61 protein-coding genes, 1 tRNA gene, 4 pseudogenes and 1 riboswitch (1 of these 67 only partly in view) are annotated in these 55,213 nt (G+C 58.8%); of the genes and pseudogenes, 40 read left to right on the top strand and 26 right to left on the bottom strand.

Annotation, left to right across the window (positions count from 1 at the left end):
• The 5 genes from CZ203_RS08990 to CZ203_RS08970 all read right to left on the bottom strand — a co-directional run.
• Positions 1-431, bottom strand: partial view of a M23 family metallopeptidase gene (locus CZ203_RS08990; RefSeq protein WP_235847493.1) — the start only. Its footprint begins 562 nt before the window's first position; 431 of the gene's 993 nt are visible here — the first part of the coding sequence; it begins with the start codon at positions 429-431; its stop codon lies beyond the left edge, outside the window.
• A 71-nt stretch (positions 432-502) separates the two neighbouring features.
• The gene (locus CZ203_RS08985; RefSeq protein ID WP_087065771.1) at positions 503-1,936 is read right to left on the bottom strand and encodes a 4Fe-4S dicluster domain-containing protein; all 1,434 of its coding nucleotides are present in this window, start codon (positions 1,934-1,936) and stop codon (positions 503-505) included.
• A gap of 157 nt (positions 1,937-2,093) precedes the next feature.
• Complete coding sequence (locus CZ203_RS08980) at positions 2,094-2,798, bottom strand: YjjG family noncanonical pyrimidine nucleotidase (protein WP_087065770.1); 705 nt, start codon at positions 2,796-2,798, stop codon at positions 2,094-2,096.
• Positions 2,783-3,334, bottom strand: a complete 552-nt coding sequence (locus CZ203_RS08975) for a FumA C-terminus/TtdB family hydratase beta subunit (protein WP_087065769.1) — start codon at positions 3,332-3,334, stop codon at positions 2,783-2,785. Before CZ203_RS08975 ends, CZ203_RS08980 begins: the two co-directional genes overlap by 16 nt.
• Before the next feature lie 2 nt (positions 3,335-3,336).
• Positions 3,337-4,083, bottom strand: a complete 747-nt coding sequence (locus CZ203_RS08970; RefSeq protein ID WP_087065768.1) for a hypothetical protein — start codon at positions 4,081-4,083, stop codon at positions 3,337-3,339.
• Positions 4,084-4,314: 231 nt separating this feature from the next.
• Here CZ203_RS08970 and ilvA point away from each other — a divergent pair, with 231 nt between their 5' ends.
• The 3 genes from ilvA (at position 4,315) to CZ203_RS08955 (ending at position 6,265) form a co-directional block, all read left to right on the top strand.
• Positions 4,315-5,526, top strand: a complete 1,212-nt coding sequence (gene ilvA / locus CZ203_RS08965) for a threonine ammonia-lyase (RefSeq protein WP_235847492.1) — start codon at positions 4,315-4,317, stop codon at positions 5,524-5,526.
• A gap of 34 nt (positions 5,527-5,560) precedes the next feature.
• A complete protein-coding gene (locus tag CZ203_RS08960) occupies positions 5,561-5,998 on the top strand; it encodes an RrF2 family transcriptional regulator (RefSeq protein WP_087065767.1) in 438 nt (145 codons plus the stop codon).
• 176 nt (positions 5,999-6,174) lie between these two features.
• Positions 6,175-6,265 (top strand) — tRNA-Ser (locus tag CZ203_RS08955).
• A gap of 222 nt (positions 6,266-6,487) precedes the next feature.
• On the opposite strand, the gene CZ203_RS08950 is transcribed toward CZ203_RS08955, so the two are convergent.
• Positions 6,488-7,336 (bottom strand): effector binding domain-containing protein, encoded by an 849-nt coding sequence (locus CZ203_RS08950; RefSeq protein ID WP_407927727.1) that lies wholly within the window; start codon positions 7,334-7,336, stop codon positions 6,488-6,490.
• A 503-nt stretch (positions 7,337-7,839) separates the two neighbouring features.
• Here CZ203_RS08950 and CZ203_RS08945 point away from each other — a divergent pair.
• The 9 genes from CZ203_RS08945 (at position 7,840) to CZ203_RS08905 (ending at position 14,494) form a co-directional block, all read left to right on the top strand.
• Positions 7,840-8,205 (top strand): hypothetical protein, encoded by a 366-nt coding sequence (locus CZ203_RS08945; RefSeq protein WP_087065765.1) that lies wholly within the window; start codon positions 7,840-7,842, stop codon positions 8,203-8,205.
• Entirely contained in the window at positions 8,202-9,161 is a 960-nt protein-coding gene (dapA, locus tag CZ203_RS08940; protein ID WP_087065764.1) for a 4-hydroxy-tetrahydrodipicolinate synthase, read from the top strand. Before CZ203_RS08945 ends, dapA begins: the two co-directional genes overlap by 4 nt.
• Before the next feature lie 385 nt (positions 9,162-9,546).
• Complete coding sequence (locus CZ203_RS08935) at positions 9,547-11,202, top strand: solute:sodium symporter family transporter (RefSeq protein ID WP_087065763.1); 1,656 nt, start codon at positions 9,547-9,549, stop codon at positions 11,200-11,202.
• 262 nt (positions 11,203-11,464) lie between these two features.
• Complete coding sequence (locus CZ203_RS08930; protein WP_087065762.1) at positions 11,465-11,833, top strand: helix-turn-helix domain-containing protein; 369 nt, start codon at positions 11,465-11,467, stop codon at positions 11,831-11,833.
• The gene (locus CZ203_RS08925; protein WP_143436183.1) at positions 11,808-12,146 is read left to right on the top strand and encodes a hypothetical protein; all 339 of its coding nucleotides are present in this window, start codon (positions 11,808-11,810) and stop codon (positions 12,144-12,146) included. Before CZ203_RS08930 ends, CZ203_RS08925 begins: the two co-directional genes overlap by 26 nt.
• A gap of 159 nt (positions 12,147-12,305) precedes the next feature.
• Positions 12,306-13,214 (top strand): hypothetical protein, encoded by a 909-nt coding sequence (locus CZ203_RS08920; RefSeq protein WP_143436182.1) that lies wholly within the window; start codon positions 12,306-12,308, stop codon positions 13,212-13,214.
• 17 nt (positions 13,215-13,231) lie between these two features.
• Positions 13,232-13,468 carry a hypothetical protein gene (locus CZ203_RS08915; protein WP_087065759.1) on the top strand — a complete coding sequence of 79 codons (237 nt, stop codon included), beginning with the start codon at positions 13,232-13,234 and terminating at the stop codon, positions 13,466-13,468.
• 3 nt (positions 13,469-13,471) lie between these two features.
• Positions 13,472-13,909 carry a DUF2589 domain-containing protein gene (locus CZ203_RS08910; RefSeq protein ID WP_087065758.1) on the top strand — a complete coding sequence of 146 codons (438 nt, stop codon included), beginning with the start codon at positions 13,472-13,474 and terminating at the stop codon, positions 13,907-13,909.
• 18 nt (positions 13,910-13,927) lie between these two features.
• The gene (locus CZ203_RS08905; protein WP_087065757.1) at positions 13,928-14,494 is read left to right on the top strand and encodes a DUF2589 domain-containing protein; all 567 of its coding nucleotides are present in this window, start codon (positions 13,928-13,930) and stop codon (positions 14,492-14,494) included.
• 71 nt (positions 14,495-14,565) lie between these two features.
• Here the strand turns inward: CZ203_RS08905 and CZ203_RS08900 are convergent, their stop codons facing one another.
• A complete protein-coding gene (locus CZ203_RS08900) occupies positions 14,566-14,946 on the bottom strand; it encodes a desulfoferrodoxin family protein (protein WP_087065756.1) in 381 nt (126 codons plus the stop codon).
• A gap of 199 nt (positions 14,947-15,145) precedes the next feature.
• Positions 15,146-16,177: a substrate-binding domain-containing protein gene (locus CZ203_RS08895; RefSeq protein WP_159456446.1), complete on the bottom strand. Its 1,032-nt coding sequence runs from the start codon at positions 16,175-16,177 to the stop codon at positions 15,146-15,148.
• Positions 16,178-16,630: 453 nt separating this feature from the next.
• On the opposite strand from CZ203_RS08895, the gene CZ203_RS08890 reads away from it, so the two are divergent.
• From CZ203_RS08890 to CZ203_RS08875, 4 genes are all read left to right on the top strand, one after another.
• On the top strand, positions 16,631-17,524 hold the full coding sequence (locus tag CZ203_RS08890) for a sugar phosphate isomerase/epimerase family protein (protein WP_087065754.1): 894 nt from the start codon (positions 16,631-16,633) through the stop codon (positions 17,522-17,524).
• A gap of 26 nt (positions 17,525-17,550) precedes the next feature.
• Positions 17,551-18,687, top strand: coding sequence for a Gfo/Idh/MocA family protein (locus tag CZ203_RS08885; RefSeq protein WP_087065753.1), 1,137 nt, complete (start codon positions 17,551-17,553; stop codon positions 18,685-18,687).
• Between the two features lie 115 nt (positions 18,688-18,802).
• Positions 18,803-20,440 (top strand): response regulator, encoded by a 1,638-nt coding sequence (locus CZ203_RS08880; protein ID WP_087065752.1) that lies wholly within the window; start codon positions 18,803-18,805, stop codon positions 20,438-20,440.
• A gap of 197 nt (positions 20,441-20,637) precedes the next feature.
• Positions 20,638-21,165 carry an HD domain-containing protein gene (locus CZ203_RS08875; RefSeq protein WP_087065751.1) on the top strand — a complete coding sequence of 176 codons (528 nt, stop codon included), beginning with the start codon at positions 20,638-20,640 and terminating at the stop codon, positions 21,163-21,165.
• 43 nt (positions 21,166-21,208) lie between these two features.
• On the opposite strand, the gene CZ203_RS08870 is transcribed toward CZ203_RS08875, so the two are convergent.
• The 7 genes from CZ203_RS08870 to CZ203_RS08840 all read right to left on the bottom strand — a co-directional run bounded on the left by CZ203_RS08870 (position 21,209) and on the right by CZ203_RS08840 (position 28,419).
• Positions 21,209-21,418 carry a DUF6514 family protein gene (locus CZ203_RS08870; protein ID WP_087065750.1) on the bottom strand — a complete coding sequence of 70 codons (210 nt, stop codon included), beginning with the start codon at positions 21,416-21,418 and terminating at the stop codon, positions 21,209-21,211.
• Positions 21,419-21,667: 249 nt separating this feature from the next.
• A complete protein-coding gene (locus tag CZ203_RS08865) occupies positions 21,668-22,105 on the bottom strand; it encodes a threonine/serine exporter family protein (protein ID WP_087065749.1) in 438 nt (145 codons plus the stop codon).
• Positions 22,106-22,108: 3 nt separating this feature from the next.
• Positions 22,109-22,888, bottom strand: a complete 780-nt coding sequence (locus CZ203_RS08860) for a threonine/serine exporter family protein (RefSeq protein WP_087065748.1) — start codon at positions 22,886-22,888, stop codon at positions 22,109-22,111.
• 110 nt (positions 22,889-22,998) lie between these two features.
• On the bottom strand, positions 22,999-24,252 hold the full coding sequence (locus CZ203_RS08855; protein WP_235847491.1) for a 2-hydroxyacyl-CoA dehydratase: 1,254 nt from the start codon (positions 24,250-24,252) through the stop codon (positions 22,999-23,001).
• Positions 24,236-27,190, bottom strand: coding sequence for an acyl-CoA dehydratase activase (locus CZ203_RS08850; RefSeq protein ID WP_087065746.1), 2,955 nt, complete (start codon positions 27,188-27,190; stop codon positions 24,236-24,238). Before CZ203_RS08850 ends, CZ203_RS08855 begins: the two co-directional genes overlap by 17 nt.
• 153 nt (positions 27,191-27,343) lie before the next feature.
• A complete protein-coding gene (locus CZ203_RS08845; protein WP_087065745.1) occupies positions 27,344-27,682 on the bottom strand; it encodes a branched-chain amino acid transporter permease in 339 nt (112 codons plus the stop codon).
• Positions 27,679-28,419 carry an AzlC family ABC transporter permease gene (locus tag CZ203_RS08840; RefSeq protein ID WP_235847490.1) on the bottom strand — a complete coding sequence of 247 codons (741 nt, stop codon included), beginning with the start codon at positions 28,417-28,419 and terminating at the stop codon, positions 27,679-27,681. The genes CZ203_RS08845 and CZ203_RS08840 overlap by 4 nt, the downstream gene beginning before the upstream one ends.
• Before the next feature lie 182 nt (positions 28,420-28,601).
• Positions 28,602-28,723, top strand: a riboswitch (SAM riboswitch).
• 87 nt (positions 28,724-28,810) lie between these two features.
• Here CZ203_RS08840 and metK point away from each other — a divergent pair.
• Positions 28,811-30,001 (top strand): methionine adenosyltransferase, encoded by a 1,191-nt coding sequence (gene metK, locus CZ203_RS08835; protein ID WP_087065744.1) that lies wholly within the window; start codon positions 28,811-28,813, stop codon positions 29,999-30,001.
• A gap of 44 nt (positions 30,002-30,045) precedes the next feature.
• On the opposite strand, the gene CZ203_RS08830 is transcribed toward metK, so the two are convergent.
• Complete coding sequence (locus tag CZ203_RS08830; RefSeq protein ID WP_087065743.1) at positions 30,046-30,459, bottom strand: metal-dependent transcriptional regulator; 414 nt, start codon at positions 30,457-30,459, stop codon at positions 30,046-30,048.
• 112 nt (positions 30,460-30,571) lie between these two features.
• Between CZ203_RS08830 and CZ203_RS08825 the strand changes: the two genes are divergently transcribed.
• The 9 genes and pseudogenes from CZ203_RS08825 (at position 30,572) to CZ203_RS08795 (ending at position 36,730) form a co-directional block, all read left to right on the top strand.
• Complete coding sequence (locus tag CZ203_RS08825; RefSeq protein ID WP_087065742.1) at positions 30,572-30,802, top strand: FeoA family protein; 231 nt, start codon at positions 30,572-30,574, stop codon at positions 30,800-30,802.
• Positions 30,803-30,822: 20 nt separating this feature from the next.
• Positions 30,823-30,993, top strand: a pseudogene (locus CZ203_RS08820) (FeoB small GTPase domain-containing protein); the annotation flags it as partial.
• A gap of 171 nt (positions 30,994-31,164) precedes the next feature.
• Positions 31,165-31,491, top strand: coding sequence for an ArsR/SmtB family transcription factor (locus CZ203_RS08815; RefSeq protein ID WP_087066218.1), 327 nt, complete (start codon positions 31,165-31,167; stop codon positions 31,489-31,491).
• A 57-nt stretch (positions 31,492-31,548) separates the two neighbouring features.
• Positions 31,549-31,767 carry a cation transporter gene (locus tag CZ203_RS08810; RefSeq protein ID WP_087065740.1) on the top strand — a complete coding sequence of 73 codons (219 nt, stop codon included), beginning with the start codon at positions 31,549-31,551 and terminating at the stop codon, positions 31,765-31,767.
• Between the two features lie 24 nt (positions 31,768-31,791).
• Entirely contained in the window at positions 31,792-33,690 is a 1,899-nt protein-coding gene (locus CZ203_RS08805) for a heavy metal translocating P-type ATPase (RefSeq protein WP_087065739.1), read from the top strand.
• A gap of 119 nt (positions 33,691-33,809) precedes the next feature.
• The gene (locus CZ203_RS14935; RefSeq protein WP_200809463.1) at positions 33,810-33,950 is read left to right on the top strand and encodes a hypothetical protein; all 141 of its coding nucleotides are present in this window, start codon (positions 33,810-33,812) and stop codon (positions 33,948-33,950) included.
• Positions 33,951-34,309: 359 nt separating this feature from the next.
• Positions 34,310-35,641 (top strand): recombinase family protein, encoded by a 1,332-nt coding sequence (locus CZ203_RS08800; protein ID WP_159456445.1) that lies wholly within the window; start codon positions 34,310-34,312, stop codon positions 35,639-35,641.
• 15 nt (positions 35,642-35,656) lie between these two features.
• Positions 35,657-36,028: pseudogene (locus CZ203_RS15280) on the top strand (FeoB small GTPase domain-containing protein); the annotation flags it as partial.
• A gap of 3 nt (positions 36,029-36,031) precedes the next feature.
• Positions 36,032-36,730: a hypothetical protein gene (locus CZ203_RS08795; RefSeq protein ID WP_268875371.1), complete on the top strand. Its 699-nt coding sequence runs from the start codon at positions 36,032-36,034 to the stop codon at positions 36,728-36,730.
• A 73-nt stretch (positions 36,731-36,803) separates the two neighbouring features.
• On the opposite strand, the gene CZ203_RS08790 is transcribed toward CZ203_RS08795, so the two are convergent.
• On the bottom strand, positions 36,804-37,544 hold the full coding sequence (locus CZ203_RS08790) for an ATP-binding cassette domain-containing protein (protein WP_087065736.1): 741 nt from the start codon (positions 37,542-37,544) through the stop codon (positions 36,804-36,806).
• A gap of 11 nt (positions 37,545-37,555) precedes the next feature.
• Positions 37,556-39,094 (bottom strand): ABC transporter permease/substrate-binding protein, encoded by a 1,539-nt coding sequence (locus CZ203_RS08785; RefSeq protein WP_087065735.1) that lies wholly within the window; start codon positions 39,092-39,094, stop codon positions 37,556-37,558.
• Positions 39,095-39,386: 292 nt separating this feature from the next.
• Between CZ203_RS08785 and CZ203_RS08780 the strand changes: the two genes are divergently transcribed.
• Positions 39,387-39,764 (top strand): winged helix-turn-helix transcriptional regulator, encoded by a 378-nt coding sequence (locus CZ203_RS08780; protein ID WP_235847489.1) that lies wholly within the window; start codon positions 39,387-39,389, stop codon positions 39,762-39,764.
• Between the two features lie 328 nt (positions 39,765-40,092).
• Here CZ203_RS08780 and CZ203_RS08775 read toward each other — a convergent pair whose 3' ends face one another.
• The 3 genes from CZ203_RS08775 to CZ203_RS14740 all read right to left on the bottom strand — a co-directional run bounded on the left by CZ203_RS08775 (position 40,093) and on the right by CZ203_RS14740 (position 41,323).
• Complete coding sequence (locus CZ203_RS08775; RefSeq protein ID WP_087065734.1) at positions 40,093-40,503, bottom strand: hypothetical protein; 411 nt, start codon at positions 40,501-40,503, stop codon at positions 40,093-40,095.
• Between the two features lie 5 nt (positions 40,504-40,508).
• Positions 40,509-40,979 (bottom strand): helix-turn-helix domain-containing protein, encoded by a 471-nt coding sequence (locus CZ203_RS08770; protein ID WP_087065733.1) that lies wholly within the window; start codon positions 40,977-40,979, stop codon positions 40,509-40,511.
• A 176-nt stretch (positions 40,980-41,155) separates the two neighbouring features.
• Positions 41,156-41,323: a BOW99_gp33 family protein gene (locus CZ203_RS14740; protein ID WP_159456442.1), complete on the bottom strand. Its 168-nt coding sequence runs from the start codon at positions 41,321-41,323 to the stop codon at positions 41,156-41,158.
• A 367-nt stretch (positions 41,324-41,690) separates the two neighbouring features.
• Between CZ203_RS14740 and CZ203_RS08765 the strand changes: the two genes are divergently transcribed.
• Together CZ203_RS08765 and CZ203_RS15375 are read left to right on the top strand one after the other, a co-directional pair.
• The gene (locus CZ203_RS08765; RefSeq protein ID WP_159456441.1) at positions 41,691-43,151 is read left to right on the top strand and encodes a recombinase family protein; all 1,461 of its coding nucleotides are present in this window, start codon (positions 41,691-41,693) and stop codon (positions 43,149-43,151) included.
• Positions 43,152-43,177: 26 nt separating this feature from the next.
• A pseudogene (locus CZ203_RS15375) lies at positions 43,178-43,351 on the top strand (nucleoside recognition domain-containing protein); the annotation flags it as partial.
• A 122-nt stretch (positions 43,352-43,473) separates the two neighbouring features.
• Here the strand turns inward: CZ203_RS15375 and CZ203_RS08755 are convergent.
• Both CZ203_RS08755 and CZ203_RS14735 read right to left on the bottom strand, forming a co-directional pair.
• Positions 43,474-45,099 carry a recombinase family protein gene (locus CZ203_RS08755; protein ID WP_087065730.1) on the bottom strand — a complete coding sequence of 542 codons (1,626 nt, stop codon included), beginning with the start codon at positions 45,097-45,099 and terminating at the stop codon, positions 43,474-43,476.
• 17 nt (positions 45,100-45,116) lie between these two features.
• Positions 45,117-45,281, bottom strand: a complete 165-nt coding sequence (locus CZ203_RS14735; RefSeq protein ID WP_159456440.1) for a hypothetical protein — start codon at positions 45,279-45,281, stop codon at positions 45,117-45,119.
• A 160-nt stretch (positions 45,282-45,441) separates the two neighbouring features.
• On the opposite strand from CZ203_RS14735, the gene CZ203_RS08750 reads away from it, so the two are divergent.
• The 7 genes from CZ203_RS08750 to CZ203_RS08720 all read left to right on the top strand — a co-directional run bounded on the left by CZ203_RS08750 (position 45,442) and on the right by CZ203_RS08720 (position 49,337).
• Positions 45,442-45,774, top strand: coding sequence for a cytochrome C biogenesis protein (locus CZ203_RS08750; protein WP_087065729.1), 333 nt, complete (start codon positions 45,442-45,444; stop codon positions 45,772-45,774).
• Between the two features lie 19 nt (positions 45,775-45,793).
• Positions 45,794-46,249 (top strand): YaiI/YqxD family protein, encoded by a 456-nt coding sequence (locus CZ203_RS08745; RefSeq protein ID WP_087065728.1) that lies wholly within the window; start codon positions 45,794-45,796, stop codon positions 46,247-46,249.
• Between the two features lie 12 nt (positions 46,250-46,261).
• Complete coding sequence (locus CZ203_RS08740) at positions 46,262-46,771, top strand: DUF6933 domain-containing protein (RefSeq protein ID WP_087065727.1); 510 nt, start codon at positions 46,262-46,264, stop codon at positions 46,769-46,771.
• A 62-nt stretch (positions 46,772-46,833) separates the two neighbouring features.
• Positions 46,834-47,244 (top strand): peptide deformylase, encoded by a 411-nt coding sequence (locus CZ203_RS08735; protein WP_087065726.1) that lies wholly within the window; start codon positions 46,834-46,836, stop codon positions 47,242-47,244.
• A complete protein-coding gene (locus CZ203_RS08730) occupies positions 47,245-47,910 on the top strand; it encodes an alpha/beta hydrolase (protein WP_087065725.1) in 666 nt (221 codons plus the stop codon).
• Between the two features lie 338 nt (positions 47,911-48,248).
• Positions 48,249-48,803, top strand: a complete 555-nt coding sequence (locus CZ203_RS08725) for a hypothetical protein (RefSeq protein WP_087065724.1) — start codon at positions 48,249-48,251, stop codon at positions 48,801-48,803.
• 321 nt (positions 48,804-49,124) lie between these two features.
• Complete coding sequence (locus CZ203_RS08720; RefSeq protein ID WP_087065723.1) at positions 49,125-49,337, top strand: cold-shock protein; 213 nt, start codon at positions 49,125-49,127, stop codon at positions 49,335-49,337.
• Positions 49,338-49,365: 28 nt separating this feature from the next.
• On the opposite strand, the gene CZ203_RS14730 is transcribed toward CZ203_RS08720, so the two are convergent.
• Positions 49,366-49,536, bottom strand: a complete 171-nt coding sequence (locus tag CZ203_RS14730) for a hypothetical protein (protein WP_159456439.1) — start codon at positions 49,534-49,536, stop codon at positions 49,366-49,368.
• Positions 49,537-49,658: 122 nt separating this feature from the next.
• Between CZ203_RS14730 and CZ203_RS08715 the strand changes: the two genes are divergently transcribed.
• The 4 genes and pseudogenes from CZ203_RS08715 to CZ203_RS08700 all read left to right on the top strand — a co-directional run bounded on the left by CZ203_RS08715 (position 49,659) and on the right by CZ203_RS08700 (position 53,179).
• Entirely contained in the window at positions 49,659-51,080 is a 1,422-nt protein-coding gene (locus CZ203_RS08715) for a recombinase family protein (RefSeq protein ID WP_087065722.1), read from the top strand.
• Positions 51,081-51,095: 15 nt separating this feature from the next.
• A pseudogene (locus tag CZ203_RS08710) lies at positions 51,096-51,950 on the top strand (nucleoside recognition domain-containing protein); the annotation flags it as partial.
• 123 nt (positions 51,951-52,073) lie between these two features.
• Positions 52,074-52,616: a chromate transporter gene (locus tag CZ203_RS08705; RefSeq protein ID WP_087065720.1), complete on the top strand. Its 543-nt coding sequence runs from the start codon at positions 52,074-52,076 to the stop codon at positions 52,614-52,616.
• Positions 52,613-53,179, top strand: a complete 567-nt coding sequence (locus CZ203_RS08700; protein ID WP_087065719.1) for a chromate transporter — start codon at positions 52,613-52,615, stop codon at positions 53,177-53,179. The genes CZ203_RS08705 and CZ203_RS08700 overlap by 4 nt, the downstream gene beginning before the upstream one ends.
• Positions 53,180-53,215: 36 nt before the next feature.
• Here the strand turns inward: CZ203_RS08700 and CZ203_RS14725 are convergent, their stop codons facing one another.
• Both CZ203_RS14725 and CZ203_RS08690 read right to left on the bottom strand, forming a co-directional pair.
• The gene (locus tag CZ203_RS14725) at positions 53,216-54,850 is read right to left on the bottom strand and encodes a WG repeat-containing protein (RefSeq protein WP_159456438.1); all 1,635 of its coding nucleotides are present in this window, start codon (positions 54,848-54,850) and stop codon (positions 53,216-53,218) included.
• A 47-nt stretch (positions 54,851-54,897) separates the two neighbouring features.
• On the bottom strand, positions 54,898-55,213 hold a 316-nt coding region (locus CZ203_RS08690), incomplete at its 5' end, for an SbcC/MukB-like Walker B domain-containing protein (protein ID WP_268875366.1).

Genomic DNA, 55,213 nt, shown 5'->3' with positions numbered 1-55,213 from the left:
CAGGCCGGCTCCTCGCCCTCCTCGCCGGGCAGTTCCTGCACATAGTCTCCCAGGAGCCCGCCCAATACCGCGCCGTACGCCTCCCGGAAATAGGGGAAATACTTCATGCCGCGCGTCAGCCCCGCAATGTCCTCACCGCCGTGCAGCTTTTCCAGGACCGCATCCATATCCGCGGCCTTGTACCTTCCCCACTCGCCCCCGTACTTTGCCGCAAGGTAGGCCAGCGTATCGATCCAGCTCACCTTGCCCCCGCAGGAAATATCGTCCTCCATCGCCTTGTGCAGAGCGGCATACGGTACGTTAAACTCCACATACTTGATATAGCTATCCGCCGCCCGCGAATGCACCGCGCAGACCGAAACCGCCGCCAGCCCGGCAAGCAGGCATAGCCCGGCCGCCAGAAGGCGCCGTGCGCGAACCGTCCAGAACAACAAAAAAACCACCCCCACGGACATCTCCATTCATAGATATGTCCGCAGGGGCGGCGATATTCGCGCTGGCGTCAGACGCCTACCTTATAGGTCTCGACTGCGTTGCCGACGCTTTCCTTTTCACTCTTTTTGCCGTATTGGTCTACCTTGGCGCGGCCCTTGACCTCGTGGTTGAGGCTGCAAGCGCCGCCGACACAGCCGCCGACGCAGGCCATGCCCTCGATAAAGTTTTTGTCCAGCTTGCCCGCCTTGGCGCGCAAAAGGGCGGTCTTGCAGGCTTCGATCCCGTCGCAGGCCTCGGCCTTGACCTCAAAATCAAGCCCTTTTTCCTTGACGACTTCGAGCACCGCCTCGGTCAGGCCACCCGAACGGCCAAAGACGCGGCCGAAGTAGGAGGCGTCCTCCAGCGGGGTCTCGTCCATGACGCTCATGACGATGTTCTGGCTGTCGATCATCGCCTGCAGCTCCTCAAAGGTCAGCACGCAGTCGATCCACAGGTCGACCGTCATCTTCTGCTGTTCGGCCTTTTTCGCCGTGCACGGCCCGATAAAGATCGTGCGCACCGGCATTTCGGCGTTGATCTTGACATAGCGGCCGATTTCCGCCATCGGGGAAAGGTTGTGCGAGATATGTTGCGCCATATCCGGCATCGCGGTTTCAATGTACTTGACAAAGGCCGGGCAGCAGCTCGAGGTCAGGAAGCCCTTTTCCGCAAGCTCCTCCGCCTCCTTTTCCGCCACCATGTCCGCGCCCATCGCCGCTTCGACCACATAGTCGATGCCAAGGCGGCGGATCGCGGTGACCACCTGCCCCAGGCTGACGTCGGTAAATTGCGAGGCGATGGCCGGCGCGACGATGGCGACGACCTTGTAGTTCTTGCCGCCGTCGGCGTTCTTGATGATGTTGATCGCGTCGACCATAAAGGATTTGTCCATGGCCGCGCCGAACGGGCACTGGTAAACGCACGCGCCGCAGGCGATGCACTTCTCTGGGTCGATCTCGGCCTTCTTTTCTTCGTTCATATGGATCGCGCCGACCTTGCAGCTCCGCTCGCAGGGGCGCACGTTTTCCGTAATCGCGCCGTAAGGGCAGACCTTGGCGCAGCGGCCGCACTCGATGCAAATATCCGGGTCGATGAAAGCCTTGCCGTTTTTATCCTTCGTAATCGCGTTTTTCGGGCAGTTCTTGATGCAGCGCTGTGAAATGCAGCCGCGGCAGGACTGGCTGACCGTGTAACGCTCGACCGGGCACTCGTCGCACGCGAGCGGGATGATTTCAATCACGTTGGGGTTGCGGCTGTCGCCGCCCATCGCCAGGCGCACGCGCTCCTGCGCAATGGCGCGTTCCTTATAAATACAGCAACGCATCGTCGGCTTGGGCCCCGGTGAGATAATTTTGGGAATTTCGTAATAGGACTCCATCAGGTTGCCGGCAAATGCACGCTCCGCCACTTCCTTCAGGATACGGTACTTGAGCAACTGCACATCGGTTTCAAAGGATCTCAATCTGTCTCCGCCTCTCTCAGTATCCCGCCGCTGCGGCGGGGCAATCCCCGAATTGATATTTTTTTAACAAGGCCATTGTACAACGGTTTGCGCCGCCTGTCAACGTCCTTTTCACACATTCCGGAAATTTACGTTCCTGGCGATTCCTGCGCCCGTTTCAGAGCTCCCAGCTGCGGCTGTCCAGCAGGATCTGCGCCGCGCCCTGGTAGTCCCCCACCGTCCAATCCGGGCGCACGCCGCAGGACGGCGCCTTCCCGGAGGGGTTAAACCAGACCGCGCGCACCCCGGCGGCCTGCGCACCCACGATATCCGCCGTGAGGGAATCGCCGAACATGATATAATGCGCGGGGTTATCGTCCCCAAAGCGCGCCATGGCCTCGAAAAACATATCGGGCGCGGGCTTTGGCGCGCCAACTTCCTCGCTTGTCAGCATGAGGTCGGTATACGGGGCAAGGCCGGCGTGTTCCAGGCGGCTCTGCTGCGAGCGGCGCAGGCCGTTCGTCACCACGCAAACCTTATGCTCCCGGTGCAACGCCCCGACGAACGGCACCGCCCCCGGGTACGGGATGCCCGCCTCGGCGAGCGCCGCGATATAGTGCGCGTTGACGCGATCCCAGTCCCAGTGGCCGCGCGCTTCCAGCAGGCGCTGGAAGCGCAGCGGGCGGATTTCCTCGCCCGTGGCCTCCCCACGCTCGATCGCCGCCCACATCGACTGGTTGATCTCGTGGTAACGGGCAAAATCCCCTTCGTCGGCCGGGATACCCAGCCGCGCCATGGCAGTAAAGAAGGCATGGCGCTCGCTTTGCGCGAAATCGAGCACCGTGCCGTCCAAATCCAAAAATACCGTCATTTTTCTTTCCATGCCGCCGCACCGTCGCGGTACAGGCTGCCGCCCGCACAGTCCATCGCGACAATCGCCGGGAAGTTTTCCACCGTCAGTCGCTTGACCGATTCGCAGCCCAGGTCGTCATACGCCACGACCTCAAGCGCCTTGACCGCGCCCGCGATCAGCGCGCCCGCGCCGCCGACGGCGACCATATAGACCGCGCCGTTGCGCGCCATGGCCTCCGCCACGGCGTCGCCCCGCACGCCCTTGCCGATCATGCAGCACAGCCCGGCGTCCAGCAGGCGCGGCGCGAAGGGGTCCATCCGCCCCGAGGTCGTAGGCCCGCAGGAGCCAATCACCTGCCCGGGCTTGGCTGGCGTCGGGCCGGCGTAATAGATTGCCGCGCCTCGCAGGTCGAACGGCAGCGGCCCGCCCGCCTCCATCGCCGCCACAATACGCTTGTGCGCCGCGTCCCGCGCGGTATAGACCGTACCCGTCAGGGACACCGTGTCCCCGGCGCGCAGCTTGGGCGCGGCTTCCTGTAAATCCGCAGTATTTAAATCATAATGCATGGTTATCCTTCCCCCTTCAGCAGTTCTGCCGCGTCCGACATTTTAGGGCGCTCCGGCGCGTCGGGCTGGCCGCTCGACAGTTCGCCGACCATTACCTCGTCCAGCGCCAGCACCACCTGGTCGACACGGCCAAGCAGCTCTTCCGCGCGCCGCGCCGCGGCTTCCGTCTCCGCCGCGACCCGCTTGTGCGCGCCGCGGTATTTTTCAGCTACCGCCGCCAGCTCCCGCTTGACCTGGCTGATCAGCTCGGCCGACTGTACCCGGATGCGCTGCGCGTCCTGCTGCGCCCGCTCGTCCACTTCCTTGGCGCGGCGGTAAGCGCACAGCTCGATTTCCGCCAGGCGCTCCTTGGATTCCTGGTAATCCTGGTTCTGCTGCCGCAGCAGCGCCGCTTCGCTGCGCAGCTGCGCATTTTCTTCCTCCAGGCTGCGCACCTGGTCGCGCAGCGCCTGCACGTCCGCAGCGCCCTGCGCCGCTTCCGCGCGCGCCTGCTCGGCCTCCTGCCGGAGTTGGTCGCCCTCGACCGTCATTTCGCCCAAGCGCTCCAGCAGCTCGGCGTTTTTCTCGCTGAGCGCGACGTGCTCCTCCCGCAGTTCGGCGGCCTCCGCCTGTACGCGCTCCGCCTCCGTGCGCATCTGCTCGAGCTTCTCGCCGCTTTCCTTGGCGGCCTGCTCGATATATTTCAGTACGTCCTCGCGGTTGAAACCGCCGACGACCGCTGTCTTAAACCCTTTGGTCTCCTCGTACATGCCTTTATCCTCCGCCGGACGCGCCGGGCACGCCCGTTCCCGACATAATTCCTGTTATACGCAGTTAATTATACCAAAAGCGCAGCAAAAACACAATAGGCATCGCTTTCCGGTTGCTTTTTTTCGTTATATACGCGCGAAATGCCCTCTTGCGCACGCGAAGAACTTGCATTCGCCCCCGTTCGGTGCTAAACTGAAGGAGAATTTAACCGATTGATAAGGAGCGACACCATGCTGACGATAAAAGATTTTGAAGCGGCCGCCGGCCGTTTGAAAAATGTCATCCACATCATCCCATTAAGCACTTCCCAAACCTTCTCCAACATGACGGGCGCGGAAGTCTATCTTAAATTTGAAAACCAGCAGAAAACCGGCTCCTTTAAGGTGCGCGGCGCCTACAATAAAATTATGAAGCGCTTTGAGGAGGGCGACCTCCACGCCGTCGTCGCCTCCTCCGCGGGCAACCACGCGCAGGGCGTTGCCTTTGCCGCAAGCTCGGTCGGCGTCAAGTCGACGATCGTCATGCCGCGTTCCACCCCGATCGCCAAGGTTTCTGCGACCGAGGGCTACGGCGCGGAGGTCGTCCTCGCCGGCTCGATTTATGACGAGGCCTATGCCAAGGCCTGCGAAATCATGGAAGAGACCGGCGCGGAGTTCATCCATCCGTTCGATGACGAGGACGTGATGGCCGGCCAGGGCACGATTGCGCTGGAAATCCTGCGCGACCTCCCCGGCGTGGACATGATTTTTGTCCCGGCCGGCGGCGGCGGCCTGATCTCCGGTATCGCGGCCTGCGCCAAGCAGATCAACCCGCGCGTGGAGATCATCGGCGTACAGGCGGCGGGCGCCCCCGCAATCGCTAACGCCTTCCACAACGCGGACGCCGCCCCCTGCGACCATGTGCACACCATTGCGGACGGCATTGCCGTCAAAACCCCCGGCGCCAAGACCATGGAATACATCAACCAGTACGTCGACCAGATGATCACCGTATCCGACGCGGACATTGCTTCGACCATCCTGCTGCTGCTCGAACGCACCAAGCAGGTCGTCGAGCCCGCTGGCGCCGCCTCCCTGGCCGCCCTGCTCGCAGGCAAGGTGGACGTCAAGGGCAAAAAGGTCGTGTGCGTCCTATCCGGCGGCAATATCGACGTATCCTTTATCCACAAGGTTGTGGAAAAGGGTCTTGTCACCCGCGGCCGCCATATGAAATTCTCCACCATTATGCCGGATGTGCCCGGCTCCCTGGCGGGCTTCTCCGAAATCGTGGCGGAGTGCAACGCAAACGTGATCATGTTCCAGCACGACCGCGTGCAGGCCGACCTGGATATCGACGAGGCGATCGTCCAGGTTGTCTGTGAGGTCGGCGGCAAGGAGCACGGGCAGCGCCTCCTGCGCGCGTTGACGGCGGGCGGCTATACAATCATGTCCCACCCCTTTTAACAGCGATTATTAAAATACGGGAAGGTGTTTTTACATGAAAATATCTACCAAAGGCCGTTATGCGTTACGCCTGATGCTTGACCTAGCCCTGCATGACACCGGGGCTGCCGTCCCGATCAAGGCAATCGCCTCCCGGCAGGATATCTCTGAAAAATACCTGGAACAGATCATCGCGCTGCTGACCCGTGCGGGCTTTGTAAGCTCCACGCGCGGCGCGCGCGGCGGGTACCGGCTGACACGCCAGCCCAAGGATTATACCGTGGGTATGATCCTCCGGCTGACGGAAGGCAGCCTTGCCCCCGTCGCCTGCCTGGACGACGGCGCCACGCCCTGCGACCGCCAGGCGACATGCGCCACGCTACACGTCTGGAACAAACTGAACGACGCAATTAACGGCGTGGTGGACGGCATCACCCTGGAGGACCTTGTGGAAATCCAGCGTGCGCAAATCGGCAACGACTATAGCATTTAAACTTTTCCAAGGGTTTTTAGCGCCATATGGCTTTATTTGGGGGTAATATGGCGTTAAAAATTTCTTATAAAATTTTTCCTGATTTTTTACGGAAATATCTTGACGAATGTTGGATGCTGTTATATAATAAATATCGCTGCTTGACCTGATCGGTCAGCAAAAAACTAAATCAAGATGGAGAGTTGGCTGAGTGGTCGAAGGCGCACGATTGGAAATCGTGTGTGCGTGATGAGCGCACCCAGGGTTCAAATCCCTGACTCTCCGCCAGTAAAAGCACCGAATCAAATGATTCGGTGCTTTTTTATTCTTACTTGCATCCTGTCGCCCGTCCCCCCGGAACAGCAAGGCTAACCATCCCTTTAATCATAGGCGGGCAGTTAGTATGATTTTATGCTGGGGTGCACCCGCGACGGGCGCAGGCCTGGGGGACGGTTTTGCGCCTGGCCGCACCAAAAAGAGGGGGCGCACATGTGCGCCCCCTCTTCCGCATTATTTCTTTTCCACTGCAATCCAGATTTCGCAGGTGTAGTTTGGGTTATCGACGTCGGCCGAGGGATACACTTCAAAATCCGTCCCGCCGCAGGGCTGGTATTCGCTAGTGGGGAAGAACTCACTGTATATCTGCTGATACAGCCTTTCAAACGCTTCCGGCATACTGCCGACACAGGGGAACGCCACATAGGTATGGGCTGGGATTTCCACTACAGCCAGCCCGTCCTCGGCCACCGGCATGCCGTTATAATGCGCCCCGACCGCATAGGGGAATTCGTTATCCGCCGCGTCCTTCCCGAAGCAGGCGCCGACAATGCAGTTCCCGAACACATTATCAGCCGGAATATACTTGCAGAGTGCGGGGATCGTCCCGTCCGTATTGCACGCTTGCCAAAAGCGGGTGATTTCCTCCGTCGTCATTTCCTCCTTGCCCGAAACCTGCTTCTTTTTGCAGATTAATTGGAACGCGCCCATTGTCTCAATCCTGTAATCCATAGTATTGCCTCCATCTAAAATTAGTTTTACGGAAAGCGGGGAAAAGGATTTGAGCGCCGCGCCCCCATGCTTTGCCTGGGATGGCGTGACCCCATGGAACCGGGTAAACGCGCGGCTGAAGCTTTCGGACGAGTCGTACCCGTACTTCACAGCAGCGTCGATCACCCGTACCGCAGATGCGGCCAATTCGCTCCCAGCCAGGGAAAGCCGCCGCATGCGGATATACTCGCCCAGGGTGAAACCGCACAGGATACTGAACACCCGCTGAAAATGAAAGCTGGACGAATAGGCCTGCTTCGCCACTTCTTCATAATCAATCGGTTCCGTCATATGCGCCTCTACGTAATCCACTGCCCTCTGAACCCCTGTAATCCAATCCATCGCTAACCCCTCTCTCCGTCTATACCTATCATAGCGGAAACCATCCCACGCTTCCTGACATTGCGTGCGGTCCGGTGTTACGCCGCCCTGCAACAAAAACCGTTTTACCTGCATCATACTATATTTCACGCGAAACCACAAACACCGCAGCCCCATAGGGGGATTTCGCGCACAGCGACGGCCTAAAAAAAAGAGCCGTCCATGAAGGGCGGCAAAATAGGATGTTTTTGAGTGTCTATGTAATTGTAACAGATTGGTAAATATTGTCAAGTTATATTTTTACCAAAACGCAGCGGAACCCGCCCCTTTTGCGGCGTACGCTTTTTATGAAGTATTAACGCCGCACAGGAACTATTGACGCGTTTTTGATTGCTTTTCCCCCATATCCCCCTATAATGTTCATAAAAGGGGACAAAAACACACATCCCCCTATGGCGCAAAACGCCATGTTATTTTGCAGGAGGAAAACAACTATGGACATGTTAGAGGCCGGAACCGCGGGCGCCCCGCAGGTTCTATTGCTGGAAACAGAAGAAAACCCTGTCGCCCTTCCCGCCCCACTGCTGGAAAGCTATCATTTTTTAATCCCACAGCTGAGCAAAGCTTCGTCCGCCGCGCGGGCGCACAGGCTCCCCCCTTTCCTGCAGCAAACGCATACACCGTTCTACGCGATGTGCGCGACCGCCGATTGCTGCGCCCTGGGGATACAATCCGCGGCCTATGTCAAGGACGGGCTGGTCGTGCTGGAATGCGGGGAGGCGGCGCCGGGCAGCGTACTTGTCCCGGAATTGGAATTGCATATCCAGAGCGGCCATACCCAAGGGGGGCAGCCCCATTGAAACCGCTGATTTTTACAGGCGCGGCGACGGCCATGGTTACGCCGATGCACGACGACTTTTCGATCAACTACGGTCTGTTTGGGCAGCTCTTGGACGAACAGGTTGCAAACAAGGCGGACGCCGTCGTCGTGGCCGGCACCACCGGGGAAAGCGCCACGTTAACGGACGAAGAGCATATTAACTTAATTTCCTATGCCGTGCGCCGTATCAAAGGCCGTATTCCCGTGATTGCAGGCGCGGGCAGTAATAACACGGCGCATGCGGTATGGTTATCCCGGCAGGCGGAGCGGGCGGGTGCGGACGCCCTGCTCCATGTCACCCCTTATTATAACAAAGCGCCGCAGGAAGGCCTGTTCCTCCATTTTAAAGCCTGCGCGGAGGCGACTGCGCTTCCGGTTATCCTATATAACGTCCCATCGCGCACAGGGGTGAACATCAGCCCCGCTACTTACGGGCGCCTGAGCCACATCGAAAACATCGTGGCCGCCAAGGAAGCGAGTGGCAACTTTTCGCAACTGGCCAAAATTGCAGGTTTGTGCGGCTCCAGGCTTGCCATTTACACTGGCAATGACGACCAAATCACCTCTGCGCTCGCGCTAGGCGCCCAAGGCGTGGTTTCCGTGCTGTCCCACCTTGTACCGGAAGGCACGCACAATCTCTGCACGGCGTTTTTTGACGGGGACGCCGCAAAAAGCGACGCGCTGCAACTGCATTACTTGGAACTTATCGAGGCGCTGTTCAGCGATATCAACCCGATCCCCATCAAACAAGCCCTGCGTTTTATGGGCTGGGACGTAGGCCCCTGCCGCCTCCCGCTATGCGGGATGGAGCCTGCAGCTGCGGAACATCTCCAGTTGGTACTGGCGAAATACGGCCTTTGCCCGCTGCCTTCCCATATGGGGACAAGGACAAGCAAACGGCCGGAGGCCATGCTTTTACCGCGCAATTCCCATTAACCGCAAAGCCCTCCGAGCATATACGGTTCGGGGGGCTTTTCCCTGTGTACCTTAACCCATGGCTCGCACAGTGCGTTTCCCGGCCATCCCCCAGCGCCTAATTTTCAAGCACACGATCTACGCACGCCCCGGCCTTTCCCTTTTGCGCTTGCCGATATACAGCAAAACCGATGAATTTTCTGACAAGACTGCATATTTACACGAGAGACCCATGGTTGCTATAATTAGCATGCAGCTTTGGCCAAAGCCTGTTTTTCGCAACAATCCTCATATTTCGATGGGATTTTTGCACCTATCAGCCTCATATACCCGCTACTTTATACGCAAATTTAAAAAGCAAGCGAAATGAGCCTGATGATTTACTTATTGGAAACGGGGGAAAAGAATGCTTTGGACATTCGCGACATTTGTAGGATTTACAATCCTTGTCGCTGTGATTTCTTATGTTAAAACCAAAGGGGACGACCAGACGACGGCCGACGGCTATTTCCTGGCGGGGCGGGGGCTGCCAGGCTTCGTAATCGCCGGTTCGCTGCTGCTGACAAACCTGTCGGCAGAGCAGCTTGTCGGCACCAACGGGCAAACCTGGAGCGTCGGCATGAGCCCGATGGCGTTCGAGATCGTCGCCGCGCCGTGCTGTATCATCCTCGCGCTGTTCGCCGCGCCGCGCTACCTCAAAAGCGGCATCACTACCATACCGGAGCTGATCGGCCTGCGCTATGACCGCAACACCAAGCTCTGGTTTTCCATTGCCTATATCCTTTTGTACATTGTCGTCCAGATCCCGGTCATCCTGTATTCCGGCTCCCTGGTGTTTGAAAACATTTTCGGCGTATCCAGCATCCTGGGGATTACAAAATTCCAGGCCGTGATCGTCCTTTGTATCGTCATCAGTGTAATCGGCTCGATTTATGCCATCTTCGGCGGCCTGAAGGCCGTCGCGGTGTCCGACACGGTCAACGGCGTCGGCCTGCTGATCGGCGGCTTTATGATCCCCTTCTTCGCGCTCAGCGTGCTGGGGCGCGCAACCGGCGGCGACGGGCTCGGCATCGTCGACGGCATGCGTTTCCTGGTCGCGAACCATTCGAATATGCTCAACTCCATCGCGCCGGCGGATTCCCTGCCGCCTGCAGTGCCGTGGCCGACCGTATTCACCGGCCTGCTCTTCCTGGGACTACAATCCTGGTGCACCCACCAGTCCTTTATCCAGCGCGTGCTTGCGGCGGAAAACCTCAAGGAAGCGCAAAAGGGCGCGCTGTACTGCGCGTTCCTGAAGATTATCGGCTTTATGTACCTTGCGCTGCCCGGCGTCATCGCCTTCGCGCTGTTCCAGGCCCAGGGCAACCAGGTTTCCATGATGGACGAAGCGTATCCCCAGCTTGTCACACAGGTCATCCCCGCGCCGCTGATGGGCTTCTTTGCAGCCGTAATGCTCGGCGCGATCCTGTCGTCGTTTAATTCTGTGCTCAATTCCGTCGATACGATGTTCACCATGGATATTTACAAAGAATTTGTGGATCAGAAGGCCTCCGAAGCCAAGCTGGTCAAGGTGGGCAAAAAGGCCGGCATCGTCTTTGCCGTGCTCACAACAATTGTCGGCCCACTGATCTATTTCTTCCCCGCGGGGTTAAAGACCTTCCTGGATTCGCTCGTGATGCTGATCGCCCTCCCGGTGCTGTCGGCCGTGTTCGGCGGCTTCTTCTTTAAGCATCTGCCGAAGTATTCCGCAAAGGTTATCCTGCTTGTCCATGTCATCCTGTATGGCTCGTTCCTGCTCTTCCTCGGCGACCGCTTCCACTACCTGTATGCCGTACTGGTGCTGCTGCCGCTGGAACTGCTACTCATGTTCTTCATGAACCGCTACAACAAGAAAAAGAACCACGCCCTCGCCTGGAAACAGGAGGACGCGGGCGCGGTCGACCTGACCCCATGGAAATACCGTTGGGTGGCGACCGCCCTGATCATCATCTGTATCATCGCCGTCTATGCGGCCTTCTCGCCTATCGGCATCGGCACCTGGGGGTACGCGCAGGCATGGTGACCCCATCCTGCGATCCCCTTGATACGCCCCCCTCTGTCCCCAATGGGATGGAGGGGGGCAAATTTTTTATTTTTTCCGCCAATCCGGTAAGAAACCACAATACATAAAATGTATCATAATATTTATGGGGAATTGATTTTATATCCATTGCCCCCCCCCTACGCCGCGGCCTATATCCGACAGGGCTTATATGCCAAGCTTATAGTCACTACCTCCCATCGATGATTTTGTTATATACTGTCAAAAAAAGGACGACAACATTATGACGAAGCTGGGAACGACCACTTGCCCAAACGCCCAAAAGGTTTTTGGCGCGAATGTAGAGCGATACCGCAAGCTTGCGGGGCTGAGCAAATTTCAGCTAGCGATCGACGCGGATGTGGACGTCAAGCACCTACGCGCCATCGAGCGCGGCGAACATAACCCCACGCTCGTCACGATAGAACGGATCGCAAATGCGCTGGGTGTGACGATTGGTAAATTATTCGATATAACCGGGCAAACGGATACATTCCCCCTTTCTGTAATGCAGCCCGCGTTTAACCGCCTACCGCCCGGCGAGCAAACGCGGGTGTTGTCTATCCTACGATTACTGGTGCGGGTGAATGATGATAGTGATTACTTACGTTGACCGCGGCGGCTTCGACCGTTACATCGCCGCGGAGGATCGCAGCGCCCTGCTGCAGCAAGTACAGCAGTGTGCGGTGGATATGGCGCCTGGGTACGCGGACTTTGTCCGCGAAGCCGCCGCTGCACGGTACGCCGTGCTGGACACACGGGCCGCAGGCCGCCCATATTACGGGATCGTAGGCGACAACGTCATTGCGCGGGAGCTCTCGGCAAACCGCGGGGAGGTCGAGGCTTTGGCCAACCTGCTCAACCGCGGCCAGGCATCGGAGCTCCATTTTTACGAAATCATTGAGGATTGGTTCGGTCGTCCGTAAACCTAGAGAAGTATATCCAGGTTATGCGCCATCCATTTTAAAATACACCGCCCCTTTCCGCGCGCCCTGCTGCAAGGGGCGCGTTTTTTTTGCCGCCGGCCGTCCCGCGGCATATCCGGCAAACCCTCCACATAAAATGGGACAAAGGTGGTGAGGCGGATGCCGTTAATTGATCATACCGACGCAATCCAAACATGGAGAGGATCCAAAGATGAGGGAACGTTTAAAGGCCTGGTGAGAGAAGGCAAGCTGGTACCGAACTGCTCGCTGCCGCAAAGCATTTCAGGGTTCGTCGAGGGCGAGCATCTGAACACCCTACACAAGGCGCTGGATCAGCAGCAACTGCGCCCCATTGCGACAATGGGGGCTGGGATTGTACGCGACGTTGGAAAGACCGGCGCATATTACGTGTATTTCCGGGTGATGTACGGGGGCGAGACCCCGGCGACCATGGCGTTTAACAGCGTGGGGTCTTCCCTACAGGAGTACAAGGTGCGCATGCAGTTCTTCCCCCGCATCTGGACAAATTCCAGCGGCGGCTATGTCAATACCATGGACGGTATGGGGCAGGTCAACACAACGCCGTTTTCGCAGACGGCGCAGTGGAAGGCGCTGCATGACATCCATGCGCTTGGCCGGACAACACGCGGCAGCGCCGAAGTCGGGATTTATGGCTCCGTCAGCATGTCAGACCTGGAAAGCGTGTGGTGCCTGTTCCCCTATTCCAAGCAAAAGCTGGACGAAACCATCGCAGGCCGGTCGGCGCTCCCCACGCTTCAGCAGGCGCACGCGGTTCACCCGCCCGCGCCCCCGCTATTCCCGCCGCAGGGAAACCGCGCACCGCGCCGCCGCGCAGTGCAGGTTCCGGCAGCCAGGGCAAGGGCGCGCGCCCCTTCCGTACCGCCGCGGCGGTGGACGGCCAGCCCCCTCGACACCGCCGTGCGGAACTACCAAGCTTTGCGGCCCTGTTTCCATACGGTTCAAGATATGGGATCTGCCGGGGCAAACGGCTTACGCTGGATCTGTTTTTCAAACTATATCCCGGGCAGTAGACCAAACCCGCTGTAAAAAGGAGGAACCTTAAAATGGCAGAGTGGAAACAACTGATGGGCGGGAAGCTGTTCATCACCGACCTCGGGGCGGAGCAGCACGCAGACGCGCCGGGCGGCGGCTTTACCGTCGGGCGCTACGCGGTGTGGGCGCCCATCCGGAAAAGCGACCGGCACCAGATCGTAGAAGTGGGCGGCGACCTAACGGCGCTTATGGCAAAATACAGGATACCGGAAGAGCGGGTGTGCCTGCTCGGCGTGAAGGGGGTCTGACCAATGCAACTGGGACTCGGTGAACTGATCGCAGCCATCGGCCAGGACGTATCCGAAGCGCAAAAGGCCGTAGAAGCGCGCGGCATCCAAAACTACTTGAGCTACTTCCGTACGGCGGACGCACCGGATGCGGCATCCGCCGAACATCACCCGCAAACGGCCACGGTGCTCATCCCCTCGCCGGACGGCACCCGGCAAAACCTGGTCGAGGTGCCGCTGGTCACGATGGCGCACCACAACACGGTGGAGCTGGAAAACGTGCGCATCAAGCTGCACGCATCGCTCGCGTCCGCGGAAGACGGGCGCATGTTGGTCGACGTCAACGCGCCGGAACCCGACGGCCTGCCCGGCGTGCTGACCGAAATGGAGCTGTGTTTTCGCTGCGGCGACCCGACGGAGGGCGTCGCACGTGTCAATACGGAGTTAAACAAATTCTTGTAACAGAAGGAGGTCACAGGCATGGCGGATATCGGAAAAAGCTTTGAAAGCCTGCCCCTAGGGCAACTGATTTGCGGCCCAATCGTGGAAGTTGCAAAAGGGCAAAGCGAACTGTGCAGGGTATACCTGGATTACCTGTTCCAGCTGGCGTTCAAGGACGGTGACCCGTCCAAGGGCATCAACAGCGTCAAATTCCAGCTCCAGCGTCAAATCGTGACGCCGGAAGGGGACGTCAAACCGGTTACATACGACGTCGAAGCGCCGCTGCTTTCGCTCGTTCCCGTGCCGGCATTTACGATGGATGAAACAACGGTGCAGTTTACCATGGAAATCAAGGAGGTCGTAACCGACAAGACCGGCAGCAAATCCTCGCTGGATACGACCGCGAAGTTTTCCGCCTGGGGATTCAGTTCCAGCGTGCAAGGCAAGGTTTCCGCCTCGCACGACAACACGCGCACCTCCGACCAATCGGCCAAGTACGATATTTTCGCGCGCGCAGCCCAGCAGCCCCCGGCTGAGGGCATGGCAAAACTCACCGCCCTGTTCGCTTCCGTCATGGAACCGATTGAAACCGGCGGCTCCACATAAGCATATAAAGGGAGGGGCGCGCCTTACGGCGCGCCCCTCCCTTTTTTCCCGAACCTACTATCAGGCTGGTTTTATACCTCAGCCTTCCAAAGCCCGTGCAGGTTGCAGTATGCATACGCCGCAACCGGCTTTTCGTCCGCCAGGGCAAAGACGGCCTTGGGCGCTGCGCCGGGTTCCAGGCACTTGCGCTGCCCGCCGCGGTCGGTCTGCAGGTAGATCCACTCGATATAATGCGCCTCTACCATCGGATGCTCGGCCGAACCGACCGCGACCGTCACGCGGTCCCCTTCCACGGAAATTACCGGTACGTGCTTCTCCGCGCTCGCGTCCACGCTGCCCGGCACCAGCTCCGTCATTTTTTCGCCACAGCAAACCATCGGCACGCCGGCGTCATGGATCATGCCTACCAGGTTCCCACAATGTTTGCAAATAAAAAAGCGTACTTCACTCATGCGTATAACCTCCTATGGATGTCAATGAATCAATAATAATTACTATATTTAAAATACACGCAAAATCCCGTTTTGTCAAACCTATTTGGAAAAATTTTTTCACAAATGCATTCGCGTATTTTTATATAATCCAACAATCCTTCCGTATGGCGGATAAAAAGGGCGCTGTGGCAATCACAGCGCCCTTTTTATCCGTTTTTTACTGAATGAATTCATCTACATTGTCGGGGGAAACCGCTACGACCGGCACCCAGACAATATTGTCGTCCGACATGCCTTCCGGCTTTTCCCCGCTGAACAGGGCGGCCGCCGCGTCTACTGCCATCGCCCCTTGGCCTGCGGCGTCCTGGAATACGGAGCATGCCAGCGTGCCGGCCTTAATGGCCTGGCAGCCGTTTTCCGTCGCATCGATCCCGCAGACCGGGACGGGCGGCTCGCTGATGCCGCTCGATACATAGGCCTCGATGACGCCCAGCGCCATCTCGTCGTTATTGCAGACGACGCAGTTGTATTCCTTGCCCGTGCCGATGAACTGTACCATCTTGTCCAACGCCTTGGCGCGGTCCCATTCCGCCGTATCGTCGAATACATAGGTAACCGCCAGCCCCGCGTCCTTCAGCGCCTCGTCTGCGCCTTCCGAACGCAGGCGGACGGAATCCTGCCCTAACGGGCCGCGGAACAGGCATACCTTAGCCTCGCTCACGCCGTCGGCCTTGAGCATTTCCGCCAGATACTGCCCCTGGTAATAGCCAAAATCATGCTCGTTGGAACCGACATAGACCGAACTCTGGCCGTCCAGCACGGAAAGGTCGGTCGGCATGCGGTTTACCAGTGCGACCGGCACGTCTCCCGCCGCGTCCAGCAGCTCGCCCACGCTGTCGTTCAGTACCGCCTGTATTACGATCGCGTCGCACCCGCTTGAAGCGAATGTGCGGATTTGTGAAATCTGGGTCGACATATCTTCGTTCGCAATCTGCACGTCTATGGTATAGCCGTTTTGCTTTGCGCGGTTCTCGCAGCCGTTTTGTAGTACGGTGTTGAATTCGTTCTGCGTAGCCAGGGTAATCCCGATCTTCACTTTTTTGTCCGCTGCCGGCGCCGTGCCCTTAGCCGATGTGCCGGCGTCCTGTTTGGTATCCTGCGCTGTCGCGCCGTCCTGCGCGCCATTGCACCCGAATAGCGCCGTTGACAGCATAAGCGCCGCTAACACACTCGATAAAGCCTTTTTCACAGAAATTCCGCCTCCTATTCCATTCCAAGATGTCCTGTCCTTCACTTTCTCATCTGTGCTTGTCCTAGTTGCACAATTCATACGCTCTTGATTCTTGCCCTTATTATATAAGATGACAAAAACCGACGGGGTTCGCATATCTTATATTTTAGGGTCAAAAACGCATATTGGGCGGCCGCCTCGGTGGCTGCGCCGCAAGGCCGGGAAAAGCAGGCGGAATAGGTTCGTATTTTTTAGGTTAAGGGGCGTAAATCATTGCGGCCTTTTTTAGAAAGCTATGATCCGAAATCATCCTACGGTATAATCTCGTACAAACGTCAAAACATCTACATTTTTTGCAACTTTTATGCCAGTTTCCCGTTTTATTGACAAACCCCTGAAATTTCAGTACGATAAGGTCAATTCATAAACCAGCTCTTGATTTTCCCAATTACTTTTTGGAGGTGTACCACAATGATCAAAATCGGTAACTGCCCAGATTCGTGGGGCGTATGGTTTGAACACGACGACCGCCAGATGGACTGGCGCCAATACCTGGACGAGGTTGCGGAAGCGGGCTACAAATACACCGAGATCGGGCCGTACAGTTACATGTCGACCGACCCAAAGGTGCTGAAAGCGGAGCTGGATCAGCGCGGCCTGGTGCCGGTCGGCGGCACGCTGTGCTTCGACATTGAGGACGACAGCCAGATGCCCGAGGTCGAAGGCAAGGCGCACCGCGCGTGCGAGCTGCTGCAGGCGCTCGGCGCAAAGTATTATGTGCTGTACGACGGCATGTACACCGACCTGATCACGGACGAGCAGACCCTGCCCAAGACGCTGACCGACGCGCAGTTTGATAGCTTTGTGCGCAATTACATCAAGATCGGCGAGATCGCCAAAAGCTACGGCGTACGCCTCGTGTTCCATCCGCACGGCGGCACGCACGTCGAATACGAAGGCCAGATCGAACGCGTCCTGTCCCAGACCACAAAGGACGAGATGACGCTGTGCCTTGATACCGGGCACCACATCTTCTGCGAGTGCAACGACGTATATACCTTTACGGAGCAGCACGGCGACCGGATCGAGTACCTGCACCTCAAGGACCTGGTGCCCGAGACCAAGGAAAAGATGTGGGCGCAGGGCATCCCCTACGCGACCGCGACCAAGATGAACGTCTTTGCCGAGATCGGCAAGGGGCAGATCGACTGGCCGCGTTACAGCGGGATTTTGAAAAAGATCGGCTTTGATGGTTTCGCCGTCATCGAGCACGACTGCTACCCCGCCGACTTCGCCGTGCCCAAGGTCATCCAGTCCCGCACGGGCAAGTACCTCGAGGGCATCGGCCTCGGCAGCCTTAAATAACGGAAGCGCGCGAAAGGGTGAAAACCATGAAAAAACTGAAGATCGGCATCATCGGCGCGGGCTGGATGGGCACCACCCACGCCCGGGCATATAATAACATCCAGCAGCATTACGGCACGGCTGTCGTGCCCGAGCTTGAAATTATCGTGGACGCTTTTGAGGCACAGGCGCAGAAGGTATGCGAGCAGTATGGCTTTAACCGCTGGAGCACCCAGCCGGACGACGCGATCAGCGACCCCGATATCGACGTCATCGTCATCACGACGCCCAACAAGTTCCACGTTGAGCTTGTCGAGAAAGCGGCGGCCGCGGGCAAAGCGGTATTTTGTGAAAAACCGCTTGGCATGGATGGCGCGGATGCGAAAAAGGCGCTGGACGCCGTACGGAAAAACCATACGACGTCCATGGTCGGCTTTATTTACACGCATAACCCCATGGTCGTGCAGGCGCGCGAGCTGATCCAGTCCGGCAAGCTCGGCAAGGTGGTTTCGTTCCACGGCCAGTACGATATGGAATACAGCGCCGACCCCAGCATCCCCCACCGCTGGCGCGATTACGACGCGATTTCGGGCGCGCTCGGCGATATCGGCGCGCACATGCTGGCGCTGTCCGATTTTGTCGTCGGCTCCAAAATCACGGAGGTCTGCGGCAAAAGCAGTACGGTCTTTACCGAGCGCCCGTCGGCGGACGACCCATCCAAGATGCTTCCCGTCGGCAACGACGATATTTTCAACGTCATATACACCTATGAGAACGGCGCGCTCGGCAATCTCGTCACGAGCCGCGTCGCCCCGGGCAACAAGGTCGGCGAACGCTTTGAAGTGCAGTGCACCAAGGGCGCCGTCCGCTTCGACCAGGAGCGCATGAACGAGCTTGAGGTCTATTATCACACCGACGCGCCGGACGACCAGGGCTTCAAGCTGATCCGCGGCATGCCGGAACACGGCGAATACGGCGTGTTCTGCACCCAGGCCGGGCTGGGCATCAGCTACATCGACCTTATGACGATCCAGGCGCATAAGTTCCTGACTGCGGTTGCGGAAGGCAAAACGGTCAAGCCCGATATCGAAAGCGGCTTTGAGGTCAACGTCCTGATCGACGCGATGCTGAAATCCGACCAGGAGCACCGCTGGGTCAAAGTCTCGGAATGTGAACCCATGTAACCCTCTTCAACTCTCTCCTTATACCGCAAAAATCTCTTGCTTCTTTAAGCAAGAGATTTTTGCACATCCTAAACAAGGTCCCGAAACCCATATCCCGATATAGGAGGACAGGCCAATGCTCAAAATCGCCGTTGTAACGTCTGACCCCCGCTTTTCGCACGCAATTGGGGAATCCCTGCAGCGTTACCAGCAGCTTTCCTGCAGCTTCCTCCCCGACGGCACGCAGGCGCTCGACGCTTGCGACCGCGACACGCCCGATATTATGCTGCTGGACATGGAGCTTACGCCGTTTTCCGGCCTTGAGCTTGTCCGCCAAATCCGTCTTCGGCAAAATAGCTCCTACCCGATCTTCATCCTTTTTTCCACCCGCCAGGACTTCAAAACGCTTCAAACCGCGCTGAACCTGCACGTATTCGCCTACTTGCTCAAACCGCTGCACGACGCGCAGTTTTACGAGGCGTTTGACGGCGCGCTGAAGCATTTGAAGGAGAGCCGGTCGAGCAGCTTCTTCCTGCCCGCGCACCGGAGCCGCAAGGACTGCGAGATGCCCTTCTATACCCTGCTCCACAGCCACGAAGCCGGCCAGCGCAAAAAAGCGGAAAATATCCTGCGCGCCAGCGGGTATTTTTTCGACACGCCGTACTACCAGTGCGTCATCATCCCAGTGTCTGACGCCAAACTGAGTACCGGGCAGAATTACACTTTGGCCGACCAGCGCTACCAGCAGATCCTGGACAGGCTAACCGAGGCGCTGGAGCTGCCGCATATCGCGTCGTTCGACTCCATTTCAGACGATGAGTTTATCATCCTGCTCGGCGGCCCCTCCATCGAGCGGCTGGAGCAGGAGGTGCAGTCCCTTTTCCGTGCGCTCGCCGGGCTGCTGCGCGAAAACCCCGGCCTGAAGCTCTTCCTCGGCGCGGGCAGGGTCGTCAACAGCAACGAAATCCTCTACGTGTCCTACCGCACGGCCAAGTACGCGTCCTGCCGCAAAATCGCGGGGCTCAGCAAGCCGTTTTACGTGTGGAGCAAATCTTCCGACAGCAACAACAACCTGATCCTGAATACGCATCTGGAAATGAACCTGTATATCCGCCTCATGATGAACGACAACCGCGGCGCCAACCAGATGGTGGCGGCGGAAATCGAAAAGGCGAAGCACTCGTTCCCCAAGCTGTACCAGCTCTGTGACAGTATCCGCTTTATCGTGGACTGGGTGTGTACCAATACGCAAAAGGGGAGCTGCGGGCAGGCGATCCCGACCATCGACCTGTTCTGGAACACGGACGAGATGCTCGCGCTGATGCAGGCGCGGATCGACAAGCTCTGCCTGGAATGCCGCAAATGCATCCAGAAATCGCCACAGCAATCCATCGTCCTGCAAATGCTGCAATACCTTTCGGAAAACTATGCCCGGAACATCAACCTGAACGTAGTCGCCCTGACCCTCAAGAAAAACCCCTCGTACCTCAGCACCCTGTTCAAGCAGGAGATGAACGAGAGCGTGACACAATACCTGGCAAAGCTGCGCATCAGCAAGGCGCAAGAGCTGCTCAGCGATACCAGCAAGAGCATCCGCGAAATCTGCGACGCGGTGGGCATCGCGTCCACCAAAAATTTTGCGCAGCTGTTTAANGGCGCGGCCAGCGCGGCGGCGGGCGGCGCTGGCGCGGGTGCGACTGTAAGGCCCCGTTCCCAGGCATACGGCCGGTCGCTGGGCGTGCAGACCTTTTCGCCGTACGCACGGTTGATATAGGCGCTGTACATCTTTCATACACCTCGTTTCACGGGGAGGTTCCCCCTCCCCTTCCCAGTGTATGCCCTGCGGCCGGCGCGGGTACGGTGCAGGCCTATCCTAAAAAGTTTACAAATTGTTTGCCCTTTGCCGCGGCAAAAAGCCTATACTATTAACAAGGGGATGTTCCCCCAATCTGAACACAGGAGATGGTGCGGATGCAGTATGCCAATTATGCGGCATTCCATAGCTGTATTGCTGATTTGATCGATACCCCCGAGGTGCAGGCCATGTGCGATATCCCGCAGCATGCGGATATCAGTTGCTTCGGCCACTCGGTTTTTGTAGCATATTTGAGTTTCCGCATTTGCCGCCGGCTCGGCTGGGATTACCGTGCAGCGGCGCGCGGCGGCCTGCTGCACGACCTGTTCCTCTATGATTGGCGCGTCAAAGGCTCGCATACCGGCCCGCACGGCTTTACGCATCCGCGCGCTGCGCTTGAAAACGCCTCCCAGCTTTGCGAGCTGACCGATGTGGAAAAGGATATAATCCTGAAGCATATGTGGCCGCTGACCCCATTTTCCTTTTATCGGTATAAGGAGTCCCTGGCCGTCAGCTGCGCGGATAAGATTTGTGCGTTTGCTGAAGCTTTCCACATCTTCCACCGTATGTATTTTGATCACCGGCTCGGCCTGTGCCAGCGCGCATATCTGCGCGCCCGCCGCAAGGCAATGCCCGCTTTATGAATGCCGCAGGAACGGCTCCGCCTTTTTCAGGCGGAGCCGTTTTTCATATCCCGAGTTCTTCATACGCCCGTGTGCCAAACCAGTTCTCAATCACATCGTACACGTTGATTTCAGACACCTGTTCCCGGTTCAGCAGCCCGGCTAATGCCTGTATCTCCTCTTCTGAAGCGGTGATATCCTCGATTTTCACGGTTTCCCCCTGCACGCCAAATTGCGGCTTCCCTTTTATTTCCCTGTAGATAATTTTAAACAAAATTACCCCTCCTCTGATTTCATTTGAAACCTTTCCTAGATTACAAGTTACACGGCCTTCTGTCGTACGAATGCTGTCGAACGTCGCCGCGCCCCTTAATTTTCCATGAATTGTTGAAATTCTCAGAGGACACCTGTTCTGTTTGTAGAAATATTACTTACCCCGCTACAACTGGATGTATAAAAAAAGATTGTATAATCATGCGCCTTTTTGCGGTTACAAAACAGCTTCCACCTTCATTTTGAATTGTTAACGTCTTCCAACCCGTTTATGGAACAGCTGCACGGTCGAGGATACCAATACAATGCCGACGGCAAGCGCGCCCGCGATGCCAACCGTGTGCAGCCCTGTCGCAACCGCCTCCTGCGGTGACCCTAGCATGCAGGTTTCCATCGTATCGTAAATGCCGCCGCCGGGCACCAGCGGGATGAGCGCGATGACCAGGTACAGGCTGGCTGGGGTACGGAAGTGCCGCGCCATGCATTCGGAATAGATGGAAACCACGACCGTGGCCGCAAAATAGCGCGCAATATCGCTGTGCAGCCCGTATGCCGCCAAGCGGAACGCCAGCCATCCCAGCGCGCCCCCGGCTGCAGCGCCCGCCAGCTTGCCCCGGCGCAGATGGAACACGACGCCGAAGGCCAGGCAGGCGGCGAACGCGCAGGCCGTTTCAAATAATAAATGCATCGTTCATATCCTCCACAAATACCGCAGCAGGCTGAGCGGGATCGACGCACCGGCCGCAATGCTCGCGCCGATCAGCAGTGCTTCCGAAAATTTTGTAATGCCCGCCAGGAAATCGCCCGCGATCAGGTCGCGCATGGAATTTGTAATCGCAAGGCCGGGCACCAGCGTCATGATACTGCCGATGATCACGCGGTCATACCGCTCGACGAGGCCAAGGCGCGCGGCCGTAAGGGCTGCCGCCGCGATCAGCGCGCCCCCGACGAGGTTCGCGAACATGCTGTTGACCTCCATCCGTTCAAACGCATCCACCACCAGCTTCAGGCACAGGCCGACCGCGAACGCCACGACGGCGCAGGCGGCTCCCCCGCCGAACAGCAACGTGAAAAACGCGGCAATCGCGCCAAAGGCCAGCCGCAGCGTCCACTTCCCATAGCCCGGCGCATCGTCGATTTCCCGCAGCAGCTCCTGCGCTGCATCATACGCCTGCATCTGCGCGCACAGGCGGCGCGACAGGGCGTTCAGGCGGTCGAGCCGGTCGAGGTTCACCCCGCGCTTCCGGATACGGCAGGTACGCGTCAGCGGCGCTTCCTCGGGGCGCTCCACCGTTGCGATAATGCTGGTCGGCACCGCGTACACGTGCGCGTCCCGTGCGCCGTAGGCCATGCAGATGCGGTGCATGGATTCCTCCACGCGGTAGGTCTCCGCGCCGCATTCCAGCAGCCTGCGGCCGACCTGTACCGCAACCTCCAAAAGCTGCGGCGTCGTCATTGGTAATTGCCCCATGGATATCCCCCCTTACGTTTTATGTGCGCGGGGCGCCAAGGAGGGCACCCTNCAAGCGCCGGCCGAGAAAAAACCCCCCCGCCGTACCCATGGTACGGCGGGGGCTTTTGTTATTCCGCGGAAGACAGCATCAGCTTAATACGGTTTTCCTGATTGATCTTGGATGCGCCAGGGTCGTAATCGACCGCGACGATGTTGGCATCCGGGTAGTGCTCCCGGATTTTACGCATCATGCCTTTGCCCGCGATATGGTTGGGCAGGCAGCCGAACGGCTGGGTGCACACAATGTTCTTGACGCCCTCCGAAATCAGTTCGATCATCTCGGCCGGCAGCAGCCAGCCTTCGCCCATCTTGACGCCGGGGCCAATGATGTCGTTCGACATGCGGCGCACCTTGTCAAAGCCCATCGGCGGGCGGAACTTGCCGTGCTGACGGATGATTTTAATCATATCGTCCTGCTTTTTCAGCACGAACTGATAGGCCATTTTGTATCCCATCGCCTTTTTGGTGCTGCGCCCATACAGCTCCGCGTCGATGACGCTGTTATAGATGCAGTACAGGCAGAAGTCCAGCAGGCCGGGAAGCACCGGTTCCGCGCCCTCGGACAGCAGGAACTTTTCCAGGTTGTTGTTGCCCAGCGGGGAGAACTTGACGTAAATCTCCCCCACAATGCCGACCTTCTTTTTCGGCGATGCATGATCCAGCTTGAGCTTGGCAAACGCATCCAGCACAAACCGGAACAGCGCCTTGACCTCGCTGTAATGGATCAGGCGGCCGGCCGTAAAGCGCCCCGCCACCGTGCGGACGCAGATCTCAATCGCCTTGTCCGTCGAGCCGGGCACCACCTCATAGGGGCGGCACTGGTTTGCGACCATCATGATGAGGTCGCCGATCATCAGGCCGTACGCGACCTGGATCATCATCTTGCCCGTGATTTTGAAGCCCGGGTTGTCCTCCAGGCCGCTGAAATTGAGCGATATCACCGGGATATAGCCGTAGCCGTTCTTTTCTAGCGCCTTGCGCAGCAGGTGGATATAGTTCGACGCGCGGCAGCCGCCGCCGGTCTGCGGCATGATCAGCGCAATCTTGTGCGTATCATATTTGCCGCTCTCAATCGCGTCCATGAGCTGGCCGATGACGAGCAGCGCGGGATAGCACGTATCGTTATGCACGTTGCGCAGCCCCTGTTCGACGATGGCCGGGCCCTCGCTGTCAAGCAGTTCCATTTTATAGCCGTAGTTCGCCATGATCTTGCAGATCAGGCCGAGCTGCACCGGCAGCATATTGGGCACAAGGATGGTATAGTCCTTGCGCATCTCCTCGGTAAACGAGACCCTATTCGGCATATTAGGCGTGTTTTGCAAGTTTCCTGCCCTCCTCTACCGCGGCGAGCATACTGCGGATACGAATTTTCGCCGCGCCAAGGTTGTTGATTTCATCAATTTTAAGCTGCGTATAGATTTTCCCGCCGCCCTCGACGATTGCGCGCACCTCGTCCGTCGTGATCGCGTCGATGCCGCAGCCGAAGGACACGAGCTGGATGAGCTGCGCGTTCTCCTTATGCGTGACGTATTCCGCCGCGCCGTACATGCGGGAATGGTACGTCCACTGGTTGAGGACGTGCACCTCCGGCGCCTTCGCCAGCTGCCAGACCGCGTCCTCGGACACGATGACCATGCCGTAGGACTGGATGAGCTGGTTGATGCCGTGATTGATCTCCGGGTCGATATGGTACGGGCGGCCGACGATCACCGCGATTTCCAGCCCGTGCGTGTCGGCGTACTGGATAGCCTTGCGGCCTTCCTCGCGCACCTCTTCATAATAATCGTTCAGCGCGGCGTATGCGTCCTCCGCGGCCACGGCGACCTGGCTTTTCTTGATCCGCGGGTACTTCTTGCAGAAGAATTTGGCCGCCTGCTTTGCAAACTGCTTGTGGTCGGTCAGCTCAAAATACGGCATCATAAAGTCGAAGCCCTTGAGCGCGGCCACGTTCGCCTCGAGCAGTTCAGGGTAGTACGCAACGACCGGGCAGTTATAGCAGTTGGATGCGCGTCCCTCGTCGAGGTTATACGTCATGCAAGGGTAGAAGATGGCGTCCACGCCCTTGGCCAGCAGGTTTTCTATGTGGCCGTGCATCAGCTTGGCTGGGTAGCAAACCGTATCGGAGGGGATCGAATGCTGCCCCTTCATATAGAGGTCGCGCGTCGAAACGTCGGACAGCACGACTTCAAAGCCCAGCTTGGTCAGGAATGTATGCCAGAACGGCAGCATTTCAAAGAAGTTGAGGCCGAAGGGGATGCCGATCCGGGTTTTGCCCTCCGCGTGCTCTGACGGCGCGCCGTAGGACTTCATGCGCTCCAGCTTCCAGGTATAGAGGTCTGGCAGCTTTTGCTGCTCGCCCTTGCCGAGCGGGCGCTCGCAGCGGTTGCCGGAGATAAACCGGCGGCCGCCGGAAAAGTCGTTGATGGTCAGGTTGCAGTGGTTCGTGCACAGGCCGCAGCGCACGGATTTCACCGTGTGCGCAAACCCCAGCAGCTCGTGTGCAGACAGCAGGCCGGTTTCCGCAGGGACGTTGGCCTTGGCGTGCAGCGCCGCGCCGTACGCGCCCATCAAGCCGGAAATCGCGGGGCGGGTGACCTCGCGGCCGATTTCCTGCTCAAACGAGCGCAGGATCGCGTCGTTCAGAAACGTGCCGCCCTGCACGACGATATGCTGCCCCAAGTCGTCCGGCGAATGGGCGCGGATGACCTTATAAAGGGCGTTTTTGACGACCGAGACCGACAGGCCGGCCGAGATCGCGTCGATCCCCGCGCCGTCCTTCTGTGCCTGCTTGACCGAAGAGTTCATGAACACCGTGCAGCGGGAGCCGAGGTCGATCGGCCCTGTGGAAAACAGGCCGAGTTTACAGAACTCCTCGATAGAGTAGCCCATCGAGCGGGCAAAGGTCTCGATAAACGAGCCGCAGCCCGAGGAGCATGCCTCGTTGAGCGAAATATTGTCAATACAGTTGTTGCGGATTTTAAAGCACTTGATGTCCTGCCCGCCGATATCGATGATAAAATCGACGTCCGGGCAGAAGTGGCGCGCCGCCTTGAAGTGCGCGACCGTTTCCACGAGGCCATGGTCGACGCCGAAGGCATTCTGGATCAGCGCCTCGCCGTAACCTGTGACCGCCGAGGACACGATATGTACCCGCCCGCCGCATAGCTCGCGCAGCTTGAGGAGCTGCTCGCGGATCACGTCCGCCGGGTTGCCCTTATTGGATGCATAATGATGGTACAGGAGCTGGTTATCCTCGCCGATCAGCACCATTTTGGTGGTCGTGGAGCCGCAGTCGATCCCGAGGTATGCGTCCCCCTCGTAAACCGTGACGTTCTCGGTCATGACGTCGTGCGCGTTGTGGCGCGCGCGGAACGCCTCGTACTCCTCCCGGCTTACAAAAAGCGGGCGGAGCGTCTGGGCAATCACCGTTTCGCCCGCCGTCTTTTCCAGGATGTCGAGCAGCTCGTTAAAGCCGTATTCGCGGCTCGTCGAGTCGCCCGCATACTGCGCCGCGCCCGCCGCGATGGCAAACGGTGCAAGTTCCGGGAAATGCGCATGGCTGTCGTCCAACCCCAGCGTGAGCTGGAACCGTTTCTGCAAGCCCTTGAAGAAGAACAGCGGGCCGCCCAGAAACAGCACATCCCCCTTGATTTCACGCCCCTGCGCCAGGCCGGTCAGCGTCTGGTTGACGACCGCCTGGAAAATGGAGGCCGCCACGTCCTCGCGGCGCGCGCCCTCGTTCAGCAGCGGCTGGATATCCGATTTTGCGAATACGCCGCAGCGCGAGGCGATCGTATAGATACGCTCGGCCTTCTGGCTCATCTCGTCAATCTGCGCCGGGGTCACGTCCAGCAGGACGGCCATCTGGTCGATAAATGCTCCTGTGCCGCCCGCGCAGGAACCGTTCATGCGTTCCTCCAGCTGGCCGGACAGGAACACGATCTTCGCGTCCTCGCCGCCAAGCTCGATGACGACGTCCGCCTCGGGCACAAACTTGCCCACCGCCTTGCGCGTGGCGAAAACCTCCTGCACAAAGTCGATGCCGCTGGCTTTCGCAACGCCCAGGCCGGCCGAGCCGGTGATCGCAACGCGCAGCGGCTCGCCGCTGATAATCCCCCTCGCGTCGCGCAGCATATCGCACGCCTTTTCGCGCACCTTGGAGAAATGGCGCTCATAGCGCTTATAAATGATCTCACCCGCACGCACCGCAACCAGCTTAACAGTGGTTGAGCCGATATCAATGCCTAAAAATATACTCATGCTCTCATCCTATTTTACCCGTCCTCAAGCTTCATCCGAGGGCGTTTTTTGGGGTGCCTTTCGTCAAATATACTACTTTATTGTAATACTAACGCTTTCTTTATACAAAGTCAAATAAAATATTTTGATAGTCTAACTTATTCCAAAACGGGCCTAAATAAAGACCGCCTGAACCAGCACCATGTACAAAACCGTCCCCCCTGCGATGCTGATCAGGGTGTTTTTCCCAAACCAGTGGATCAGCGCCGTCGCCACACAGGCCACCGCCTCCGGGATGCCGAACGGCCAGGCGGAAAACGCCGTGCCGCGCAGGCAATAGACGATCAGCATGGCGATGACCGCCGCCGGCATGGCCGCCCCGAGATAGATGATACTGGCCGGCACACGCTTCTGCCCGCCGAAGATGGCAAACGGCGCAAAGCGGGTGAACACCGTCACGCCCGCGATCACCAGGATGATCGCGACCGAATATAAAACTGTATTCGTACTCATCCTTCCGCCCCCTCTGCCTGCCCCTCCAAGAGCAGCGGTTCCAGCTTGCTGCGCAGCGCGAAAAAGCACACAATAATCATGACGATCGCGGGGATCAGCATGTTGTCGATCCCGAGCAGCTTGGAGCCCGCCAGCGATATGACGGCCGCGCACGCGCCGATGACCGTGGGCAGCTTGGACTTCGCCGCGCGCCACTGGTCGACGCAGATCACAATAAACAGCGCGGTCATCGCGAAATCGATGCCCTTGGTATTGATGGTCAGGAACTGGCCGGCCAGCGCGCCGGCCGTACAGCCGATAATCCAATAAAGATGGTCAAACAGCGCCACGAGGAAGAAGAATTTTTCCTCGCTTTCCCGGCTTGGCGCCTTTTCCGCGCACAGGAGCGCGTAGGTCTCGTCGGTCATGCCGAACATCATATAATATTTCCGCTTGCCCATGGGCTTAAAGCGCTGGATAAAGGACAGCCCATACACAAAATGCCGAAAATGCACCAGCAGCGTCGTAATTGCGACCGTAAGCAGGTCGGCCTGTGCGACAAGGAACGGGATCGCCATGTACTGCATGGTGCCCGCATAAATGACAACGCTCATAAACAGCGCCCAAATAAAGCTATAGCCCGCGTCCTGCAGCAGCAGGCCGAAGGCAATTCCCATAAATAGGTACCCGCACATGACCGGGATCGTCACTGTCAGTGCGCGCCGCACAAGCGCCGGCGTACTGTTTTCGCTATTCAATGTTTCCCCCACCTAAACCTGTAAATCTTGCACCGGTTTTTTTACAGCACCGATACAGATTTCATTATAGCCCTTCCTTATCCACTTTGCAACGACAGTTTTCGCCTTTATTCCGCATATTTACCCTTGACAAGCGGGCGGGAACTGATATAATAATAGGCGTTAGCCCATACAAGTCCATAACCTTATCAAGAGTGGTGGAGGGATCGGCCCTATGAAGCCCGGCAACCTGCGGCAAGCCGTAAGGTGCCAAATCCGGCGGTATTCAGTTCCCGGCGCAGCCCGGCGGACCGAAAGATGAGGCATTTTTGCTACGCTCCGCCGGGGGCGTTTTTTTATTGCCCAAACGTCAATTTATTTTTCGTACGATAGAGAAAGGAAGAAGCAAACAATGGCAAAGCACCTGTTTACCTCCGAATCCGTTACCGAAGGGCACCCCGACAAGATCTGCGACCAGATCTCCGACGCGGTACTCGACGCGATCATCGAACAGGACCCGGCCGCGCGCGTGGCCTGTGAAACCACCGTCACGACCGGCATGGTCATGGTGATGGGCGAAATCTCGACGCAGTGCTATGTAGATATCCCCCATATCGCACGCAAGGTGATCGAAGAAATCGGCTACGACCGCGCAAAGTACGGCTTTGACGCGACAACCTGCGCCGTGCTGACCTCGATCGACGAGCAGTCGGCGGACATCGCGCTCGGCGTAGACAATTCGCTCGAGCGCAAGGAGGGCGCGTCGGACGCCGACCTCGCCATCGGCGCGGGCGACCAGGGCATGATGTTCGGCTATGCCTGCGACGAAACCCCGGAACTTATGCCGCTGCCCATCTCCCTCGCGCACGCCATGGCCAAGCGCCTGACCGCCGTGCGCAAGGATGGCACGCTGCCCTACCTCCGCCCGGACGGCAAAACGCAGGTTACCGTGGAATACGACGAAAATAACCAGCCTGTCCGTGTTGATACCGTCGTGCTGTCCACCCAGCACAGCCCGGACGTGTCCCTCACGCAGATCCGCCGCGATATGCTGGAGCACGTCATCCGCCCGGTCGTACCGGCCTACCTGCTGGATGACAACACCCGCTTCTTTGTAAACCCGACCGGCCGCTTTGTCGTCGGCGGGCCGCAGGGCGACAGCGGCCTGACCGGCCGCAAGCTGATCGTCGACACCTATGGCGGCATGGCGCGCCACGGCGGCGGCGCGTTCTCCGGCAAGGACCCGACCAAGGTCGACCGCTCTGCCGCCTATGCCGCGCGTTACGTCGCGAAAAACATCGTGGCCGCCGGCCTGGCGACCCGTTGCGAGGTACAGCTCGCCTATGCGATCGGCGTGGCGGAACCGGTATCCATCATGGTCGATACCTCCGGCACCGGCAAGGTGGACGACGCCGTGCTGGCCGCGGCCATCCCGCAGGTCTTCGACCTCCGCCCAGCCGCCATCATCGAAACGCTCGAGCTGCGCCGCCCAATCTACCGCCAGCTCGCCGCTTACGGCCACCTCGGCCGCGAGGACCTCGGCGTCAAGTGGGAGCAGACCGACCGCACCGACGCCCTGCGCGCCGCAGTAGCCGCCCAGTAATCCACCGCACCCTTGTAAGGGGCGCCGTTTCCGGCGCCCCTTTTTTATATGCCCTGCGTCAGGCGCTCGAGGTTGCGCACCGTTTCCTCGCTCATAAAGTGCTCCACCTGCTCCACCTGCGTCAGCTCGTTATCCGTGCCGTTGAGCTTGCAGAAGAAGCGATGCAGCACATCATGCCGCCAGAGCAAGTACTCCCCCATCGCGCGCCCAGCTTCCGTCATGCGTATCACGCCGTATTTTTCGTAGCGCAGGAACCCGCCCTCCGCAAGCTTGGTGACCATGCGCGAAGCCGAGGACGGGCGCACATGCAACTGCGCCGCAAGGTCGCTGACGCGGATAATGCCGCCGTCCCCCTCTGTGCGGTATATCATTTCAAGATAGTCCTCCATGGCCTCGGTCATATTTTTATCCTCTGCCTGGCGGTAACCGGTCAGCGTCCGAAATTCCGTCTGTCCCATCGTCATTCCCTCCCAATAGAAATCTATCACCCCTGTGCGCCCGGCGCATATTGTGTTAGGGAAGAGCAAAACATTTGCTCCTTACTAAAATGTATTGTGAGGTACTACTTTTATGAATACAACAACCACCTTGGAACAGATTGGCGTGGGCAAGGCTGCACGCATCCAGGCACTGCATACGAGCGGCTCCATCCGCCGCCGCCTGCTCGACCTGGGCATGATCCCCGGCACTCGCGTGGAATGCCTGCAAAAGAGCCCGGCCGGCGACCCGGCGGCCTATCTGATCCGCGGCGCGGTGATCGCGCTGCGCCGCGAGGACTCCTCGGCAATCCAAGTTATGTAAGAAGAAAGGCGGAGATGCACATGGGTTTGACGGCAGCAAGCGTCGGCCGGTCGGCGGTCGACCACGGCCTACACATCCGAAAAACCGGCGAAAGCGATATTGTCGTCGCGCTCGCCGGTAACCCGAACGTCGGGAAAAGCACGGTATTCAACGCACTCACAGGCATGAACCAGCATACCGGAAGGTTTCCCTATGGTGAAAACGGACGCGTTCCCGCCCGCTGTTTTTTATTGTTAAAATTTTAGAAATCCCCTTGACAATCGCCGTAGTTTGCATATAATAAACATATGATCAATTGTTCATATGAAAGGATGTGAGTTGATTTGGCAGAGCAAAGAAACGATGTGGAGTGCTGCGACTTTATGCACGCGCACGAGGACGTCGTCGCAAAGGTCCAAAAGGGGATGCCGGACGAGGACGTCCTGTACGACCTGACCGAGCTGTTCCGGATCTTTGGCGATTCGACGCGGATCCGTATCCTGTACGTGCTGTTTGCTTCCGAGATGTGCGTGTGCGACATCGCACAGCTGCTCGGGATGACCCAATCGGCAATTTCGCACCAATTGCGCGCGCTCAAGGCGGCAAAGCTTGTCAAGGCGCGGCGCGACGGCAAAACCGTGTTTTATTCCCTGGCGGACGGGCATGTCCGCACCATTATCAACCAGGGCCTGGAGCACGTGTTGGAATAAGTTTGTCAGCAATTCCCCAAATCTATATAAATCATTTTATTTATGGAGGGTATTACTATGAAAAAGCGTTTTGGGCTAACAGACCTGGACTGTGCGCACTGTGCGGCGAAAATGGAGGACGCGATCAAACAGATCGACGGCGTGCAAAATGCACAGGTCAATTTCCTGGCGCAGAAGCTGACGGTCGAGGCGGACGACGCGCGCTTTGACGGCATCATGAAAGAAATCGTGAAGGTCTGCAAGAAGATCGAGCCGGACTGCACGATCGAACTTTAAGACACGCTTTAAGGAGGCCGTGCCATGACGAAGAAGCAAAAGAAGATGCTCTGGCGGATCATTGCGGCGGCGGCGCTGTTTGTCGCCGCAAAACTGCTGGAACCCCAATTTACAGACGTGGCGCGTACGCTGGTTTACCTGATCCCCTATGCCGTGATCGGCTGGGACGTGCTGTGGCGCGCTGTCCGCAACATCGCGCACGGGCAGGTATTTGATGAAAACTTTTTGATGGCGCTGGCAACGGTCGGCGCGTTCGCGACCGGCGAATGCCCGGAAGCCGTCGTCGTAATGCTGTTTTACCAGGTCGGCGAACTGTTCCAGAGCTATGCCGTCGGCAAATCCCGCCGCTCGATCGCGGCGCTGATGGACATCCGCCCCGACTACGCCAACATTGAAGTCGACGGCAAGCTCGAGGAGGTCGATCCCGAGGACGTACCGGTCGGCGGCACGATTATCGTCAAGGCCGGGGAGCGTATCCCGATCGACGGGCAAATTATCGAAGGCTCCAGCGCGCTCGATACCGCCGCGCTCACCGGCGAATCCGTACCGCGCGACGTGGCGGCCGGCGACGCGGTGATCAGCGGCTGCGTCAACCTGACCGGCCTGCTGCGCGTGCGCCCCACGCGCGCCTTCGGCGAATCGACCGTGGCGAAAATCCTCGACCTTGTAGAAAATGCAAGCGAGAAAAAGGCAAAGGCCGAAAACTTTATCACGCGCTTTGCGCGCTGGTACACCCCCGCCGTGGTCATCGCCGCCGTCGCGCTTACGGCGATCCCCGCCCTGCTGCTCGCGCTGCTCCCCGCGGCCTCGCTGCCCGGCTTCCTGGCGGGCACGGCCTGGACGGATTGGCTGCACCGGGCGCTGATTTTCCTCGTGATCTCCTGCCCGTGCGCGCTGGTCATTTCGGTACCGCTGAGCTTCTTCGGCGGCATCGGCGGCGCGTCCAAGCGCGGCATCCTGGTCAAGGGCGCAAGCTACCTGGAAGCGCTCGCCGAAACGGAAACCGTCGTATTCGACAAAACCGGCACGCTGACGCGCGGCACCTTCCGCGTCACGGCGGTGCATCCCACCGAGGGCGTCTCGGCGGACGACCTCGTCGAATACGCCGCGCTTGCGGAAAACTATTCCGGCCACCCGATTTCCCTCTCGCTGCGTGAGGCCTACGGCAAGGCCGTCGACACGTCGCGGGTCACGAACGTTGCGGAAATCGCAGGCCATGGCGTGCGCGCCAAGGTCGACGGCAAAACGGTCTGCGCGGGCAACGGCAAGCTGATGGACCGCGAGGGCGCGCCCTGGCATCCGTGCGAACTGCCCGGCACGACCGTCCACATCACGGTCGATGGTTTTTACGCGGGCCACATCGTGATTTCGGACGAAATCAAGGAAGACGCCGCGGAGGCGATCCGAGCCCTCAAGGCGGCGGGCGTACGCCGCACCGTCATGCTGACCGGCGACTCCAGCGCCGTCGCGGCCGACGTTGCCGCGCAGCTCAAGCTGGACGATTACCGTGCCGAGCTGCTGCCGGGCGATAAGGTCGACGCGGTTGAACGCCTGCTTTCCGAGACCTCCCCCAGCGGGCGGCTCGCCTTTGTCGGCGACGGCATCAACGATGCGCCCGTGCTCACCCGCGCCGATATCGGCATCGCGATGGGCGGCCTCGGCTCGGATGCGGCGATCGAAGCGGCGGATATCGTGCTGATGGACGATAAGCCCTCCAAGATCGCCACCGCAATGCGCATTTCCCGCAAGACGCTGCGCATTGTGAAGCAGAACATCGTGTTTGCGCTTGGCGTCAAGGCGCTTGTGCTGCTGCTCGGCGCGTTCGGCATGGCCAATATGTGGGAAGCCGTTTTCGCGGACGTCGGCGTCGCCTTTATCGCAATTTTAAACGCCACACGCGCGCTGCACGTCGAAAAACTGTAAAACAACCAAAAGAACCCTCCGGGTTGTACAGCCCGGAGGGTTCCTGTGCATCTTCCCGCCGCCGCGCCGCAGGTATGATTTTGCCGTCCAATGGGAAACTACCCTTGAGGTGATTGTGAATGGAACGCAAACAGGGGCAGGCGGCAAAACGCCATGCGGAAAAGCCCATCCCTCCGGGGCTGTACCCGGTGATAGACAACGACCTGGCGCGCGATAATGTGGAAAACGACATCCCCGCCGCAGACCTGCAAGACTTGTAAGCATCGCCCTTATCCCGGCGCCTTCCCATCCGTTTGGACAGGGGGAGGCGCCTTTTCTTTTGGCACCAGCCTGTAAACGGCTGGCCCCCCATATTGCCTGCTCAAAATATCCGATATTGCGCTTTCGACCAGCCTTTTCGGGTAAAAAAACTCCCCTTGCATCCGCGCGCCCCCTTTTGGTGTACTATATGCGCCGCACAGGTTGTCCTATGGGAAACACTTTGCCGTGCCACGCGGCGCCCGCCGTGCGCGCCGCTGTATGATCTGCCCGCCGCCACAATATGTTAATATAAGGCGGCATGCGGCCTGGCAACAGCGCGCCGCCCTCGACCGTCATCCAAAAAAGGAGGCAGTTTCCCATGCGTGATGCAACCCCCTTGCGCGCGGCGCTCTACATCCGCGTATCGTCCGAGGAGCAGGCGATGCACGGCTACTCCCTTGCCGCCCAGCGTAAAACGCTGGCGGAGTATGCCCAAAGCCACCACTACCAGGTCGCGGGGTATTATGCCGACGAGGGCGTCAGCGCCAGGAAAAGGTATTCCAAGCGCCCGGCATTCGTGCGGATGCTGGACGATATCCGCGCGGCGAAAATCGATATTATCTTGTTTGTGAAGCTCGACCGCTGGTTCCGCAACATTGCAGACTACTACGAAGTACAGCGGGTGCTTGACGCGCACAAGGTGCAGTGGATTGCCACCGAAGAAAACTACGACACCACGACGGCAAACGGCCGCCTGAGCCTTAATATCCGCCTATCGGTCGCACAGGACGAGGCGGATAGGACGAGTGAACGCATCAAATTCGTTTTCCAGGACAAGGTGCGTCGGGGCGAGGTCGTCAGCGGGAAAACCCCGCTCGGCTACCGCATTGAAAATAAACGGCTCGTCCCGGACGACGACGTCCCGGTGGTGCAGGCGCTTTTTGCACATTACCTGGAGACCCGCTCCGTCCGGGAGACCTGCCGGTACGCCCTCGCGCGGCATAGCCTCCCCTATACGCCTGCCGGCATGACGCGCTTGCTGCAAAACGAGCGGTATATCGGCCGGGCGCACGGCGCGGACGGTTTTTGCAAGGCGATTGTCGACCGGGAAACGTTCCTGTCCGTACAGTCGTACCTTGCACAACGCGCGGCGCGCGCCAGCCCGCAATATCCGGAACGCGTATACCTTTTTTCCGGCCTCTTATACTGTGCGGAATGCGGCGGCAAGCTGGCGGCGCAAACCGTCCGGGGGAAATACGCCTACTACCGCTGCACGAAATACGAAAAGCCGCATGGGTGCGCGCACAAAAGGCGCACCAGCGAGCTGCGCCTGGAAAGCTGGCTGCTGGATTGCCTGTCGGCGCAATTTAGCGCGTATGACGGCCATATTGATGTGCAAAAAGCCCGGCTCCCGCCTGTGGATACCCCCCGCATCCAGGCAAAAATGAGCAAGCTGAAGGACCTTTATTTAAACGACCTGATCGGCCGCGAAGAATACGAGCGGGACTACACCGCCCTGCGGGAGCAGCTCCGGCCACCGGTTTTGCAGGCTCCCCGTTTGGGCTGCCCGCCCCGCCCGCAAAGCCCCGCGGATACCTACCGTGGTTTCAGCCGCCCGCAGAAGAAAGCCTTCTGGTCGCGTATCGCGGCAAAAATCGTGATCGACAACGACGAGAATATCCGCGTGCTTCCCGCCCCGGGTTCGCCATAGGCAAACCAGCCGACCGGCAACTGGCCGGGCAAAACGGTGGCCAGCGCGCAGGGCGCTTCCGATTGGGGCGGACGGCATTTCATTTTTGTCGACCTGCCCGGTACTTATTCCCTGATGGCGCATTCCGCCGAGGAGGAGGTCGCGCGCGATTTTATCTGCTTCGGCGATCCCGACTGTACGGTTGTCGTGGTGGACGCGACCTGCCTGGAGCGCAATTTGAACCTGGTCCTGCAAACCACGGAAATCACCGCCCGCACGGTCGTATGCGTCAACCTCATGGACGAAGCCGACAAAAAGGGCATCCGCCTGGATTTGCATGCGCTGTCCGGCCTGCTCGGCGTGCCGGTGATCCCGTGCGCGGCGCGGGAAGGGCGCGGTCTTGACGCGCTGATGGAAGCGGTCGTGTCGGTCGCCGACGGCAAGCACATCTGTACGCCGCCGCCCATCCGCTATATCCGCGAAATCGAGCAGGCGGCCGCGGGGATAGAGGCCCTCCTGCCGGACGGCTGCGCGCTGAACCGACGCTGGCTTGCCCTGCGACTGCTGGAGAATGACCCTAGCTTTTTGCAGTCCCTCCACGCCAACGCGCCGATCGCGTTCCCGCAAGACGGCCTGGCCGCCGCCCGCGAAAAGCTGGGCGCCGCTGGGATCGGCAACGACGCGCTGCGCGACAGGCTGGTCTCCGGCCTAGTGCTGCACGCGGAGGAAATCGCATGCGACGTGGTGCAGGAACAGCCGGACGCGGCGCGCGCACGCGACCGCAAGATCGACCGCATCCTGACGTCCCGGTGCACCGGCATCCCGATTATGCTGCTCCTGCTCGCCGGGGTTTTCTTCCTCACGATCACGGGCGCAAATTACCCCTCCGACATGCTCAGCAAATTGCTGTTTTCGCTCGACGCGCCGTTTACCACGGCGTTGCAGGCCATACATGCGCCCGTTTGGCTGCAAAGCCTGTTGGTCGAAGGGATTTGGCGTGTGCTTGCGTGGGCGATCAGTACGGTTTGTATTGCCCGGTATAGCTTCCCTGCTGCAAACTGCCGCCGAATATGGTTGGCTCCCTTCCCATTAATAAAAATGGGCAAATGAAAGGCCGCCCCATAAAAGGGGCGGCCTTTCAAAATGGGCTCATTGTGGTAAAAACGCCAACCGGCGCTTCATTTTACCGGATTTGCCGTTCCCGTTCCACCAGCCGTTTTACAAACGGCGTGGCCGGGGCTTGCAGCAGCTCCGACGGCGGCGCGTATTGCTGGATTTTGCCCTCGTCCATCACCAGCACCATCGTGCCCAGGTTCAAAGCCTCCGCGATGTCATGGGTGACGAACAGCACCGTAATCTGCGTCTGCTCGTAGATGCGACGCAATTCTATCTGGAGTTGCCCCCTGGTGATCTCGTCCACCGCGCCAAAGGGTTCGTCCATCAGCAGGATTTCGGGCGACGCGGCCAACGCCCTGGCAATGCCCACGCGCTGCTGCTGTCCGCCGGAAAGCTCGTCCGGATAGCGGGGCTTTAGTTCCGCGTCCAGCCCCACGATCCCCATCCACTTTTCCACGGCGGCTTTGGTGCGCGCCTTGTCCCGCTTGTTCAGGAGGTTGGGGACATAGGCGATATTCTGCTCCACCGTCATATGCGGGAACAGGACGCTCCCTTGGATGGCGTAGCCTATGTTCCGCCGCAACCCGATCAGGTCATGGCTTTTGACGCTCTCGCCGTTTACCAGCACATCCCCGGCGTCAGGGGAAATCAGGCCGTTCACCATTTTAAGCGCCGTGGTCTTGCCGCAGCCGGAGGAGCCGATAATCGTGACAAACGCCCCCTTCTCCACTGCCCAGTGGAAGCCGTCCAGCACCACCTTCGATCCATATGCCTTTGTAACGCGCTGGAATTCAATTGCCGTTTTCATGCTCCTCCGCCTCATTTCAGCCGGTTGATGCGCCGCAGGAACCCTTCCGCAACAGCCCTGGGCTCCTGCCCCTCGCCCTCGACGGCATAGTTCATGCAGGCCATATCCTCATCTGTGATGCTGCCCGTCAGCGATTGCAAAATGCTTTCAAGCGCCGGGTACTGCTCCAGCACCCCGTTGCGTACCACGTTGCCGCAAAGGTAAGACGGGTAAAATCCCTTGTCGTCCTCCAGCACCTTTACATCGGCGACGCTCAATTGCCCGTCCGTTGTAAAAATCACCATTGCGTCGATCTTGCCCTGGTCGATCGCCTGGTACTTAAGCCCGATATCCAAGTCCACTGTCTTTTTAAATCCCAGGCCGTAGGCGGCGCATAGCGCGTCATAGCCGTCCTCCCGCTCAAAAAAGTCATACTCCGCCCCAAAGGTCAGTTGCCCGGCAACGGCGGCGAGGTCGGAACAGGTCTCCAGCCCATATTGTTCCGCGATTTCCCGCCGCACCACCAGCCCAAAGGTGTTGTTGAAGCCATACATCCCGACCCAGCGCATATCCAGCGTGTCGTTATACGCCTGCTGCATTTTGTCAAACAGGTCCTCCGTATAGAGGCCGTCCTCCTTTAAGACCATGTTCCAGCCCGTACCCGTGTATTCGGGATATAAGTCAAATTCCCCGCTCTCCATTGCGGGCTGGATATTGGACGTGCCGCCGCCCACGCCCTGGGTCAGTTCCACATTTAAATCGGTGTCCTGTTCGATCAGGATGTCCAGCATTTCGCCCAGGATATACTGTTCCGTCATGGGTTTGGTCGCAATATGGATGGTATCCTTGTGCCGGCCGGGCAGGATTGCCGTTACAACAATCCCCGCGCAAACGAGTACCGCCAAAACCGCGAGCGCGCGCTTTGCCCGTTTCGCCCCCGCGCTCCGCCGCCGCATCCGTTTTTCCACGAACCCCAGCAGGGCGTCCACCAGCAGCGCCAGCAGCGCGATCAGCAGGCTGCCCACCATCGTCATGGCGGCGTTATTGGTGGTGATGCCGCGGTAAATCGCCACACCCAGGCCGCCGGCCCCGATAAACGAGGCAATACCCGCCAGCGCGATGGTCATGGTCGCCATGCTGCGGATTCCGGACATGATGACAGGCATCGCTAGGGGCAGTTTGACCTTCCATAAAATTTGCAGCCTTGTGCTGCCCATGCCCTCCGCCGCTTCCAAAATGGCAGGGTCGACATTGGCGATACCCGTATGGGTGTTCCGCACCATGGGCAAGAGGGCATACACCGTCAGCGCAATCACCGCCGTTGCGTTGCCGATCCCGGAAAAAGGGATCAGGAAGCCCAGCATGGAGATCGACGGGATGGTGTAAAGAAAATTGATGACGCTCAGGGTGGGTTTGGCGGAACGCTGGAATTCGCTGATCAGGATGCCCACCGCGCCGCCCAACAGGATGGCGATGGCGATAGCAATCAGCGAGATCTTCAGATGTTCCCCCAACAGGCCTAAGAAAAAGCCCGTCCGCCCCGTGAAAAGCGTCCACATTGTTTGAAGCATTTACTACGCCCCTTACGTTTCAAATAGTATGTCCCATTTCCCCGGCCTGCAAGGCGCGCCTTGCCCTATCCCAAGGCATTCGCCTTTTTCTAGTATTTCCATATTTCCGCGGGCTCGCGGCCAGGACCAGGATTTTTTACGCACGCGGTGCCTTTCCGCGAATATGCAACGTGGATTGACACGGTTTGATAGTTTTATTATACTATATTTAGAAAAACTATCAAGTACGCAGATATCCTATACATAGTATGGCAAAACGTACTATCAGACAGAGAAGCAAGGAGGCGCTACCGTGTTCACGCTGCGCGACCGCATCACCTATGAGGAATTTTTGCAACACATCCATGAAGGCATCGTCACCGAAGCAGGGGGCTGCCCTGTTACGCCAGTGCTGACGTTATTCCAGGGCAAATGGAAAAACCAGATCATATATACCCTTTGCCGCTGCGGGACGATGCGCTTTGGCGCGTTGAAACGTGCGCTTGACGGCATCACCAACACGATGCTGTCTTCCTCCCTGCGGGAGCTGGAGGCTGACGGCCTAGTCACCCGGATGCAGTTTAACGAAATCCCGCCACGCGTGGAATATGCCCTGACGGAAAAAGGCGGCGACCTGATGCCCATTTTTTACGCGATGATGAACTGGGGGTTAAAATATGGGAACAAATAATGCGCCCCAAACCAGGATGCATTCATAGGCGATCCCATGTTTGACAAAGGGGTTCCATCCCGCAGCGGATGGAACCCCTTTTATCTTTCCCAAAAAAATTATTTTATGGGCACGTTTTTAAAACAAGATTACCTCACCGCAACTGCCGCAATACGCAAGAAAAACCCCCTCCCACAAATAGCTTCTGTGAGAGGGGCATCGCGAAAGGGAGAAACGGACATTGAAGATAGAGACGCAATCCTTCGATTGCACCTTCATTATAACGGCGGGCTGCCCGGCTTGCAATCAAGGGAATGTAAAATCCTATCCCATCGCCCCGCTTACCCGCTTATTCATTTTGCAGCGTTATATAGATGCCGAGTACATTTTCTGAAGCGCTTATGTTAACACTCACATGCCCTTTTTGCAGCATTTCCCCAATTGCGGCCTTGTTTTGGCTTCCTGCGATCTTTTGAAACCCATCCCCCTCCAGATCGGCGATATACGCTTTGCCTTGTTCGAGTGTGATGTTATCAAAAAAGGCCGCGTAGTACCCTGCCGTTTCATCGGATAATGCATAATCCGGCGAGCCGCTGCCTGGCGGGAGGATTGATCTTGTGTATTTGTTATCTGGCCATGCGCTTATTTCCTCCCTTACCGCAGTATTCTGGCGCATCCCACCGACGTCCGGCCTCCCCAACGTGCATCCGCCCGCCGCCAGCAAAGACAGCGCCACGGGTATGAACCACCATTTCTTCATTCCTATCATCCCTTTTTGTAATGCCTTAATCTGACCCATGCAACTACAGTTACAACAACCAGTATCGCATTTACCCCATACAGCAAATACAAATAAACCGGCATGCCTACGACCACAATCCCGGTTTCCGCATCCGCATATCCAATCACGTTAGCGGGTACGGGATCCATTTGCTCGCCTATCCCTATGATAAGGGAAATAACCGTCAAAACGATACAGCTTACCAGCAGTGCCATAGGACGGTGCTTCCCTTTTTCCGGAACCTGCCCCGGCTTGGCCTCCCCGTTCTCTGTCAACGCATCCATCGGGACGCCAAGTACTTTGCATAGCGCAAGCAGGTTTGCCGTGCTCGGCATGGCTTGATTGCACTCCCACTTTGTAACCGCTTGCCTTGAGACGTCCAGCTGCTGCGCAAGCGCTTCTTGTGATAGATGTTTTTCTAAGCGGAACTGCCTGATACGGTCCCCGATCCCCATTGCTGCCACTCCTTTGATTTTTTTATTATCATACCCGCAAATGCCGGTTTGGTCTACCAATTATCCGGCAACTATTGGTTGCAAGGCACATTTCCTCCCAATGGCTTTCCTTCCATAATCCCTTGCAGCACTTTTCAGGTGCTTGTCCCGCCTTGATCCAAGGGGGCTTCCGCCCCTTATTGCGTTCCCGTGCCGTTTTTCCCGCTTCCCGGCGCGTGCCCCGCCAGCATTTGATAGACGCCTTCGGTATGTTCGTTTACCGGCACCACAATGCCCTTCACGCTCTCCAGTATCCTGCCATCAGCCATTTTGTGAATAATATGTATATCGCCGTACCACGACATAAGATCACCTCTGTTTAGTGTATGTACCGGCCTGGTTGTCCTATAAGCAGGGCGCTGCGCGGCTGTTCACACGTACATTTTTTGTATCCCCATCCCGCTCCAGGCCATATCGGCCGTTGCCCGGGACTCGCGAAAACCTTGCAGGCGGAAATGGTTTGCAGGCTATGCCGCTTTTTCGCCGGGCGGCTATACTTTGCGCACCCCGGCAAAAAAGCGGGAAAACGGATCCGGCAAAATGGCAAAGTAGATTGCTATAAAATTAATTCCTGCGTACTGATATATAAATAGGCAAAAACCCTGCCCCCAGCCAGAGCCGGAAGGCAGGGGGATGCCTGTTTACCGAACAGCCGGCAGAAAGGGGCGCTTTATGAGGGCTGCTGCATATATCCGCGTAAGCACACAGGAACAGGCCAAGGAGGGCTATTCTATCGGCGCGCAAACCAAACGCCTTAAAGCGTATTGCGCCGCCCGGGACTGGACGCTGGCCGGCGTCTATACCGATCCCGGCTTCAGCGGCGCAAAGCTGGACCGTCCGGCTTTGCAGAGGATGCTTTCCGATATCCAAAAGGGGGAAATCGATATTGTCGTCGTCTTCAAGCTCGACCGCCTGAGCCGGAGCCAAAAAGATACGCTGTACCTGATTGAGGACGTCTTTTTGAAAAACTCCGTGGCCTTTGTCTCTATTAACGAGAATTTCGATACCTCGACCGCCTTCGGCCGCGCAATGGTCGGCATCCTGTCCGTCTTTGCGCAGCTCGAACGCGAGCAAATCCGCGAGCGGACGATGATGGGGCTGCAAGAGCGGGCAAAGGACGGCTACTGGCGCGGCGGGGGCAACGCCCCGATCGGCTACGTCTACGACCGGCAGCAGGGCATCCTTGTGATCGACGATTACGAGGCCATGCAAATACGAAAAATATTCGACCTTTATGTAAACGGGCACCTATCCGTCACAAAAATCGCCAAGGTTATGTCCTCCACTTACAAAAACCATTATGGGAGCTGGAAGAGCCGCGCGAACATTATGGCCGTTTTATCAAACCAAACCTATCTCGGCAAAATCCCATATAACGGCGAATATTTCGATGGCCGCCACGAGCCGATTATCGACCAGAAAACGTTTGCGGAAGCACAGCGCCTGTTACAGCTGCGCAGCGCCGAGCGCAAACCGGACGGCCCGCACCATTCCCCCTTCCGTGCGACCCAATTGCTGACCGGGCTGCTGTGGTGCGGCGGCTGTGGCGCACGGTTCTATGCAGCCGGTTCCTACCGCGGCTCCAAGAAACTGCCCTGTAGCGAGCGGCAGCTGATCCATCATTACATGTGCTATTCCCGCGCCAAAACACGGCCGGACATGGTCAAGGATCCGGATTGCAAAAACGAGAAGTGGCGGGTCGAAACGCTCGACCAATGTATCGCCGACGAAATCCTCGGGCTGGAGTACGACGGCGGCCATCTGCGTGCCATCCGGGAAGACGCGCAAGCCGGGAAGACCGTCGACGGACCTGCCGTTACGCAAAAGCGGATCGGGCTCATAGAGCAGCAAATCGGGAAGCTGCTCGACCTGTACCAATTGCAGGACATCCCGTCCGGCGAGGTATCCGGCCGCATCCGGGCGCTCACCTTGGAAAAAGAACGGCTTTTACAGTCCTTGCCCGAAGAGGATGCGCCCGGGGGCTTGGATGAAGAAAAAACCGCCGTCCCCCCCGGCGGCGCGGACGCCATTTTGAAGGGCGATACGCTTGAGAACCGGCGGTACTTCGTACATACGTTAATCAAACGGGTCGTCTTAACCGGGAATACCGTTGAAATTGAGTGGAATTTCTAACCGCCCAGGTACAACTATTTGCACTGATTGCGTGGGTCGTCAGCGTTATGCTCCCGCCTATGGCAATCTTCTTCCCGATCTTCACCCTTTTGGAGGATTTGGGGTACCTGCCCCGCGTGGCGTTCAACCTTGACCATTATTTTAAAAAGGCCAAAGCCTGCGGCAAACAGGCGCTAACCATGTGCTTCGCTGCAAAGTGTATGCGACGTGCGCCTTGGGAGCGCCCCTCCCCAAACCGGCGCCCCCTGCCAAGGCCGCCGCATCTCCCTTGCAGGATATTTTGACAGCAAAAGGCGGCGTAACCGGGAGGTTACGCCGCCTTTTATGTTATGATTTCCGTTTCATACGGCGCGGGCTGGAAACGGAAACGGATGCAGACCCGCTGCCGCTTTTCTTTCCCATGCGCCGCCTGCCGGTATTCCCCCTGCCCCACCTCAATGCGTTCGACCAGTTCGAACAGCACGGCGGGGGTCAGCGCCGGGAGCGCCGCATACCGCGCAATGACCTGGCGCAGCCGGGCGTCGCGGGCCTGCTGCGCCTCCCAGCCGGTTTGCGGGCTTTCGGCATCCACAGCGGCAAGCTGCCGCTGTATCTCCGCCGTGCGCTGCTCATACCGCGCAAGCAGAGGATAAAAGTTTGTTTCACCCAGCCGCCCCTGCATCCGGTCGTCATATAACTGGCCGACCATGCTACCCAGCCGGCGCAGCTCCTTTTGCAGGGCTTCCCGCTGCCGCCCCGCCCCCTGCGCCCGCGGTTCTAGCCGCAGCTTTTCGCACAGGCGGCCGAACAGCAGGCCGCATTCCGCTTGCGTTGGCGAAGCGCATGCGCGCAGCGCGTCCAAGACGCACTGGTACAGCGCCTCATATGCAATAAAATGGTTGGTGCACGCCTGGTTCCCAGCCGCTTTATACGCGCCGCAGGCAAGGTTTGCCACAGACCCCTTCTTGCGCGTGCCGACCGCCGACATCGCTTTGCCGCAATCCGCGCAAAAAGCCAACCCAGAAAAAAGGTTGCAAAATGTCCCTTCGCCGGGGCAACGCCTGCTTTTTGCCTGCCGCTGCACCGCCTCAAACAGCGGCCTTGGCACCAATGGCTCGTGGCAGCCCTGCACGACCACCCACTCGTCCGGGCTTTTATGCCGCGACTTGTGTACTTTAAAGCTGACTTTATCCGTCTTGCCCTGCGCAATATCGCCTAGGTATACTACATTTTTCAGGATGCGCGCGACGCCGGCCGACGTCCACGCTTTCCGGCTGGAATATTTGTCCGGGTCAAGGGTGGGGTTCCGCTCGCAGCGGTACAACGCGGGCGGCAAAACGCCCCGGCCGTTCAGCACCCGCGCGATTTCCGCCGGGCGCTTGCCCGCCGCCGCCCACGCAAACAGCTGCCGCACCACCCCCGCAGCCGGCTCATCCGGGAGCAAATGATGCTTGTCATCCGGATCCTTCCGATACCCATAGGGCGCGAAATTGCCGACAAATTGCCCGTCGCGCATTTTTGCCCGTAAGACGCTACGGATTTTCCGGCTGATATCGCGCGCATACAGCTCATTGACAACGTTGCGGAAGGGCGCCATATCCGCATCGGCGCGCGCCGTGTCGATGCCGTCGTTCACCGCGATACACCGCACGCCCTTTTCCGGGAAAACCAGTTCCAGGTAGCGCCCGGTCTGGATATAATCGCGCCCCAGCCGGGAAAGATCCTTGACGAGCACCAGGTTGATATCCCCCCGATCGATATCGCCCAGCATGCGCCGGAACCCCGGACGGTCGTAATTTGTGCCGGGCCAGCCATCGTCCACGTATTCGGAAACGACCGCAAAGCCCTGCTGCGCCGCATAATCCCGCAGCAGCGTCCGCTGGTTGGCAATGCTCTCGCTTTCGCCGGTATTTTCATCGTCGCGGCTCAGGCGCAGGTACAGCGCGCCGCGCCAGGCCTGCACATCCATCGCTGTGCCCCCCTTCCCTATTTTCCGGAGACGGACGGCAGCTGGTCGGCCGCCGTCCCCGGCGACTGCCCGCCGCTTCCGGATTGCCTGAACTCCCGCTCGATCAGCCCTTCCAGCAGGCGCAGCAGCGCATCCCGGCCTGATCCGCCAGACTGCGCGGCATCCTCCGGCAAGTTATCCATCTGAACGCCCCCTTTAAAACGCTTTATTGCAATTGTATGCCCCGCACGCGCGTCCGCATGCCGTATGCATTTGATAAGCTGCAAGATCGCCGACGCTGTGGTATAATATTTTTATAGCGGCCATCGCGCGCCGCAAAAAACGTTCCCCGGAGGGTTTGGAATGCCTGATTTTAAATACTGTAAGCTGGAAATCTTTATTCCCGAAACCCATTTGGCGGCGCTGCAAACCGCGCTGCAGCAAGTGGACGCCGGGCATATTGGGAAATACGACTGCTGCCTGTCCTACAGCCGCGTGACCGGCTGCTGGCGGCCGCTGCACGGCTCCCTGCCCTATCTTGGAAGCATCGGCGAAATCAGTGCGGAACCCGAACTTAAGGTAGAGGTCACCTGCCTGGCCGAAAAGGCCGGCCTGACGGTAGCGGCCGTCAAGCAGGTACATCCCTATGAAGAGCCGGTTATCAACGTCATACCGCTCTGCCGGACAAGCTTTTGACCGGCAGGAAGGAGGATTTATGCGTATCCTAATCGATGCGGACGGCTGCCCAGTGGTGGATATTACCGTTGCCATCGCCCGTGAGCGCCAGGCCGAATGCTTCATCCTGTGCGATACCTCGCATGTTTTTGAGAAGCCGGGCGCCGTCACGATAACCGTTTCCAAGGGCGCGGACAGCGTGGATTTTGCCCTGGTCAATCTCTTGCAGCCCGGGGACATTGTCATTACGCAGGACTACGGCCTCGCGGCCATGTGCCTTGCGCGGCAGGCGCAGGCGCTCAGCCAGGATGGGATGGCCTACCCGGCTGACAATATCGACGGCCTGCTCCTCGCGCGCCATACCGCAAAGAAAATCCGCAATGCGGGTGGCCGGCTAAAGGGGCAGGCGCGGCGGGGCCCCAGCCAGGACGAGAGCTTTGCGCGGGCGCTGCGGCGGCTGCTTGCCGGGGACGCCGCACCTGGCACGGACGTGTAAGGGGGCGCTTCGATGGAACTTGGACTGACAATCCCCCTGCAGAAGCATTTACGCTGCAAAACGCCCCCACCCCTTCCAGGGTGGAACCGCAGGTTTTGCTGGGATCTGCACATCATTCCCCTGCGCGGCCAGCCCAGCCTGTTGGCGGTGCACTGCGAAAGCCGCTATGCCTTTACATTGTTCGGCCTGCACCCGTCCGGCTGGCTGCACCTTCGTGAGACGTTCCTGGACGGCCTGCAGCGTAGCTTTGCCGCCGCCGGGGTTCCCTCTGTGGCCACGCGCCGCTATCTCCGTTGCGCCGGCCCTGTGCAGTTTACAAAAACCCATGGCCGGCGGGAGGTCGCTTTTTTAAACCGCGCCTGGACGGACGTACTCGCACTTGACTATGCGCTCGACACGGCCATGCAGGGACAACCCCTCCTGGATGGCGCTATAAACCGGCTCCCCTGCCGCTACGCGGGGTTTGCGGGAACCGGAGACGCGGCGGGACGGCTGCTGCAAAGCCTGGCCGCCCTGGAATAACCCATCCCGGCACAGCCGCAAGATGGCTTACAATTGCTTGCATCCTTCTGGAGGGACGACTTATGGTACGTAAAATAATGAAAGATACCGCCTTCCTTTCGCAGAAAGCGGAAATTGCCACGGCGGAAGACCTGCCGGCCGCAGTAGACCTGCTCGACACCCTGCGCGCCAACGCGGCGGGCTGTGTGGGCATGGCGGCCAATATGATCGGCGTAAACAAGCGGATCATCGCTTTTGATAACGAAGGCGCCTATATGGTGATGTTTAACCCCGAGATTGTCAAGTCATCCGGGCTTTACGAAGCGGAGGAGGGCTGCCTTTCCCTGCCGGGCGTTCGCAAAACCAAGCGACGCCAAATGGTCAAGGTACGGTATCAAAATGAAAATTTCCAGACCCGCCTAAAAACCTTTACCGGCTGGACGGCGCAGATCATCCAGCACGAGATCGACCACTGCAATGGGGTGTTGATTTAAATGCAGCAGATATTGGCCTTTGGCGCCTATACCGTCCGCCTTTTTCCCGGGGAGGGCAGCCGGGACGTGCTGTACTGCCCCCTATTTGCAGAAGAAGCGGTGGCTGTATGGCAGCGCCTGCCTGCGTCCCGCCCGGTGCTCGCCGCGGTTTCCGGTATGGATTGGAACCGGGATCTATCCCCCTGGCCGGCCGCAAAGTCCTTCCGCGACGGCGAAGATTTTAGCGGGGGCGGCGCGCGTTTTTTAGGCGAGCTCAGCTCCCATATCATCCCGGGCGTGGAAGCCGCGCTTGGGTTTGCCCCAGCCTCGCGCGCGGTTTGCGGCTACTCGCTCGCCGGGCTGTTTGCGCTGTGGGCGGCGTGGCAAACGGATTTATTCGACCGCACGGCCTCCATATCCGGCTCCCTGTGGTTCGACGGGTTTGTGGACTTCCTCCGGCAGACACCGCCGCGTCGCAGGTTACGCAAAGTATACCTTTCCCTTGGCGACCGTGAGAAAAATGCAAAGGATCCCCGCATGGCGGCCGTGGAGGACTGCACCCGGCGCGCCGCGGCGCTGCTGCGGGACAGCGGCACCGCCGTGGAGCTGGAAATGAATCCCGGCGGCCATTTCAGGGATGCCTCAGCGCGGATGGCCAAGGGCATCGCGGCGCTCTACCGCGTTTAAGCAAAGCGGCTGTGGGAACCGCGCCGCATCCGCCCTGCAGCCACGCATGTGCATGGGATTTACAATTCTGCATACCGGCCGGCGGCCCTTACCTGATCCCCCTCCTGTATCCCGCCGCTGCAATTGTAAACTTTTTTCCGTCCGCCCGGCAGGGATGGCCGGGCGAGTGCACGCAAAACCGGCCGTCCGCTATCGGCCGCAGATGGTTTTATTGCCGCATAGGCATTTAAAGCCGTATAAAAGTTGCATATATTTGCCGACGCGCCGTATGCTATGCATATTGACAGCAAAGTATAAGTGGTATACTATTTATCCACTACAAAAGGAGCGTTTTTTATATGTTAAATACTTTTATCAGGATTTTGGAGGGCCGCTTCAGTAATGTGGAGCAATTCCAGGAATTGCAGGGGCGCGGGGTTACGGATTTCCCCTTTGCCGAGCACGTGAATACGGTATGTAATGATAAAATCCTCAATCTGCCGCAGGGCTTCGCCGGTATATTCATGGTGGAGGAAAGCTACTACACCATCCATGGCAAAACCCATGCCTCCCCGCACCTTTTCTTATTCACCGAGGTCGGCCAAAACGTCAAGCTGACCTCCTATGAAATCCCGGACGGGTATGGCCAAGATTCCTTTACGTACGAACAACTTAAGCCCGTGGATTACGCATCCCTCCGCGTTTCCGAAAAATTTACGCCTGCCATTTATGTGCTGAAAAACAACGTTTGGGAAGGCGGCAGCGTGAGCATGTTTACGCCTGTCCTGAAATTCACGCTGTCCGAGCGGTTTTCCGAAGAAGCCCTTGAAGTGTCCGAATACATGGAACTCAACGGGAAACGGACATTCGGATACGACGTGCCGATCCTGTATAAACGCAACCCAAAGGCCTGAGCCCCGGGTGGCCGCCCGGCCTCGGCGCGCGGATGCGGTTCCCCTCCACCGGCATATGGCAGCTGAAACACTGGCCGTGCGGCCGCCCGCACGGCCTGAACAAGCGCGCCGCCATGCACGTCTGATGCCCGTTTTAAAATATTTTTATATTTTTGAAATAAAAGCTTGCTATTTTCAGTATTCTCGGGTATACTGAATACGTGTTCTAAATGTACTTGTTGATTACCATTAGTCGTAAGTCAATTCTCATTTTGACTTATTGCTGATGGTTTTTTTATTTGCACGATTTTGAATAACATCTAATTAAGGAGGTACTGTTTTATGAATAGCGGTACTGTTAAATGGTTTAATGCGGAAAAGGGCTTCGGCTTTATCAAGAACGACGACGGCAGCGACGACCTGTTTGTCCACTTCTCTGCCATCCAGGGCGACGGGTATAAGTCCCTCGACGAAGGCCAGCGTGTAACCTTCGATTCCGAGGTCGACCCCAAGAACAGCAGCAAAATGCGTGCTGTCAACGTTTGCCTCGCCTAAGCCATATTGCACAAAAGAAAGCCGTCCCTTAACCGGGGCGGCTTTCTTTATGCCCTTCCGCCGTTTCCTGGCCGGCCTGCATCATATCGCGCACGACCCGTGCGACGCCGGGCGGCAACGCGCGCCCGCTGAAATAGCGCGTCAAATCGTCGCACCGCACGCCCCCTTCCATGATATGCGTCACTGTAACGCCCTCCATTCGATCACCTCATCCCACAGTATGCGGCAGGCTGGTTGTCCTATGGGCCTGCTTTGCCTGCGGTCATCTGCCCGCCGCCCCCCTCATACAGTGGATTATGGCGAAACGGAGGGGGCTTTATCATGGCGTATCAGAAGGGCTTTTTACACCAGGCGGGCGCGCAGCCGCAGGTCGTGGGCTATGTCCGGGTGTCGACCGATCACCAGCTTGAAAATTACAGCATCGACGAACAGGCGCAGCGTATTTCCGCCTACTGCCAGGCCAAGGGCTGGGCGCTCCTCCAAATCTACACGGACGGTGGCTTTTCCGGCGGCAACACCGAACGCCCGGCGCTCCAGCGGATGCTGTCGGCGGTCAAGGCGTCCCCCATAAACGCCGTGGTCGTTTACAAGCTCGACCGGCTGAGCCGCAGCCAAAAAGATACCCTGATGCTGATCGAGGACGAGCTGCTGTCTTATGACACGGACTTTATTTCCATCTGCGAAAACTTCGACACCTCCACCCCCTTCGGCCGCGCCATGATCGGTATCCTTTCCGTCTTTGCGCAGCTTGAAAAAGACCAGATTACGGAGCGCTTCACCATGGGGCGCATCGGCCGGAGCAAAGCCGGGTATTACCACGGGGGCGGCTTTATCCCCTTTGGCTATACCTATGCGGACGGGCTGCTGGCCGTAGATGAATACCGCGCGGCAATTGTGCGCGCGATATTCAAGGGTTTCCTGGACGGCAAGAGCATCAACAGCATCTGGCATGAAATGCAGGCGGCGCATGGCGGCAAATGGAGCGCGGCCAAAGTCCGGAAGATCCTGACAAATACCAACTATATCGGCAAGGTCAAGTTCCGCGGCGTTACATACGACGGCGTCCACCAGCCCATCGTCTCACAGGAAGATTTCACGCTGGCAAACCAGCTCCTGGCGTCCTCCGCCCGGAATACCGGGGCGGGAACCGCGCCCAAGGCACCGTTCCGGGCGGAAACCCTGCTTTCCGGCCTGGTTTATTGCGGGCGGTGCGGCGCGCGGTACGCAGGCGCGCACGGCTTTTATAAATGCTATTCCCGCTCCAAGACTTCAAAACGCCAGGTTTTAGACCCCGCCTGCAAGAATGACAACTGGCGGTATGAAGACCTCGACCACGTCGTTCTGGATGCGGTTGCCGCGCTTCTGAACCAGCCCCCGCTCCTTGCATCCATCTGGGACGCGCAGCCGGACGAAGTGGCGCCCGACCGTAACGCAATCCAAAAACGGCTCCGCGAAATCGACGCGCAACTGGAAAAACTCGTAGAACTATACCAGGTAAGCGCGATCCCGCTCGACCGGCTCACCCGCCGTGCCACGGCGCTGGATACGGAGGCGGACGCCCTGCGGCAGCAGCTTGCCGAAGGCAGCCCCATCCCCCCGGGCAAAGCGACTGCAACTGCAGGCGACCGCTTCCTGGCAGGGTTCCGGGGCGCGCCTGCCGAGGCCAAACGGCTCCTCATCCGTATGCTGATCCAAAAAATCGTACTGGACGGGAACTCGGTCCGGATCGAATGGCGGGTATAAGGCAGAATTGTGAAACCCATGTGCATGGGCTTTGGATGCAACGCCGCGGGTATCGTGGGCTGCAGGATCATCGATTCCCCTCGCGAACGTTTAATTGCCATCCTGACGAATAACTTTGTCCCTTGTAACGGCCGCTTCCCCACTCTGATCGCCATCCTGACGATGTTTTTCGTCGGCGGCGCGGCAGGTTTTTTCCCATCGCTGCTGTCGGCCGCGCTACTTACCATGGTGATTGTGTTCGGCGTGCTGATGACCCTGCTCGTATCCCGCGTGCTTTCCGGCACCATCCTGAAGGGCGTACCAACCTCCTTCACGCTGGAACTCCCGCCTTACCGCACGCCGCAGATCGGCAAGGTCATCGTGCGCTCGATCTTTGACCGCACGCTCTTTGTACTGGGGCGCGCGGTCGCCGTGGCCGCCCCCGCCGGGCTTGTGATCTGGCTGCTGGCCAATATTACCGTGGGCGACGCCTCGCTCCTGACGCACTGCGCGGGCTTCCTCGACCCCTTCGCGCGCCTGCTCGGGCTGGACGGCGTGATCCTGCTCGCGTTTATCCTCGGCTTCCCCGCGAATGAAATCGTGATGCCGCTGATCCTAATGTGCTACTTATCCTCGGGCACGCTGACCGATATCCCATCCCTCGCGGAGTTCCACGCGCTGCTTGTCGCCCACGGCTGGACGGCGGTTACCGCCATCTGCACCATGCTGTTTTCGCTCATGCACTGGCCATGTTCCACCACCTGCCTGACGATCCACAAGGAAGCGGGTGCATTCAAATGGACGTTCGCCTCCTTTGCCATCCCCACCCTTTGCGGCATGGTCATCTGCTTCCTGTTCGCAACCGGCGCACGCCTTTTAGAGTTTGCCTGAGTTTCCAGCCCCCGGCCATAGCCGGGGGCTTTTCCCGCATGCATACTTAATTCTTATCGTGACGTATACGCCGCCCCCCTGCTGTGCTATACTAATGTGAGACACCGAAAGGAGTGAACCACCTTGCCCACCCTACTGGAGCTTGCCCTCACCTTCGCACGGATCGGCATTTGCACCTTCGGCGGCGGCTATGCCATGCTGCCCATCCTGCAGCGCGAGATCGTCGATGCGCGGCACTGGGCGACAGAAGACGAACTGATGGATTACTACGCGATCGGCCAGTGCACCCCCGGCGTGATCGCCGTCAACACTGCGACCTTTATCGGCTACAAAAAGCGCGGCGTCGCGGGCGCGGCCGCCGCGACCCTGGGCATCGTCGCGCCCTCCATTATCATCATTACGATCATTGCGGCGTTCATTCAGCAATTTGCGCACCTGCCCGCCGTGCAGCATGCCTTCGCCGGCGTACGGATCGCGGTCTGCGCGCTGGTGCTGCATTCCGTCTATAAAATGGCGCGCAAGGGCGTCACCGACTGGCTGACCGGCAGCATCCTCATCGCGACCTTTATTGCCGTGGCATTCTTCGGCGTATCCCCCGTGCTCGTGGTAGTCCTAGCGGGCGCCGCCGGTATCCTCGCCGGGTTGGTAAGGGGGCGCAAGGCATGATCTTCCTGACGCTTTTCTATGAATTTTTCAAGGCCGGCCTGTTTTCCGTGGGCGGCGGCCTCGCGACCCTGCCCTTCCTCAAGGCCATCGCGGAGCGCTATCCCTGGTTCACCCCCGCCGACCTGATGGATATGGTCGCGGTCTCCGAATCCACCCCCGGGCCGATCGGTGTCAATACCGCCACCTATGCGGGCTTCCATGCCGCCGGGCTGCCCGGCGCGCTGATGGCGACGTTTGCACTCGTGCTGCCGTCCGTAATCATCATTATCCTCATTTCCCGCGCCCTCCAAAAATTCCGGGATTCGCGGCTCGTGCAAAATGCGTTTTACGGCCTGCGCCCCGCTTCCGCCGGGCTGATCTTCGGCGCGATGTCGACGGTCTTTGTCGCCTCCCTGTTCCACATGGAGGCATATAGCGGCCTGGCGCGGCTGGGCGACGTGCTCAACATCCCGGCCATCGTGTTCTTCCTCATCTTTATGGTCGCCATCCGGGTGTTTCCCAAGCTGCACCCGATCGTATTTATTGCGGCAGGCGCCGTTTTCGGCATCGCCTTCCAGTTCTGACTTGTAAAAAGCCTCCCCAAACGGGGAGGCTTTCCTTTATGGGTATTGCGCCAGCATCCTGCCCACGCAGCCGCCGAGCGGCCGCGGCAGGCTGTAATGCATGGCCAGCGGCAGCACGGTGCGCATGGCCGCACGCGCCTGCGCGGAAACGTCCGCTTCCACTACGACCGTGCCGTATTTGCCGTCCTGGTTGCGTGCGACAAACGCCGGGGCGACGGTGCGGTCGCCGCCGACCGCCCGGGGAAAATAATAATCGCCGAATTCCCCGAGGTCGGTAAATACGCCTTTCGGGATCAGGGGCGTGCCGTCCAGGCCGGTAATCCAGGCCGTCTTTTGCTCGTAATCGCGGTACAGCACCCAGCCATCCGCCGCATGGATATCATCGACCTGTCTCACATCCGCCGACGCGGGGAAGGGGGTGCCGTCGCTGTATACCATGCGGTATTCCGCGGTCTGGTAATCCTGCAGCTCTACGACATGCTCCCAGACGGATCCCAAAGCCGCCGTGTCGAAGGGCGCTAGGACTGTGCCGTCCTTCCCCACGATCATGCCGCCGTCCGACTCGCCATAGCGCCCGATCAGCACCACGTCGTAGCCTTCTACGCAAAAGGACAGGAATCCGCCTTTGACCGGGCCGACAAGGACGTTGCCGCCCGTGTCAATCCCCTGCAGGGCGCCGCCCTTCTGCACATAGATGACGCCGCCGTACCGCCCAGAGCAGGCGTCGCACCCGTCCGCGGGGATTTGCCGCCCATAGCTGTCAAACAGGGTGACAGGGTTGCCGTCCGCGTCGCGCACCCAGCCTTCCCCTTTCCCCGCGATGATATCGCCGGGCAGCATATCCAGCCGCGTATAGGCCACCGGCACCACCTGGGAACCGTCCGCGATGCGTACCGCGCCCCAGGACTGCCACTCTCCGTCGCGTCGCACCGCAATCGCGCCCTGCCCGTTCGCATCCCCAATCGCATCATACTGCATCGGGACGCACACGTTGCCCTGCGCGTCCACAACGCCAAATTTGCCCGTGTCCACGCTGCGCACGCGCAGGTAACCGTCCACAAGCGCCCCGTCCACCGTGTAGCCGAGCGCTGCCGTGACATCGTTTCCATCCGCGTCCCACATCTGCCGGACATCCTGCAGGGTGCCGTCCGGCGCGGGACCGGTGTAATAAGCGGTGGACAGCAGCTTGCCGTCCTGGTAGGCGCTGATCAAGTCGTATGCCCCCGGCAGCAGCTTTTCCCCAGCCTTTAAATCAAATACCTCGGCTTTGCCCAGGAAAAAGCCGGGCGGATGCCAGCTCCCGATCCAGCCGAAGGCCATATCGCCGTACACATCCACACGGTCGTACGCGCCGGCCAGCGCGCGGCCGCCATCCGGGCGGAATACCGTCCATTTCCCGTCCTGCGGGAGCTGCGCGCAGATATAGCCGCCGACCAGCACCTCCTGCGCGGTCGGCTCCGACAGGACGTAGTGTTCCCCATCCCTCGTGTACACATGCGGCGTGTCCAGCCCATTGTCCTCCCGGGTGATGCATTCGACCAAGCCGCCTGCCGCATAGGTCGGCCTGCTGTCGAATACAAAGGGAAGTTCCTCCCGGTAAGCCGCCTGCGCACCAGGCAGGCTGCCTGCCGCAAGCAGGACCGCAAGCGCGATTGCTGCAACCTTTTTCATTTTGTCCGCCTCCTTTTCCATCAAGACGTTTGCCCCCGCGCGGTTTACTACAGGCGTACCTCCAGCGAGCTGCCCTGCCTGCCTTTTTTTACAACAATTCCCGCGCCGATGCTCTCCCGGAGCATCCCCACATGGGAGATGATGCCGACCATGCCCCGCGTCCTGCGGATCGCCGCCAGCACGCCGAGCGCGTCGCCCAGGGACGCGCTGTCGAGCGTGCCAAACCCCTCGTCGATAAAGATCGCACCGAGCCGCGTGCCGCCGGACTGTGCCTGCGTCACCGCGGACAGCCCGATCGACAGCGCCAGCGCCACCAGGAATTTCTCCCCGCCGGACAGGCTCGCGACCGGCCGCCTGCCGCCG

Origin of the sequence: Intestinibacillus massiliensis, assembly GCF_900155735.1 — a bacterium.
In the GTDB taxonomy this organism is placed as follows: domain Bacteria; phylum Bacillota; class Clostridia; order Oscillospirales; family Butyricicoccaceae; genus Intestinibacillus; species Intestinibacillus massiliensis.
Note: the sequence above shows the minus strand (reverse complement) of the source record. Positions and strands in the feature narration are given on the sequence as shown.

Bases quoted from the DNA above. Each gene is read 5' to 3' on its own strand.
- CZ203_RS08715 (WP_087065722.1), top strand. From the start codon at position 49,659: ATGGCGTATCAGAAGGGCTTTTTACACCAGGCGGGCGCGCAGCCGCAG.
- CZ203_RS14935 (WP_200809463.1), top strand. From the start codon at position 33,810: ATGGAACGCAAACAGGGGCAGGCGGCAAAACGCCATGCGGAAAAGCCC.
- ilvA (WP_235847492.1), top strand. From the start codon at position 4,315: ATGCTGACGATAAAAGATTTTGAAGCGGCCGCCGGCCGTTTGAAAAAT.
- CZ203_RS08935 (WP_087065763.1), top strand. From the start codon at position 9,547: ATGCTTTGGACATTCGCGACATTTGTAGGATTTACAATCCTTGTCGCT.
- CZ203_RS08980 (WP_087065770.1), bottom strand. From the start codon at position 2,798: ATGGAAAGAAAAATGACGGTATTTTTGGATTTGGACGGCACGGTGCTC.
- CZ203_RS14740 (WP_159456442.1), bottom strand. From the start codon at position 41,323: ATGTCGTGGTACGGCGATATACATATTATTCACAAAATGGCTGATGGC.
- CZ203_RS08740 (WP_087065727.1), top strand. From the start codon at position 46,262: ATGGAACTTGGACTGACAATCCCCCTGCAGAAGCATTTACGCTGCAAA.
- CZ203_RS08815 (WP_087066218.1), top strand. From the start codon at position 31,165: ATGCACGCGCACGAGGACGTCGTCGCAAAGGTCCAAAAGGGGATGCCG.
- metK (WP_087065744.1), top strand. From the start codon at position 28,811: ATGGCAAAGCACCTGTTTACCTCCGAATCCGTTACCGAAGGGCACCCC.
- CZ203_RS08750 (WP_087065729.1), top strand. From the start codon at position 45,442: ATGCCTGATTTTAAATACTGTAAGCTGGAAATCTTTATTCCCGAAACC.
- CZ203_RS08920 (WP_143436182.1), top strand. From the start codon at position 12,306: ATGCCGTTAATTGATCATACCGACGCAATCCAAACATGGAGAGGATCC.
- CZ203_RS08915 (WP_087065759.1), top strand. From the start codon at position 13,232: ATGGCAGAGTGGAAACAACTGATGGGCGGGAAGCTGTTCATCACCGAC.
- CZ203_RS08970 (WP_087065768.1), bottom strand. From the start codon at position 4,083: ATGTACGAGGAGACCAAAGGGTTTAAGACAGCGGTCGTCGGCGGTTTC.
- CZ203_RS08825 (WP_087065742.1), top strand. From the start codon at position 30,572: ATGAATACAACAACCACCTTGGAACAGATTGGCGTGGGCAAGGCTGCA.
- CZ203_RS08830 (WP_087065743.1), bottom strand. From the start codon at position 30,459: ATGGGACAGACGGAATTTCGGACGCTGACCGGTTACCGCCAGGCAGAG.
- CZ203_RS08845 (WP_087065745.1), bottom strand. From the start codon at position 27,682: ATGAGTACGAATACAGTTTTATATTCGGTCGCGATCATCCTGGTGATC.
- CZ203_RS08730 (WP_087065725.1), top strand. From the start codon at position 47,245: ATGCAGCAGATATTGGCCTTTGGCGCCTATACCGTCCGCCTTTTTCCC.
- CZ203_RS08945 (WP_087065765.1), top strand. From the start codon at position 7,840: ATGGACATGTTAGAGGCCGGAACCGCGGGCGCCCCGCAGGTTCTATTG.
- CZ203_RS08900 (WP_087065756.1), bottom strand. From the start codon at position 14,946: ATGAGTGAAGTACGCTTTTTTATTTGCAAACATTGTGGGAACCTGGTA.
- CZ203_RS08975 (WP_087065769.1), bottom strand. From the start codon at position 3,334: ATGCATTATGATTTAAATACTGCGGATTTACAGGAAGCCGCGCCCAAG.
- CZ203_RS08755 (WP_087065730.1), bottom strand. From the start codon at position 45,099: ATGGATGTGCAGGCCTGGCGCGGCGCGCTGTACCTGCGCCTGAGCCGC.
- CZ203_RS08925 (WP_143436183.1), top strand. From the start codon at position 11,808: ATGATGATAGTGATTACTTACGTTGACCGCGGCGGCTTCGACCGTTAC.
- CZ203_RS08795 (WP_268875371.1), top strand. From the start codon at position 36,032: ATGGAAGCGGTCGTGTCGGTCGCCGACGGCAAGCACATCTGTACGCCG.
- CZ203_RS08960 (WP_087065767.1), top strand. From the start codon at position 5,561: ATGAAAATATCTACCAAAGGCCGTTATGCGTTACGCCTGATGCTTGAC.
- CZ203_RS08745 (WP_087065728.1), top strand. From the start codon at position 45,794: ATGCGTATCCTAATCGATGCGGACGGCTGCCCAGTGGTGGATATTACC.
- CZ203_RS08885 (WP_087065753.1), top strand. From the start codon at position 17,551: ATGAAAAAACTGAAGATCGGCATCATCGGCGCGGGCTGGATGGGCACC.
- CZ203_RS14730 (WP_159456439.1), bottom strand. From the start codon at position 49,536: ATGGAGGGCGTTACAGTGACGCATATCATGGAAGGGGGCGTGCGGTGC.
- CZ203_RS08785 (WP_087065735.1), bottom strand. From the start codon at position 39,094: ATGCTTCAAACAATGTGGACGCTTTTCACGGGGCGGACGGGCTTTTTC.
- CZ203_RS08810 (WP_087065740.1), top strand. From the start codon at position 31,549: ATGAAAAAGCGTTTTGGGCTAACAGACCTGGACTGTGCGCACTGTGCG.
- CZ203_RS08865 (WP_087065749.1), bottom strand. From the start codon at position 22,105: ATGCATTTATTATTTGAAACGGCCTGCGCGTTCGCCGCCTGCCTGGCC.
- CZ203_RS14735 (WP_159456440.1), bottom strand. From the start codon at position 45,281: ATGGATAACTTGCCGGAGGATGCCGCGCAGTCTGGCGGATCAGGCCGG.
- CZ203_RS08800 (WP_159456445.1), top strand. From the start codon at position 34,310: ATGCGTGATGCAACCCCCTTGCGCGCGGCGCTCTACATCCGCGTATCG.
- CZ203_RS08765 (WP_159456441.1), top strand. From the start codon at position 41,691: ATGAGGGCTGCTGCATATATCCGCGTAAGCACACAGGAACAGGCCAAG.
- CZ203_RS08905 (WP_087065757.1), top strand. From the start codon at position 13,928: ATGGCGGATATCGGAAAAAGCTTTGAAAGCCTGCCCCTAGGGCAACTG.
- CZ203_RS08700 (WP_087065719.1), top strand. From the start codon at position 52,613: ATGATCTTCCTGACGCTTTTCTATGAATTTTTCAAGGCCGGCCTGTTT.
- CZ203_RS08930 (WP_087065762.1), top strand. From the start codon at position 11,465: ATGACGAAGCTGGGAACGACCACTTGCCCAAACGCCCAAAAGGTTTTT.
- CZ203_RS08725 (WP_087065724.1), top strand. From the start codon at position 48,249: ATGTTAAATACTTTTATCAGGATTTTGGAGGGCCGCTTCAGTAATGTG.
- CZ203_RS08890 (WP_087065754.1), top strand. From the start codon at position 16,631: ATGATCAAAATCGGTAACTGCCCAGATTCGTGGGGCGTATGGTTTGAA.
- CZ203_RS08775 (WP_087065734.1), bottom strand. From the start codon at position 40,503: ATGAAGAAATGGTGGTTCATACCCGTGGCGCTGTCTTTGCTGGCGGCG.
- CZ203_RS08735 (WP_087065726.1), top strand. From the start codon at position 46,834: ATGGTACGTAAAATAATGAAAGATACCGCCTTCCTTTCGCAGAAAGCG.
- CZ203_RS08720 (WP_087065723.1), top strand. From the start codon at position 49,125: ATGAATAGCGGTACTGTTAAATGGTTTAATGCGGAAAAGGGCTTCGGC.
- CZ203_RS08805 (WP_087065739.1), top strand. From the start codon at position 31,792: ATGACGAAGAAGCAAAAGAAGATGCTCTGGCGGATCATTGCGGCGGCG.
- CZ203_RS08860 (WP_087065748.1), bottom strand. From the start codon at position 22,888: ATGGGGCAATTACCAATGACGACGCCGCAGCTTTTGGAGGTTGCGGTA.
- CZ203_RS08790 (WP_087065736.1), bottom strand. From the start codon at position 37,544: ATGAAAACGGCAATTGAATTCCAGCGCGTTACAAAGGCATATGGATCG.
- CZ203_RS08770 (WP_087065733.1), bottom strand. From the start codon at position 40,979: ATGGGGATCGGGGACCGTATCAGGCAGTTCCGCTTAGAAAAACATCTA.
- CZ203_RS08875 (WP_087065751.1), top strand. From the start codon at position 20,638: ATGCAGTATGCCAATTATGCGGCATTCCATAGCTGTATTGCTGATTTG.
- CZ203_RS14725 (WP_159456438.1), bottom strand. From the start codon at position 54,850: ATGAAAAAGGTTGCAGCAATCGCGCTTGCGGTCCTGCTTGCGGCAGGC.
- CZ203_RS08910 (WP_087065758.1), top strand. From the start codon at position 13,472: ATGCAACTGGGACTCGGTGAACTGATCGCAGCCATCGGCCAGGACGTA.
- CZ203_RS08850 (WP_087065746.1), bottom strand. From the start codon at position 27,190: ATGAGTATATTTTTAGGCATTGATATCGGCTCAACCACTGTTAAGCTG.